This window comes from Sphingobacterium sp. UBA5996 (assembly GCF_002429765.1).
Lineage (GTDB): Bacteria > Bacteroidota > Bacteroidia > Sphingobacteriales > Sphingobacteriaceae > Sphingobacterium.
Genome location: NZ_DJAS01000003.1, coordinates 230,686 through 288,356, shown reverse-complemented (window position 1 = coordinate 288,356; position 57,671 = coordinate 230,686). Strand labels below are relative to the sequence as shown.

Sequence of the window (57,671 nt, the reverse complement as noted above, 5' to 3'; positions counted from 1 at the left end):
GGCGGATATCCCGCCAAGGACCTGTTAAGAAATAAGGCATTCAGACATCAATGTGATGAAGCTATTCATCAAATCGCTGCACAGTGCCATGATATTGCCTGTATCATCGGAGCACCCGTCAAAAACGGTGATCCTGAAGGTAAAGAACTCTATAATTCTGCTGTATTTATCGAACATGGAATCGTAAAGGATGTTGTTAAAAAAGGTCTTTTGCCTGATTATGATGTATTTGATGAATATCGCTATTTTGAACCTAGTAGAGTTTTCAACTGCATCGAACTGAACGGCGTAAAGATTGCCCTAACAATTTGCGAAGATCTGTGGGACGATGACGAGGGTGGCAATTCGTACGTTGGCGATCCCATGGCAGAACTGAGAAGAGAAAATCCAGACCTACTCATCAACATAGCGGCCTCTCCTTTTTCCTATACGCATTTTGAGGAACGCGTTAACGTTCTTAGCCAGCAGGTCACAAAGTCGGGCAGACCGCTGATTTATGTTAATCAAATTGGGGCTCACATGGATATTATATTTGATGGACGCTCCATTGCCTTGAATAATGAAGGTACAACGGTCGCTGAACTAAAAAGCTTTGAAGAGGATCTTCAATTTATAACCTATCATCAACAAAATATAATCTCCACCACAGCCGCTCCGAAGCGCCCTAAATCTGAGATGGAGCTTGTGCACGATGCATTAATCCTGGGCCTTCGGGATTATTTTCAAAAATCTGGTTTTAGAAAGGCAGTTTTAGGCCTGTCGGGCGGACTGGATTCGGCCTTGGTTGCTGCTTTAGCCTGCGAGGCTCTCGGGGCCGATAATGTATTGGCCATACTGATGCCATCGGTTTATTCTTCCGACCATTCGATAAAAGATGCCATGGATCTGGTCAACAATACTGGCTGCAAACACCATATCATTCCCATCAAAGATATTGCTAATGCATACGAGCATAGCTTGGCCCCTCTTTTTGAGAATCTACAACCCGATACGACCGAAGAAAATATACAGGCACGCGCCCGTGCTGTAATTTTGATGGCCGTTTCCAATAAGTTTGGTCATATCCTGCTCAATACGTCCAATAAAAGTGAAGCTGCTGTAGGATACGGTACGCTCTATGGTGATATGGCAGGTTCCATCTCTGTAATCGGTGATGTTTACAAATCCAAAGCCTATGATTTAGCACGCTATATCAATCGAGAACGGGAAATCATTCCAATCAATACCATTGAAAAAGCACCTTCCGCAGAACTTCGGCCAGATCAAAAAGATTCAGACTCCTTACCGGAATATGAACTATTGGATCAAATCCTCTTTGAACTCATCGAAAATGAGAAAGCAGGATCTGAGGTTGTAGCAATGGGCTTTGAACAATCGTTAGTAGAAAGGATATGTAAATTGGTTAATAATGCTGAATTCAAACGTTTTCAAGCTCCTCCTATCCTGCGGATCAGTCCAAAAGCATTTGGTCCTGGAAGACAGATTCCGCTAGTGGCAAAATATCCTTATTAATTTTACAATTACGATTAAACCATATTTATAGTTTTTTGTCTAAAGTAATAGGTTGTAAAATCAAAAAGGATAATAGCATCCTGGAGGATAAAGAAACAATTGCCATAAAGACCGTCAACTGTAATATTTTTACACTTGAAAGGTATACGATAAGGAATAAAAACAAATTAGTTAAATAAATATAAGTTCAATATAGGCCATGAACCATCATGAGTTGGCCGTTAAATACGGTGATAAAATACTCATGATAGATTCATCACAGTTAATAAACAAACCGAGTGAAACGAGCTCATTTACACCGATGAGATCACACTTATAATAATTACTACGATGAAAAAGATTCTATTATTTTTGGTGCTTTGCGTTGCACTCGCATCATGTTCGTCTTATCAATACAATACCACACGGGTAGAAAAGATGGATTTTACGCCATTTAAGACGTATGCTTGGTTGCCTCCGGTCGACTCGTTATCAAAGTCTTATTTTGACAATGATATCGCTAAAACCAATATCCTGGACGCAGCAAATGCAGCTTTGGAAGCAAAAGGCCTTCAATATTCCAAAGATAACCCTGATTTGCTATTTCGATACATCACGATTGTCAATAATAAGAGTCGCTTGGTCTATGGTGGCGGCGGTTACTACGGCTGGGGTGGACCCTGGGGTTGGTATCGACCATGGTTTTCACCATATTACTACGGTGGCGGCTATTACCCAGTTGCAAAAGAGCGCTATCGTTATGGTCATCTGATTATCGAAGCTATTGACCGCAAAACAAATGCTGTGATTTGGCAGGCACGCGGATCTGGAGATGTCGATAACCCAGAAAAAGCAATTAATAACATCAGCAAGGTTGCAAAAGGTGTTATTGAACTGTTTCCTGTGAAGACCTTAAAAAAATAAACGAAGTTTATATATAAAAGAAAAAGACTGGNNCCAGTCTTTTTCTTTTATATACAACTACCTCTATTACAAAAAGACAGCTACTATCGGCACACATTTTGGACTGCGCATTCCTTATGTATAATTCCCCCACTATGCGAAGAAATCATTATTATATCCTGGTTCTAAATCGATGATCTAACTTTCAAATAAAATGGAACCTCAACACGGTCTTTGGACTTTTTAATAATCAATTCAGCCGCTAGACGTCCCATCATTTCAAAATCAGTCGATATGGTTGTGATACCATTGAGAATAAATTTCTTCAATGGTGTTTCATTATAGGAGATCACACCAACGTCAGTTCCGATGACCAATTTTTTCTGTATCACTTTGTTCAGCAGTTTTACAAGATCATCTTCGATAATGTTAATGTAACACGTTCCCTTCTCTACCTTCTCTTCATCGATATCAGAAACTAATTCGTGATCAAAAGCATATTGCTGACAAAATTTATAAAACCCTTTGATAATAGCCTTTGGAAAATCACTGTAGTCCGGAAAGACCAGTTTTAAGCTTTTGTATTTACTCAAAACTTCATTAGCTTCCTCCAGAGCGGAGTAAATATCCTGTTCATAGTTCTCATAAACCGCAGGAAAATCGCCAGGTACATCTTCGATAAACTTACCCAATAGCATTAGCTTTTCTGAAGGGATTTTCCGGATAATATCCGGGGCCTTATCCCTGCCTTCTTTAAAGTGTGGAAAAAGAACATAATGGTCATAAGTTTTCGTTAGACTCCCTAAAAGTGTATTTAAATACGATAGATCTGAATTATAAACAAACAAATCCAAATTCGCATAGTCACTTAATTCCTTTGCAAAGGAATCATACACAATTTTTTTATGCGCACTGAGTTTATTCAGAAAGATTGCAATCTTAAGTTTCGATTGTACATCTGTTTTATGCACATAATAGCCCTTACCGGGGTTCGAAGCAATAATCTCATTTTTCTTAAGGTATCGGTATGCTTTTTCAACCGTATCACGTGAGATTTCTAAATAGGCACTTAACTCATTAATGGAAGGCAACATATCATCCCGGACCAATATTTCGTTTTTTACGGCATCAATAATCGTATTCGCCAATTGCAAATACTTTGGAGTAGCAGAGAAATCACTAATTTCTAACGTTTTTAAAAATTGATTTACAGAATTGGTCATTGTTAGATTTTAAGAAATATAAAATTAACGATTTGTTCATAACTTTTTTAAAAAAACTTAAAAACTACGGTTTTCAAAATTCTTTTGCGATGCAGCCTATGAAAAAAAATCTATTGTCTTCGAATCGTATAAACATACCCTTATTTTAACAGTGAATTTTTTAGCAATTGAAATCGTTATATATTGAACCGCTTAAAATGTAAATGAAGTTTAATTTAACGGATATTGAACAAACCAATGATTTCTATCCAGCAAATATTGGCGAATCTGGTTCGTTTGGCCTACGGGGTACTTCTGCGCGACGATATCGGCTAAAATTGTAGGGTCGTTCCAACGATCGGCAATGCGCATCATCGCAAAATAAGCCTTTGCTTCGCCAGCACTTTCCATCAGGGTCTCTTCAACAACTAATTTATCTAATGCCTTCTTATAAGCATCAACTTTTTCTGTCGTTGATAAATCATCTCTGCTAACACCTTCTGGGTGCACCGGTGCGAGATTGACCCGACGTCTAATTCCCCAATTTCTGGCAAGGCTAACATTCATCGCCGCATTGTCAAAAGGATACTTTAAATTGCCTGCGTTTCGTGAAAGATACAACTCTACACCATCATTCAACAATGCCTCCGCCTGATCAAACATGCCCAAGTTATTGAGGGCTTCTATCATAAAAAAGTGTACATCAGCATCTCGGTATATGACAATATGGACATTATTTTTATAGATTTCAGAAGCGCTCTCCCGATCTCTCGAAAATTTGCGGATCACCCATGCTCCGTTCTGTAAAAAGTAGGTGTAATTCTCTCCCCGATATTGATCACCCAAGGTATGCCCATCATATCGAATTTGTTCCTGGTACCGACGCATGGCGGCAGCCGTCGGCTTTAAATAATATAAGGAAGGACTTTGATTCGAGAAAAACTGCATCAAGCGATTTGTCTGGTTTCGTTCAAAATCATAGGGTACAATATTCATCAATACTCTTGTCCGTGTTATTGGATCCCTCGTAAATACCTGAACCCACTCCCCATTATAATCGTCATTACTGACTTTAAACTTATTACTACCATTGTCATAGATAAAGCGAATACCGATATCGACCACTTTTGTATATTGTCTCGTCCACAGATACAGCTCCATTAATAATGGTTCAGGCGATGGACAAATCATATTCCAAGTGAGATCTTGCTGATTAGTAGCCACCCCTGGAAATAAAATATTGCCCCAGTTCGCGACATACTTTCCATCAACACCGTCCACACCTATTTCCATCAATGAGACCAGTTTAGGCAACAGTTCATTTAAAGAAATTACGGGAATGGAAGACAAATTGTCTAAATCGATCTTAGAATCATCGAAATAAGCTACCTTACCGTATAATTTCCCTAGCGTCAGATACGTCCATACTTTAAAACGAATTGTTCCAGATATCAATGCATTATAGTGCTCGTCCTCCAATGCTTTTGGGTTTGCTTTTCGATAAGACCTAATTTTTTCCAAATAAGCATTGGCATTTACAATAAGATCATAATAGGTGCGTGGGTTGGCAAAAGTATTGCCCTTTTTTTCCTTGTAGTTGTACAAATCCCACAAATCTTGGGGTGCATTGGCCGTAGGTTCAAGTAGATCGGTTCGTAAGTCACTTAAAAATACAGTTTGATCGGCCAGAGCCTGCATTTTTGCAGCAACTCCCATATAACCTGAATACAGTTCATTGGTTTCTTGACCATAATCTTTTTCCGTCAAAACATCGTTTGTATTCACTTCAAAATATTTGGAACAACTGGTAAGAACCAAGCACACGACGACTATGCTATAGTGTATATAATAACTTTTCATACTTTCTAGAGTTTAAAATTGACGCCTAATTTAAAGGTCCGTGGTAAAGGGATTTTGCCATAGTCTGCACCGGTATAAGCCATGCTATTGCTGTATGCCGTTACAGAATCCAGTCCCAAATATTTGCTCCATGTAAATAAATTTTCAGCAGCGATATACCATTCCGAATGCGCAAGAATTTTAAGTCGATGATTCCCAAAACGATAAGACAAAGACAAGTTCTCTAAACGTATATAAGAAGCATCTTCAATCCATCGGCTAGAAAAGCGTGCGTTCTCCATGGGATCACCATATTGTACCTGTGGGATATCAGTTTGTTGGCCATCGGTCTGCCAACGGCGCAGTGCCGCAATGGACTGATTATTGTAACCTGCGAGATCCTCGAGACTTCTACGTACAGCATTATAAGTCTTGTTGCCCTTGGTAAAACTCAAGAGACCCTGCAATTGAACCTTCTTATAACGTAAAGTGAAATATGCGCCCCCAAATAATTTCGGCAAACTACTTCCTAGATCGACCTGATCTTCGGCATCTATAATACCATCGTTATTCACGTCCTCAAAGAAAACATCGCCTGGAGCAAACATTCTATTCTTATAATCGTATAAATTCAATTGCTCGGCCTCTCTGGCGCTAGCAATAACGCCATTGGATTGATATCCATAAAAAGAAAAGGGTGCCTTATCCACCTGATGGATGCGAACAACATCATCTTCCTGCTGTAACAGTATTGGATTCACACTCAACAGCTTTTTTACGGTACTGTTTAATGTGGATAAATTACCGCCCAGTGTGAAGGACCAGTCTGTTTTGTCAACGAAAACAAAATTAGCATCCACTTCCAAACCACGATTGTTGATTTGACCCCCATTTAAAAATATCCTGTCGATTCCCGCTATGGGCGACACAGAAAAACTGTTTAAAAGATGACTGGCACGGTTGTAATAATATCCCACGTTCATATTTAAACGTTGATTTAGCCCCGAAAAGATTAAATTACCCTGCATATTTTGGTTATCTTCCCATCTAATTTCATTGCTAGGAATGTTACCCACTACAATTCCAGCAAGTTGTCGATATAATTGGCTACTGTAGTACGATTGTCCAATCTTTGATGAAAAGCGGCTGTTACCGGTTTTTGCGTAACCAAATTTTAACACGAGGTTGTTTATCGATTCATTCTCCTTCAGAAAAGACATATTAGAGAGCAGAATTGATAAGTCCGCCGCCGGGAACAGTCCAAACCTTTTGGCATTTTCGCCTGTAACGGAGGTACCGTCAACGCTAAGACTGGCATCTAATTTCAATAAGCTGCGCCAGTTGTAACGGACGAAACCATACATGTTCATCCAATTCCAGTCTTCATCATATCCCCAAAATTTACGTCCTGCGTTACTGACATAATTCAGTGTACGGTAAAAATCGGAACTTGTATTCCTGCCCGCACCGGCATCATACTCCTGACTATTCAGCAGGCCCTGTATACCGATACCAGCATCCAATTGATCGCTGCCCAACTGCTTCGCATAACTTCCATAAAAATTCCATGAAATATTAGCAGACTGCCCAGCGCCCGATCGCGCCGTATTTAAAGCAATTCCATTCTCTAAGGGCAGAATGGTACCGCTAGACAATCCTGGTACAAAGGTTGTCTGCCGGCTATAATTTGTATAGTAACCCAGCAAAGCATTAAATTGAAGATCTTTAGTCGCTCTATAGCGCAAATTAGCTTGCGCAAAAACATCGTAGACATCCGATGTAAAATCGCCGGTTTGTAGAAGAGCTAAGGGATTAGAGACACCAAATTGTCTAACACCATCCAAATCAGTCAATAGGTTGTTGTCTTTATCTTTTGTATAGGGGCTAAGAATCGGCGCTCTATACATTGCGGCCAACATGGGATTGGTGGCTTTTAACATGCCTTGTTCCTGCATTCTTCCCGTGTTATAGGTCAATGCCATAATTGCATTCAAGTCGAATTTCTGTCCTAAAGCAATCGTTGAATTCAAACGCGTGCTGTATCGGGTGTTGTTTGTATTGTCCAATACGCCCTGTTGGTTCAACACGCCAAGCGAGAGATCATATTTTGCAACCGCATCGCCACCTTTGATTCTTAAATGATGATCGGTTACAAAAGCATTTCGATAAATCTGATCTTGCCAATCCGTTTTATTATTGTACAGGTAGTTATAATAATAATTCGGATCATCTTTCAGGAAAGGAAATTGCGCCAGCAGCTCGCCCATATCGTTGTAATTGGTCATCCCAACGGCACCGAGATAGCTCTTGTATTGACTATCATTCAGCACAGGCAGCGTTCTATACTGATGCGCTACTCCAAAATTACCTCGATACTCAATAACCGTTTCCATATCATCGGATGCAGAGGTTTCTAATTTGAGTACTCCATTTGAGCCTAACGAACCGTAACGTGCTGTTTCGGCTCCCTTCAAGAATTGAATACTTTTAATATCATGAAGGTTAAATGGGGCAAAGATACTTCTCGAGTATCCACCAATAATCGGAGAATTATCCATATCTGGTAAATACGGTACATTATCTACGACAATCAGCGGATTGCTATTTGCTTCAAACGAGCGCACTCCCCTAAAATTCAATGCAGCACCTTCTGAAGGCATTCCACCTTTGTTGGCCGTGCGTAACCCTACAATCTGGCCAGTTAGTACTTTTTCAACGGTGGCTGCGCCCTTAGGATAGTGTTCCGTGGTCAACAACGTCGCATTAGCTGCAGAAAAAGACCCCGAAACTACATTTTCATAATGCTCTCGTCCCTCCGAAATCAACTTTATTTCAATTTGGTTACGCCCCAACACTTCAATACGTGATTCAAAGAATCCGGGACTCCAAATCCGAATAACTGGCGACTCATCTCGTATATTATCGAAAACAAATGTTCCATCCGATTTCGTCTTGGTGGTATGTGTTGAGTTCAAAATACTTACAATAGCCCCCTCTACGGGAGTTTTATCGTACGATTTCACGACCTTTCCCTGAATATTTTGCTGGGCATAACTATGCATGCAGAATAATGAGAATGACAAAGCCATTGACAACTTCCACACATGTTTATTTTTCTTATACATGAGATCTGTAAAATTCATTTGGTTAATAATTATTTACTGTTGGAATCAACGCCCAGTGGTAAGGCTCAATATTTTCTACAGTTCCCTTTCCTAAGCCGGCAAATTCAACTTTAATTTTAAAGGACCGGATTTTATCGCCCTCGATCACTACAGGTCCGACCAGTCCTCCCCAACCATTATACTTGGTTCCAGCTACGGTATTTGTCGCGCGATCATAGTTCCACGGCGTCGACGGTTCCACATTTAAAGACTTTGCCACTAACTTATCGTCTACGTAGATATTCACAAATGGATGGTTTTTGGCCAAAAATCCCATATACAGATTATATTCTCCTGGTGGAACTTCCACGACTTTATAACCTGTTGAACCATCTGGCTTCCGCTCTAACATAATCGGAGTAAAATTGATTGATGCAGGCTTATTGTCAGCTATATCTCCCCGTATGAGAAGGGTTCGGTAGGTAAGCTCGATCCCCAATGTAGGAAAACTTACCTTATCCCTGTCCTTTGGTTCTATAGCGGTCACATTGGCGAGGCCAAACAGGTTTGCCTTTTCATTTTCCGGTACATATTCATAATAATGAAACAACTGCTTTATCATTTGAATATGGACATTATTGGGAATTTTTAATTTGGTCACGTTAAAGATTCTACCGTTACTCATGCGTTTATATTGCGGATCTACCAGTTGTATACCTGGCTTCCATAAGCGATTAAAGGCGGATGTCAGATCCTTTGTGCCATAGTCAGTTATAATTTCATTATAAAAAATAGCCTCTTTGATCCATGTATAGGCGATTAAGGAGTCTTCTCTCAAAAACTTCTTTCCAAATTGATTATAGAGACGCTGTAAATCATCAAAACAATTTTTAATAACCTGATTAGTAGGAAGGAACATCGTAACATTTGCAAACTCAGAGCGGATGTTCGCCTTTTCAAATATTGGATTTGTAATGGTAAATACGGAGTCGTATAACGTGTTCCCAGTTGGATCTACCCCTATGGGAACACTATTTGACAAATCAAAAATCGTATCATTCATGGCGAGAACGCTATCTCGAATGATCGAATAGTCATTCCCCAGACCACGGAGATAATCATAAATGCTAACGTCCGGCTTCAGCAACAGATCAATTTCATGCACCACCCCGTTTTTACAAAATTGATTGGCCTTAATCAGTTTGGCGTCACCAACATATGCCTGATTATCCTTACGTGAAACCATCAGATACTTCCCATTTAAAGTAATTAATTTTAAACCATCTTTAAGTTTTCCACTGTCATATTTGAGGTTATTAATATGATACCTTAAGATCGAGATTTTATCTTCTGTGGATGATTCAAAGGCTGCCATCTGATCATTAGGTACCGCCCATATGGTTAATTCTTGATCGCGGGTGAGCTCCTCAGCAATCCCATATTCTTCCAGTTTTGAGACAAATAGGCTGTATTGTGGTTGAGTTTTAAGATAAGCTAACAAATCTAATTGCGATATGGATCCTTGTTCCTCGTAGTGCTCATTCCAATTCTTTTTACATCCTGTTACTGCAACAAGCATGAACAGGAGAATTCCTACAACGTTTTTCATGTGTGTATAATTAGATCTCATTTATTTGGGTCAATTAATCGGGTCGAACTGGATGTAATCTAACGTCAGCAACTTACCATCCAGTGATAGTATGCGGAGGGTATGGTCTGTTGTTTCCCTAAATTCCACGGTTCCTAAATCCTGCGTCATCATTTTGTCGGAGCTGGTATTGGACATCACCAACCGGGGATACAGCATTTCATTATCCAATACAAAGGCACAAATTCCTGTATTTGAAGTATATTTAGTACTAGGCCACGTCAATTTGACTTTGTATTTTCCCTTTACAATAGTGGGGCTTCGCATCTGAATCCATCCCGATTCGCCCAATTCTACACGTAAATGATCGTAATTCAGCGGACCCGTATACCAAATACCGTCCGCACTCCTGTTGTTACGATAAATCAATACATTTGACTTGGTCTCTGGTTGCGCCCGCCATGTAATACTCGTCAGCTCGTTGGCCACAAAGATTTTATTGTATTGCGCTCCAAGGCTCGGGTTTCTGTATTGGGTAACATTGGCGGCAATATCTGGGTAGTCTGTAAACTCCCAAATAACCTTGACCTGCTCTGGAACGAAAATTGGCATCCAATGGCTAATATCGTGCAATACACCATTTTTGCAGGGGATATTGATTTCATTAAAATGAATAGCACTGCCGACACGTTCATCGGTATTAATAACCAAACCTTCTCCTCCTTCGCTAATTTTTATCAATTCGTATTGGGCTATGGTTTCCAAATTCATTTTTGTCGCGCCAGCGGGGAATTTACCTAAATCGGCAAAAGAGCGCTGCTGCGCCAATAGGTGGTAAGCCATGTAACGGTTAGCAAGATTGCTTGTCGATTTCAGGTCTGATCCTGATGCGCCCAGTTTATTCAATAGCTCTGCTAGCGTATGAATGCCTTCTTTCAGGTAAACAGCATCACTTACCGCAAATGCCGTATATTTGAATCGCTGTTGGATTGGATTTCCATCCGGGTCTGTGCCTACTGTGTAGACGGTATTTAATCGCTCGTCGTATCCGGTTGCCACGGCCAGATCATGAAATATGCTATATTTTTGATCCTTCAATCGATCCAATATAGTCGCTGTAAGAGGTTCCAAAACATCGTCTACGCTATGGATAATTCCATTAGTTACCTTAATATCGAAAGCATTAAATCGCGATAGCCCATTCAAATAGATCTGATCCAATCCACCATCTTTGAACTCCACAAAAAGATTATCATCGGTAGCATTTAAATCTGAGATTGCCCCACTTTGAAACTGACCGAGGTCAATTGAAACATTTGGAACAAGATGATAACGCACCAAATAGTTAGCATCGTCTTTTGTCATCTGATCAACCGAAGTCAGATTCACTTTTTTGAGATATCGTTCGACACCATCGTTGACTGGAGCAAAGAGCGTGTATATGGTATTAATATTCAATGTATTGTACAAATCTGCTTTCTCGAGGATTTTGACCCATAGATCATATTTTTCGGGCTGATTTTTAAGGTATGAAGCCATGGGTAAATCTTCATACGCTGAATAGGTATTATTTTCGAAATCATCTTTACAGGAGGAGAGTAGGATTGAAAATAATCCAATAAAAAGCAGCACAAGGTTAGAAAGAGGAATAAGATTCTTTTTCATTTTTGCATTAATTTAGGTTTTCATAATACGGGTTCTGCACAAGCAATTTATTATACTTCAATTCATCGGCATGTATTGGCAAATAGTGCGCATTCTCATTGAGCAATAGGGATCTAATCACAGGTGTTGAGGCTCCTGATACGCCGAGTAATACTTGTTCGATCAAATATTCTTTATATTTATATTGATCTCGTTGCGCCACACGTAATAGATCAAACCAACGTTTTCCTTCTCCCACAAACTCCCGTGCACGCTCATCCATTAATGCTTTCAATATATCCAATTCGGTACTTCCTGCTTCGAGCGGGCGGGAAATTGCGGCCCTTGACCGAATCGTAGTGATCAATTCTACCGCTTGTGGGTAGTAACTTTCTCCTTTCATAATCAATGCTTCGGCCTTCATCAGGTAAATATCCGCCACCCGATAAATGATCCAATTTTGATCACTATAGGGTCTAGGAATCGTTGTATTTCCTTCTGCCCCTAAATATTTCCAAAGCTTGTAGGCAACCGTTTCGTAGGATGCCCCTGCGCCGCGGATATCTTCGGCATTTTCTGTAAATAGCGACACACAATAGTTGGATATGATCCAATTATAATTGGAGCCAAATATTTCCATCAATTTATTTGTTTGATTCTTGGTATAATCAAATTGGATTTCAAAAATCCCCTCGTTGGAATTTCCGGGATTAAAAATACTGAACCAATTATTCTTGTTATTGATTGTCCCTTGTAAAAGACCATATTTTCCTGACTGGAGTATTGCATTACATGAAATAATCGCTTCATCATATTTTCCCAACCACAGATAAACATCAGCAAGCAATGCTTGTATCGCCCATTTTGTGGAACGCCCTTTGGTTTCCCAAACCGTTGGCCAAATCTCCTTGCCGTTGTTTGACGCAACCGTCAGATCCTGCACAATCTGATCAAAGAGCTGAGCTTTGGACGATTTTGACAATTCGTATGCTTGCTGATCGTCCATATAGGGTTCTAGGATCAATGGTGCCTCGCCAAAAGTCCTAACGATGTAGAAATAACTGAGTGCTCGCAAAAAATAAGCCTCCGATAAAAAAGATGCCATAGTCGCTTGATTAAACGCTGGATCTTTTTCAATAACAGCAGGGGCATACTTTATCACCATATTGGCATAATTGATAATCTGATAAAATTCACCCCATTTTGCATAATTGTTTGTCGGCAAAAGCGAGAAGCTTTTTAACCTTAAAAGATCGACATCAACATATCCACCTAAGCTCAGTGTATTTCCCCGGCCTTCGCCCCATACTAGCATTGTTTTAACAGCACCTTGTAATTTTACATAGGCCGCACCTAATACAGCTTCTACTTCAGCTTTATTGGTCCAGTAAGCATCACTGACCTGTTCATTCTGTGGTTTGAGATCAAGCCATTTCTGACAAGATGCCGCTGGCAACAATAGACACAGCATCATTAATTTATAGCATATTTTCATCACTTCCTTTTTTTAAAAGTTTACATTTACCCCCAAGGCAAAGCGTCTTGGACGTGGCGTACTTGCATTATCCTGGCTCAGCATATAAATATTACTTGAGAGGGAGACTTCTGGATCTTGACCAGAATAATCAGTCCACGTAAAGACATCCTGAACCGTCGTAAATATTTCACAGCGGGTCAATCCCCATCTTTCGATTACTTTTTTAGGAAGTGCATATTTGAGAGAGATCATTTTTAACCTAACAAAAGATGCATCCTCCACAAAGCGGTCCGACCCTAAGTAATTGTAACCTTCACCATATAGCGCCCGTGGTATATCTGTAACATCTCCCTCTTGGCGCCACCTTCCAAGTACAGCGGTACTTTGGTTAGCTGTACCATACATATTCTCCGTATTGATCCGTACCTGATTGACTACTTTTTGGCCAAATCTACCGTGCAAAAAAGTACTTAGCGCAAAAGCTTTGTAACGCAGGTTTATCCCGCCCCCCATTGTAAATAAGGGCATTGCATTTCCTAAATAGACAATGTCATATTGATTAATCACACCATTCCCGTCGATATCCTGATATTTGGCATCGCCGGCAAATACCCGCCTGTTGCCATTTACCATATAGACAGGTTGCCCCTGTAGGTCGTACATTACTTTTCCGTCCAGGTCTTTGGCATAGGTGTCTTGTTCGTTCTGATATACACCGAGATAATGGTAGCCGTAAAATGAGCCTACTGGATTGCCTTCGATAATTTTATGCGCATATTTGCCATTACCGAAGTTGTAGTTCTCAAATTGCATGTTATCGGGAAGTACAATAACTTCATTTCTATTACGTGACACATTCAGATTAACAGAGAGACCAAAATCCTTGGAGCGGATTGCCTCAGCATTGAAAATCAATTCCCAGCCTTTATTGGCTAATTTGCCAGAATTGTAGTACCGCATTTTACCAAAACCAGTGGATGAAGGTAATGTCACGTCCTTTTGTAGGAGGTCTGTGGTCACCCGATTATATAACTCACCCGTAAATTGAAGTCTATTTTTAAAGAAAGAGAGATCGACACCAAAATCAGTTTGGGTTATCGTCTCCCATTTAAGATTATCCAATTGAATGGATACTGGTCCCACAGCAGTCATATCAATATAACCTGGCGTGAGCGGCTGAAACGTGCCCAAATAGGTGAAAGCGCCCGAAGGGGCATTTCCACTTTTCCCCCAGCTAAAACGAAGTTTCGCCGTACTGATAAGACCAAGTTTTTTAATAAATTCTTCGTCACCGAGATGCCAGGCAGCGCCAATTGAAGGAAACCCTTTCCAGCGATGTTGTGCCGAGAGACTGGAGTTGGCCTCCCAACGGTATGTACCACTGACGATATAACGATCCTTATATGCGTAATGCAAACTGGAAATCGCACCGATATTCCGTGTTTTAGAATTTCCCGACCCCATATTCACGACGGCGCCGCCGGCGGTTGGATCACTTAAAGATGATGATGCGTTGCCTGATGTCTCACTGGCATAGCTAAACTTTCGTGCTTCATTTGTCTGCAATAAGCCCGTAGCAACAATGCTATGCTCTTTTATCTTTTTATTGAATATAAATTTATTCTCGGTGTTTAGGTATAACTCATCTGACAGCATATCCGATCCCCTATTGAAGAACGGGTCGGTCCAGATAACTCCGGTAACAGCCTGCGGCAAATATTTTCGATTTTTTGTTGACCTGGTATCAAATCCAACTGTACCAATATATTGAAGCGCTGGAATAATAGTATAGATCCCTCGAAAGACGACCCTTGCTTGCTCGCCGACAGTATTATTGATTGATTCATTCACCATCGCTACTGGATTGAACATTTGATTGTCGCCAAATGAACCCTGAAAGTTGATCCTTGGCGTAAAATATTGATCTGTATACTGACCATCCTCTCCGATGACGTAAGGACTCATATTTGGCATTTTTGTCATTGCCATACCTCTTGGCGTACTCACATCTTCACCCGTCCAAAAATTCTTCCGATCACTAATGGAATAGGACATATCAGCATTAACATTAAACTTGTTAGAGAATTTATAATTGAGACTCAACAGTGAATTATAGCGATTCAGTTTGGTTCCTTTTGTCGTTCCCACATCATTTAAAAAACCTAGCGACAGCCTGTAGGTGGCTTTATCTCCTCCGCCACTAATCGAAAGAGAATTATCTTCGAAATGTCCCACTTGGGTCACTTGTTCAAGCCAGTTGGTATTTTGATTATACTCATTAAAATAGACCCATGATGGATCATATTTAATTTCGTTCGTATTATAGAGTAAATTGAGGTATGGTAACGCGGAAGTATAGCCCAGATCATTCACTGAATTCCAAATGGCATCCTGTACCAGTGCGACATATTGTCCTCCATTTAACATGGGGATTGTTTCTGCTTCGCGCTTAACATCCAATTTGCTGGACAATGCAAATTGGGTTTTACCCTTACGTCCTTTTTTCGTGGTAAAGAGTAAAACGCCGTTTGCGCCTTTAGAGCCCCAAATCGCTGTAGCCGCGGCGTCTTTTAACACTTCGATGGATTCGATATCGTTAGGAGATATATTCACTAGGCCACCAAAATCTTCGTCGTTAGCGGTGGAAAAATTAAAGTCGCTACCTATGGAGGTAGGATAAGGAACACCATCAACAACGATTAAGGGTTCTGAATTACCATTCAACGAGGATGTCCCTCTAATCCGGATAGAGCTTCTTGCACCGGGGTCTGCGCTAGACACGATATCCACATTCGCCAGCCGACCTTGTAGCCCACTTTCAATAGAAGCAAAAGGCAGTGCTTCCAACTCTTTCATGTCAAAGCGTTCAGTTGCCGAAACCTGATTGCGGTAGTTAATTCCCATGCTATTCTTTGTATTGGCCTTCTCTCCTGTAACGACAACCTCGTCAATCATACGATCGTCTTTAACGAGCTTGATGATTACAGTGCTCTGCCCGTTAAATGGAATTTTTGTGGTCTTATAACCTATACAGGCAGCGACAATAGTTAGGCCTTCACCGGCGGGAACTCCAATGGTGAATTGACCTAAATTGTCTGTTGAAGCGCCCATCAAACTCCGATTATCTTTGTTTTCGATATAGACGGAAGCCGCTGCCAAAGGCGCGTTTGGTCCGCTTTGGACAGTACCGGTCAAGACTTTTGCACGCTGCCCATAAGCAGGCAGTACAAAAGCAATCCAGATAATGATTAAAAATATATTTAGCTTCATGAATTTTAGTTTATGGTAATGAATCAACGCGAATGAAACCATGCTTATGGCTTTAAAAGTTTGTTGATATGATAGACAGCTCCATCATTAAATACTTGTGGCAGATAGTCTACGATTGAAATGTGCGTCCCATCTGAATCTTCCAAACTCAGTCCCGTCCCATAATCCATTAGGGTAATTTGCCGATAAAGGTTATACCCTGTTCTTCGTGTGGTATTCCAGGTTCCCTGAACACCGAAACCGGGGAAAGGATAATCGCCAATAGAATTGTCGGATACGGAAACAAAATAAGATTTAAGATATTCTGCCAAGGCTGTCTTCTCTGTTGGAATCAGGCCCGCAGCTAGGCCCGACAACACTGTGGCATTATCCGGGGCGAACAGAATAAAACGATTGCCAAAAAGAAAGGACAGCGAGCTGCCTGCATCTATCATCCCTGCTTTAGCCAATAACTTCGAAAATTCGGCATATTTATTTAGCGGATTGCTACTTGTTTCAGCGCCAATCAGTGTAAACTTAATAGTCCGCGTTTCACCCAGTACCGTTTGCGCTACTTCATAACTTTTCCCATTATACCAATTGCCTGCAAGTGGCAACACAGATACAGGCTCGTTGCTATTGTATGTCGCTGTTGAATATAAGTTGCCATTTTTCGTGAAGATATAGTTGTATGGATTCCGGGTGCGGTAAACTTTGGCAGCAGATAAACTTGTGATATCATCATATACAATATGGTCCGAAACAAAAAGTTCCTGTTGCCGTTGCGACATTGCCACCTTAACACCGTCGTTATTTTGAATTTGGATTTCTTCGTCTCCAAATACAAAGGGGTTACCTTCATTCCAGAAGATATAACTATCGCCATAAAGCGTACTGAGTATTTCTTCATCGGAAGGAATCAACAGTGTGTAACGTATATCTTTGCTCGTGAGTGTTTTGAACATACCCGAGTTATGGAGCATGTACATGAAAATTTTGTATTTTGGATTGACCAACACGGGGCCAGTCACACTATTAAAAGCTTCCGGAATTAACACTTTATTTAACCCATAGAATGTTCCATTAGAGGCAATCGCTTTATCTCCTACGTCCGACTGAGTATTGAAAACAATAGGAATTCCATCGACTGTTTTGATATCGGGATTCTTACCGATCTCAGCAGGAAAGACTATATTTCCAGCGTATACGTGGTTACGTAGCATCATTGCCAAAGGCAACATATCTACCTCCTTCATCGACGGATAATATGATTTAAAATATTGATTAAAGAAAGTCGACAATGCTTGGTTATTGGGCGCAAATACATTAAACGCTTTATAGGAAAGATCGCCAAGATTGGCATAGTCTGGAGTACCTGACTCACCATTATATGACCATTCCGAAGCAATCGCAGGTAAAGCACCATGGTGAACTAAAAATAAGGACTCTCCTGCAGCTGCATAATTCATACTCGCCTGTTCGTCATACGTGTAAGTTCGAAAACGGTCGTAAACAGCCAAGAAATCCTTGTAGGCTGTACTATGATCCAATCGTTCATAAACAGTAGGTAAGGGCGCAATTACCTGATCGATCACATACACATAACCATTATCTGCAGGAATATCATATTCCGTAATTCCTGCATTCGAGACATTAAAACCAGTTGTTCCTGACCAGCTATCTGCTCCAAAAAAATATTCATAATTCTGCTTTGCATCAATTCCTTTAGTTTGAAAATGGATCGCAGAAAGAACTGGAACAAACCTGTCTTTATGATATACTTTTTTGACAATTCCATCGGTTACATCCATTTCTTCACTGATGGAATCTTGACTTCTGCTGCGGTGTTTGTAATACAGTCCTGCAAAAGCTGGTTGCAGATTTTGACTCCCCTGCGGTTGATAATTCATCAGTCTATTTTTATCGTACGAATAATAGATCAGATGGTAACCGATCATTTTTTTTAGTTCGTGGATTGGGATTTGATCTATCGAGGGCAGGTTTCTATCCTTCAGATAGCTTAAAAACACAGGGTCGCTGGGCGCAAAGACAGATACAATTGTTTTGCCATTCAATATTTCTTTAAAACCAGCACGTTCAACCGCTTTTAAAAAAATGGTAAATTCTTTGCGATTGTCCAAAACCTCCCACACATTGCCTTTCAGCCAATCTGGTCTCTCATAGTGCGATACAAGTTCCTTTTTGGAGCAGGAATATGTACAGGCTAAAAATACACTAATAACATAGATGAATAGTCTTTTCATAAAAATTAAATGTGCCAATTTGTTAATACTGGCATTGGTTTATAATTGGAGTTTGATGATCGGGAACTAAACTATATTTATTTCTGAGCAAGCAGGATCAAATAGGCTTCGAGATTGAGATAACCTTTGAACAACTGCTGAGTACTTAATTGCAGTGCATCCGCACGATTGTTTTTGTCCAGCTTTAACTTTTCCTCCCATTCATCCGGTATTCCATCTCCATCCGAATCCAACGGGATATCTGCGCTCTCATAATAACCTAAACCGCCATTTTCCAGGGGAAGGTCAGATTCCCGATAGGTATAAAATCCCAAAGTTCCTTTACTTTGTAGCTCAGTGACTAAAAAAGCATCTACTTGGTCTCTTTGGGGCAATATGGCACCGACGTTATTGATCAGGTAGGTATAGGCATCTTTGGCACTTAATTTTGGTCTCACAGAGGGATAGGCCGTGTAAACGTCGATGGATTTAAAATTCTCTGCGGCAATGCCCGGGTACCAGATTTCATTCGCTTCAATGCGTTGCCCGTCCAATATTCCATTTTGATTGTTATCAAAGTAATTACCCGACTGATAGAGGTTAAAGTTGCCGTTTCCTCGCGAGAAGGGAGTTGTTTTGGTCTTGGGTGTTGACGGCCCACCAACAAAATAATTGTTCAATATGGTCACATTAGACTCCCCGGAGGATTCTCCTCCTAGAATATAGGCATCGGCAGATATTGCATGATCCGGATAGGTTGTATTTGCATTCCCAAAGTTATAGACAACATTGTTCACAAATTCGTTGACTCCTTTGACTTTTGGATTTCTAGTTTTGTTACTATGATAAAGGGATCTGATAATCGATATTTTTCCACTAGTCTGTATCAATCCGCCAGCGGAATGATTATGGCGCTGCAGGCCTTGACCAATAATCGAATTTTGAATGGTGATACTATCCGGTTCATTTCCTTTATTATCCCAATTAATAGAAAATACCTCATCTAAGCCCCAAGAGAAAGACATATGATCGAGCATGATATTTTTTCCATTTGCAATACCAGAAGCATCATCATTTTTTCCTGCCCCTGCATTGGCTCCAAGCCTAATGCGAAGAAAACGTGCTATCGTTTCATTTGATCCTGTAAAAGAGACCTTTCTTCCATAGAGTACAATGCCCTGTCCTGGAGCGGTGTGACCTGCAATTGTCGTATGTGCTGCAATGGATACATTCGATTTGAGGTAAACAATCCCAGCAACCTTGAATAAAACGAAACGTCCTGGTTTGCTGACTGCATCCCGAAAAGAGCCTGGTCCGCTGTCATTCAGATTCGTCACAAAGTAGACGCTTGGCGTGATTGCTGCTCTTGCGCCTTTCGCAAAACGGCCGAAGCCCTCTGCTCCAGGGAAAGCTACTAATTCAGAACCGTCTGCTGTGGCATTGTGCGCTATCCATTCAATCCAGTCCAGCTTTGAAATAAGCCCTTCTTTAGCGCAAGAAATAAATATCATAGCCAAAGCGCCAAAAGAAAATAGACACCTTCTTTTCATAATAATGAATTTTCAAGCCAACTCGCGTTAGCTTTTGGGTTTATAATTGTATCATATTGGTTGATTCAATATTACACAATGCAACCGGTTTCATCATCCTGCACTGTACTGCTATATGTCCAAACGACACATTGATACTCAGAGGCTATCGGTGCTTTTCAAAGGGGACACTATCCTTTGGCCATCGTTCTTATTTTCTATATCATCTATTAAGGCATTTTTTTAAATCCTTCTTTTTTTATAACCCATGAACCATCTTTTGGAAATCCAGGAAGATCACCTGTGGACGCATCCCAACCTTCAAGCATCATCGCAACGGTTGTTAACACACCGCCATTGCCGGGCAGATAGATTCTGAGCCGTCCATCTTGGTAATTATGACCATTTTTGAGATAGGTATTGGTTTGGACATTCATAAATAGTGCATCAAGTGCTTTATTGGGAAGATTTAGACGAGCAGCATTCATGGCTGTCATCGGGAAATCCCATCCCCAGGTTTTTTCCCAATGCCATTTCTTCCAAATGACATCCAGCGTATTTTTCATCACATCTTTATTTAGCTTCGCGGATTCAGGAACCATGCCCAATGCACCGAGTACCGCAGGATGGTCTGTCATCCATCGATCGTAAGTATAAGAATCGGGCGCAGTTTCCGTGGCCAGGTAGCAGTTGTCTTTCATTGGTAAGGGAGCTAATTTGTCAATAACTTCATCCCATTTTGCCACCCTTGGTTCTCCCAGACGCTCCTTCCATTGTTGGGCGATACGAAGCGCCCAATCCCAATAAGCAACCTCATAAGTAGGGTTCAGTGTTTCGGAAGCTTTAAATACTTCTTGCGCCGGAATAACTCCCTTTCCGATATTATAGCGACCTGTTACCCGATCATAATGGGCAAAGTCAGCCATAAAATCAGCCGTTGCAAATACCAAGTTCTTGTATTTTTTCAAGACATCCAGGCTCTTTTTGTCACGGTATGCCAATTCGGTCATGTAAATGATATGTGGCTGTTGCCAAACTAAAAAAGCAGCTACAGATGAGGGACTTTCATGGCCATCGTTGTCAGACATTTTAATCCATCGAACGCCTTGATAGCCTTGCCGCTCGGCCAGTGCCCTGGCCTTTTTAAAAGTCCTAAAATAATAGTCTAATGTTTTTTCCATCATGTCTGATCGCCCCCATAATGCAAAATGTACGGCATGCCACCAATGCATTTCCGTGTGCGGCTTTCCATACCAACTATTAAAAGTAAGACCTGTTTCTTGGGGTGGATTGCTTCCACCACACTGTACCTTTGTCAGGTATTGAGAAAGCACCACTCTTCTTTCTAATTCATTGGCTCTGGGATCTGTACTTCCTGCAAAATCAACGGCAGCACCGCTTTCCCAAAAACGCTTCCAGGTATCGGTACTTTCGGCAGCAGCTTCCGTAAACCCATACTCACCTTTGTCAACGTTGTTTGTTTCTGCAAACCCAAATGAAAAATCAAACTCTCCCAGTGTACTAGCGGGTTGGTAAACAAAGTAATGCGAAGCCTTATTTTTTAGGGTTCCTTGGGAGTAATTCAGTTTTGTAACATAACTTGTGCCCTGTAACTGATGATTTATCACTGCACCATTTGACGATTGATTGATGATGGTGGTTTGATGGTTATCCGCCTGATCATAATTAGTCCCTTCATCCAAAAATTTCCCGCTGGGATACGGATACTGTATAAATATTTTAAGCCTTTGCTGTGCGATTAATGGAGAAACAACATGTACAGCAATACGGTCACTTCCTTGATATGCGGCCGTTTTTACGGCAATTGGCTCTCCCTCTATGCGAAATTCACTGGTAATAATACCGGTCCAGAGATTTAATTCCTGCCGAATGCCTTCAATATCCTTGACCGTAGCCCGTTGGCCATTTTTTAGATACAGCTCCAACCCCACGTTCCCTAATTGCAGGCGATGTTTGTTTTCTCTGAAATAGTTTACTGCACCGGCATTACGCGCTGGCTCTTTCAGCTGCACACTATATTTTGCACTCCGGCCTTCGTTGTTAAAGTCGTAAGATTGTAAGGTTTCCTCAAATTTATAGTTCTTAGTATTTGGAAATGCGTCCCAACCCCACTCAGACTGTGTTCCTAAAGAAACTCCGTTTTTGTAATAGATCGGAAAAGATTGCATCCCTGTAGCATCGACCGTATAGGCAAAGGTACCATTCCCCACGGTTAGTGATGCTAAAGTATCCATAGCACGATTGGAGACGTTATGCCTCTTAACGACATTTTCTCGATTAATTTTAGTCCCTTGCTGAGCTAACACCAACATAGGATTTAAGGCACTTATAAGGAAAGTGAAAATAATACTAAACTTCTTTTTCATCTATATTGTATTTTTAGATATACGCTACCCCAGTGCACGATTTCTACTAGAAATTTCGGCGTAAATTTTAATATTTCTTAATTTATCTATCGGACTAAAGTGAGACTTATCAGACCGATGACCGCATCGTTTGCTACAGCAATAAGCTCTACGGATTGGAGCGTCTTTTTTACGTTTAGCGGTAAATCCAATAAGGTAGCCGCTCCGCCTTCAATGGCTCTGCTGCTATATCCTTTAATATCGGTGTAATGCTTCCAGGTGCCTCCTTTATACAGCTCGCCCGATTTTAAACTGATTCGATAAGGAATACGATCATCAGGGAGATCAAAAGCATGATTGTCATCTAAATAGTCCTGTTCGATTGGCCACCAGTTTACGGGGTTGATCAGATCAAGGGTATCTGCAGTTCCGTCGCTATATTTCACCTTAATCGTAGCGTTGACAAACTGTGATTGCATGGGATTTGTTGAACCGGAGACCAGAAGATACATTTTGCTGGCCTGACCTGTTAAAGGTATCTTAACGCTTGTGGGATAATTATCCCACTGACTGACAAAGATCACATTTTTGGAATTGTTATTTAGCTGAAACGGAATACCTAGGTAGGACAGATCCCCCTGCATCGCATTTTTCATGATTCCGCTGTCATCTATATTTGCCATAGTCAATGGATAGCACCAATTGCCTATCCCTTGCCAAGGGAGTTGCAACGTCGGACCTTCTGGTCGCGGCGAAAGATATTGCTGTTGAAATATATCTGTCAAACGGGCATTGTAATAATTTGATAAATTTTGTTTCAAAAAACTCGGTTTATCCTTAATCGTCCAATCGGTATAATCTATTTTTTGAAGATAAGTCTTCCCACGCAGATAAAAGTTGTTTGTTCCTTTCGAAAAGATACTACTTGGAAGCCGCAGTTCTTTTGCTTCATTAGATTTTAAATTTAAGGTAGCCTGGAAACTGTTATGCTCAATTTTGAGGTCTTGCGGGTGAACGGAACGATTTTCTACGATTAACCCATAACCTACATGCTTTTTTACAATCGTTGCTTTTAATGGTGGTAATAACCGAATATCAACGGCTTGCCACCAAATCATCTCTCCCTGCTGAAGCTTCACAAAAAAGGTCCCTAACCGCTCATGCTGTACGAAAGAAAATTTTTGCCCTATGCTGTTTACAATAAGACCTTGAGGATCGAAGCTTTCCAACAGTTGGGTATTAGCAGCTAAGGGGACTGACCATTGATCGGTGAATGCTTGCTCTACATTTTTGGTTTCTATTCTTTCGAGTTGACCATCACCAATGATTGAAATATCGAAATCTTTGTCAGGGTCAGATTCAATCACGACATATGGCCTATTAATAGCTGAAGATTTTAGCGACCACTTGGCTTCCTTTCCATTGACCTTCACGGCACGTACCGCTGTAAAATCTACTGGAACTTCCAACGTAAGTTTTACTGGCATTGCATAACGCGTGTTAATTTGAAATGTAATAGTGGTGTTATCTTTTTTATAAGCGTAACTCCATTGCGGCAATTCGATCTGCGCATGATTCCATGTCGCTGGAAAACCAGGCTTAATAAATAATTCATTATCCAATAGACGGGGATGCACGCCAAATAATCCTTCGACTAAGGTACGAGATGCCACACCAATAGGGTCGGCAAAATCACGGTATAATTCGCCTCTAAATGCATCATAATGGGAAAGCTGCTGAAAGTTGGCTGGACTGATCCCATGATACATGCTTTCTATAAGGTTGCTCTTCCAAAGCTGATACGCATCATCCGGCCGTCCGGACTGCCAGTATGCAAGAGCCGTTTGTAAATTCTCGGCTAGAGCAACATTATTGGTGGACCAGGTATAGGGCTGCCATGTCGTCGTAGGCAATGTATATAGGTCATGCTGTTCTTGTCCTTTGACACGAATAGGAATCTTTGGCAAATAATTAGTTACATATTGCAGGTTTTGATAGCTTTCAAAATCATCTAGGATAGCCACATCCGCGGCGTGATAAATGGTCCACAAACCCGGATTTTCGTGTACAAGCTGATTGCCAAGCGCATCCTGAAATTCTGCGAAATATCCCTTTTCTTTTAGCCAAAGTCGGTTTTTTAATGCCTGTTGAATCTTATTAGCTTCCTGTTGATAGGGATTTGCATCTTCACCGATAACCTTTGCGAGTTTGGCCATCATCTGATACGCACGATACATATAAGCGGTCGTATGCGTGACAGCCCCACCAGAATATTGCAATCCATCGCTGGCCCAGATCGCACAATAGGCATCGTACAGGCCATCATTGTCACGATCAAAATTGCGCTTTTCCCAATTGAGATGCCGGGTCAGGATAGGCCACATCTCTTTGATATAAGCGACATCTCCTGTATAATTAAAATGCGATAACAATTGATCGATAAAGACCAAGTTCATATCGTAGTGATGGGGGACAGACTTGTTATTGGGATTGCGGGAAATATAGCCACTGGAAAACATGGAGGTGCCCATTTTCTCCAAATGTCGTGCGAGGTGTAGTGCGGTATCCATCACTACGGGGCCGGAGCTTGGTTCCATTACCTGCGAATTGGCGTAGCTCGAAAAGTGTTCTTTCGCCCTATCGTGCCAGCCCAACACATCTGCTGTATAAGCTCCCCGCCAGGCATTCAATCGCATACGCCATGCCACAGCACCATGCAGAAAAGTAGGCGATTCCCAAATACCGTCAGCTGCTACCGACAATGCTGCACCCAAATTATTGATAAAGCGATCCGGTGTATTTATTTTGACCCGACCGGCTAAGGAAGCTCTTTTCTGTTCTGCTTGTTCAAAGATCTTCGCTATGGAGCTTTCAGAAAATTCCGTGGCCGAAAGCTTACCCTTAGCGATTTGAATATAATGTGTTTTTTCAGTCAGATCATATTCTCCCACAAGAATAGGGCTGCCCCTATTTTCCAGGTTCGCCAGATTGGAAAGATCATCCAAAACCTTAGCATCTGACACGCGCAGCTTTGAGAGATCGGAAAAACTACCTTGCATAAACTGCGGCTCATTTTTCTTGTTTTGATACCTGAGCTCAAAACTATTTTTGTGTAGTCTATAGTGGTTACGCTCACAATACGCTGGAAGAAGGTAAAACCCTGATTCAGGATCAGCGCCTATGTCGCCATTTCTACTGAATGTTTGTCCGCTCGCTCCCCCATAGATAGCATACAGCTGTACATCAGATTTAACGTTTTTCGGCTGTAGTTTTACGATCATCCCCTCAGCATTGGCCTGCGCCATGACAGTAATATCAATATAGCCCTTTCCTAATAAAGCATCTTGAATACGATAGTGCATCGCTCCAGGTCGATATCTTGTCTCTATATGATCGGCATCAATCATTTTTTTTCGCAGTTGCTTGTTGCCTAACACAAATTGCAGATTCCCGCCCATTCCTGGCATATATAACGCGAATTCGGGTAGATCTCCTGCTTCAACGCGGGATGCGAGGTTATTACCATAAAGCGCGCGATTAAATCGATATCGCCCATTGACCAGCAGAAAGTCACCCTGATCTTCGGTATAATGTAACGTGCGGTCGTTATCTTGCCAATGCTTGGATTGAGCAAGAGTTTCCTGTAAAAATACGGCAATCGAAAAGCAACAAAAAATCAAACACTTTCGTATCATATCAATAATTATTTCATGCATTAGCGATGCTGAGCTTTCTTTTTTAAGGACAAACATGCTATTTCATGGCCAATGGACTTTAAATTTTCTCGTGACGGATAGGTTATGCTAATCGAAAGACTTGATTTCCTTCCCATTAACAATGACATGCTTTAGTGTTACATGCTTTAGGTAATCTACTTTATAGGCTTCTTTTACACCTTCAATTTTACAATTCACCATTGTAAAATCAGTGACAGGTGAAGATTCATAAGCCGTGGAGAGCACAGCATACTTGCCACCACCTTTTACCTGAAGGTTTTCGACCCAGATATTCCGAATCGTCGGAATATGTTTTCCGGGCTTTTCATAGAACATATTAAAACGCACAGCAGCTTCTTTATACTGTCCCACCTGTGTGTTATAAAAAAACACATTTTCGATAGTACCGCCTCTACTTGAACTGGTTTTTATCCGAAGGGCACGATCTAGATTTGGACTATCCATGACATTGTTCAGCGCGTAGATATTTTTAGCTCCGCCGGCAATCTCGCTACCGATAACGACACCGCCATGTCCATCTTTCATTTCACAATTTTCGATGATATGATTCTCCGCAGGTCGACCAATATTGCGGCCATCTTCGTCTCGTCCAGACTTAATGGCAATACAATCATCGCCGGTATCAAAATAGCAATTCCTGATCCATACATTTTTACTTGCTTCGGGATCACAGCCATCATTATTAGGTCCATGACTCACCACTTTCACTCCTTCAATCAACACATTCTCACATAGGACAGGATTGAGATTCCACATCGGAGAATTAATTAACTTCACGTCAGCAATCCAGACATTTTTGCATAGATAAGGTTGTACAAAATTGGGCCGGAGAAAATTTCCGTCGCCAAATACCCTTTTTTGCGGATCGATCTCGTCGGCCATCTGCTGATGCAAAATTGCACGTGCAGGCTTTTGTTCGCCAGGGCGGCCTTCATGCCAACCATATTTTCTCGCACCGCACCAATACCACCAATGATCATTGTCGGCATTTCCATCCAACAATCCTTTTCCCGTAATGGCAATGTTTTCTTCTTTATACGCATAGATGAATGGGGAAAAATTGACACATTCCATACCTTCCCAACGTGTGAATACCATTGGGTAATCTGCGCTATCTCTACTGAACAGTATCGTTGCGCCTTCACTAACATGAAGATTGACATTGCTTTTCAAATAAATAGCACCGGTCAAGTATACCCCTTTAGGAACCACCACCCGTCCTCCACCTTGCTTATTGCACGTTTCAATTGCTTCTTTAAAAGCTGCTGTATTTTTTGTCTTTCCATCTCCAAGTGCCCCAAAATCGGTGATGGAATAATCTTTATTTCTAAATGAGGGGGCCACAATAATCTTTTTAAGCTGTTCAATTTCTTTTAGGGGCTGCTGGGCACTGCTCCAGGTCGTCTGTTGCGCTTGACCTGCTACGCAGGCAAAAATTGCGAGAATCATACTAAGAATCTTTTTCATTGACTTATAATTGTTTCTGGTTATACTTAAATATATGAGCGGGCACCTCCAGCCCACTGGCATCGATGTTTAAGATACAAGGGCACCATTGTGCTGTTACTTACTCAAAGTCTACAAAACGATGGTATATCTTCACAGGATCTCAAAAACGTATGTTGTTGAAGTACCGGCGGCACCACCCTGTGTGGCTCCAAAAAGGAAACGCGGTTCATCTGTTATTTTATCCATCAGCACCATCGGTCTTTCAAGTCGACCAAAACGTTTCAAGTTTGCTGCTGGAGAAGCTTCATCGATATACGAAGCTAAATTTAAATATGCTACTTGGGGTTCGGACCAATGAATGCCATTGGATGATGTTAAGATCAATCCACATTCGTGATTATGGAACCCCATATCTCTTGCGATTAAAAAATATTTTCCATTTTTCTTCCAAACGAAAGCGTCTTCAAGCTGTGCATTGTTGGGACGGTCAGAAAAATCAATCACCGGATGCTCCGCGATTTTAACGTATGGCCCCAAGGGATGATCTGCTTTCGCCAATCCATACTTTCGATTTCCCCGGACAGAACCTTTATCATGTACGTATTCAGCGGTATTCCAAGATTTATAGTAGAGCCAATATTTACCATCGTCGCCTTGTAAGAAAGCCGGATTTGTCGTACAATGATCATCCCATGCTCCTTGCGGGCCAGGCAACAAAAGAGGATTATCGCTCCGCTTCCAGGGTCCATTAAGGCTTTTGGCGGTTGCCACGCCGATTCTCTTCGTATCGGTCTTGCCATTGGAGTTTCCCATATAAAAAAGATAATAAGTATCTGCTATCTTTTTTATCAGTGGATTGTGGCAGGTTGTACTATCCCAAAATCCTTCCCGAGGTTGTAGAACTACATCCTTATGTTGGAATGTATCATAAGGAGAATCAGCGACTGCGTACGCTATTTCTGAACCTTTGATCCAGCCTCCCATCCCTTTTTCCTTTCGCCAACGTGAATAAAAAAGATGAACCGTACCATCATCCCCCCAGATCGGAGATGAGCACCAAATAAAATAATCCTGTAATTGTAAAGAGCGACCAATCGGTTTCAATGTGAAATAGGACGACGCTATTCCGCCTTTTCGCCCCGATGTAGCTAGAGGGAGCAACGTTGATATCCACAAAAATGCATTTGATTTTAAGAAGAATCTTCTATCCATTTAACACTTCCTTCCCTTGATTTACAATTTGGTTTAATTAGACTCGCAGTGATAGGCGAATCAAGCTGTAAGATAAGAAAACTAGCGAAGGGACCTATCCTGCGCTATCCTGTAACCGAATGCATTTTTACAAAAAAAACCTACCCGTTCAGAACGGGTAGGTTAGGTTGAGTTTGATTTTAAAAATTATCAATATCCGGGATTCTGCATAGCCTGTTTTTCGGCCGGTGTCAATGCAGCACCACTTTCATTGGTGGTTGCATCCAAGAAAGATTGCGGAATTGGCCGATAGTAATGCGTATTCGGACTAAACACTGTATTACCCCGTACATACCCATCATTGAAAGCCTTCCATCTCGATTCCAAGGTTTTGGTGCGTGCCAGATCTTCCCAGCGGTAGAGTTCGCCACACAATTCACGCGTGCGCTCATTCAACAGGAAAGCCATCATTTTCTGCGCATTGCTTGCCGCACCCAATTTTTGGTAGATTGGAGCATCTACTGCTGAGTTATAAATATCAGCGACCGAATTGATCAGCATCTGTGTTTCCGAAGATACCGTTGTTTTAGTCATATCATTATTGGATTCGTAATAAGAGTTCCCTTCCCAGTAGATTGCACCTTCAGCGGAAAAACCACCTCCTTTACCGACCGCATAGGAATTATTCTTATAGGCTTGTCCGCCATCGACATTTTTCGCGCGGTCTTCACCATTTTTATAGCCGGCACGGCTACGTAGTTTATTGATCCACTGTATGGCATTGGCATACTGGCCTTCACCCTTGCGGATATACGCTTCGGCCACCATCAATACGTCTTCTGCCGAACGTGCCATAATCACATCTCGGGTACCGTTGGCTGAGGCGATACTAACCCGATAGCCGTCTCTAAACTTTGAAAGCGCTACATAGCGTGACTGTACACCATAGTAACCGTTATTTCCATGTTTTCCCACCCAGGCTTGCGGTTCTCCTTGAAAATAACGTACAAAGGTATGGGTATTTTGCATCAAGCCATTTTTAAGCACCCCTGTTGCATCGCTGGCCACTGCTTTGTAGCGGGTATCACCAGCGTTGTTAACAATGTATTTAATCCCAAGCTCACCACCTTTGAATCGCTTCGCTCCAACAACAGTTCCTTCTGGTCCAAGAGATGCATTAGCGGCAGTCCATACAGGTGCATTCGCGGTATTATTGGCGCCATACATCGTAATAAAGGATTTCCAGAAACGGGAATCATTAACGCGGTCAAAGACATCTAAGGTATAGTTTGTGGTACGTGCATAGGAGAATTCACGATCGCCCGATATGTCTCGACTTGTTCCACCTAAATCCTGATAAACAGCAGGGTAGTAAAGATGGATCTGATTTCCATAACGTCCCCAGGTTGCCTGATCGTCCGAAAACTGTGCCGAAAGAACAACCTCAGAGACTTTTTCATTGGCACTATTCGCCTTTTGATAATCCCATAATTTTACATAGTCATCAACCAGGGGATGTGCCGCCACGACTTCCGTTCCGTATTTGATAACCGCATCCAAATCTTCTGCGATATATTTTGAATTCCAGGAAGCATATAACTCACTCGCGCGAGTCAATCTAGCCTTCGCAACATAATGTGCTGCGGCAGATTTGGTCACCCGTCCAAACTCTGTGGCCGAAGCGGGTAGCAAAGCATAAGCCTGCTCCAGATCCGAAATGGCCTGCGCAAAACAAGCATCCTCTGAAGCTCTTGTGAAATAGGATTCTACTTTTGTCGTTGGGGTCAATTTCAAGGGTACACCACCAAACTGTACAATCAGTTGCAGGTAAAAATATCCGCGCATAAAGTACCCCTCGCCTAAGCGTGTATTATAGTTGGCGTTGGATTTATCGTAATACAGCGGTACATTCTGAATCAGCGTATTAGCCGATTCAATACCGCTATACATATTGTCAAACACCGGCTGAATATTTGCTCCTCCATAGGTTGATTCAGCTGGGTTAAGATCCATACTATAACTATTGAAGCTCGGAGAGGGGTTATTTGCATCCGTAAACTCGTCAACACCTAAATTAAACAGAGCCATGCCCCAGGTATAATTATATTTAAATTTCAGCTTCGAGTAAACTCCTGTCGCCAGATCATCCAACCCTGCCTGTGTTTTAAAATAGTCAGTCGTCGGTGTGGTGATCTGCTCTTCTTTTAAAAAATCTTTACTACAAGCATTTAATCCCAGCAATCCCGCTGATCCAAGCATTAAAGCAATTAATATTTTATAATTTTTCATGAGAATCTTTTTTAATCTTTTTACGGTCTAAAACCCAATGTTTACACCAATTACTGCACCTCGTGTTGTTATTGCTGAGCCAGCTTGTGTCGTGTTATTATTATAACTTGCTAAATCCGGATCCAAGAAATCCACTTTTGAATACAACATTGCCGGGTTCATAATTTGTGCATAGATTTTAAAGTTACTTACCCCCAGCTTCGCTAATTTTGTTTTCGGAAAATTATAGCCCAAACTTACATTCCGCAACTTAATAAATGAGCCATCACGGTAATTCATGGAAGAACTCCACGGATCTGCCGCCTCTCCATTTGATCCTGGTTGGTAATATTCTGCATCTTCATGAACCCCAGGAATAAAATAATCCAATTTACGCATCATAAAACGACCGCCTAAGGTCTCCGCACCAGCATTAATCATTTGCCCCCAACGGGAGAAAATAAAGAAAGATAAATCAAAGTTTTTATAGGTGAATGTATTCATAATACCTGCTGACCATTTCGGACGATAAGAACCTAATATCTGTGAATCATAGTTTCTGTCCACTTTTCCATCAGGCACACCATCCGGACCACTAATATCTTTTACACGAATTTGTCCAGGATTAGCACCATATTTTTTAGCTTCTTCTGCTTCGGAAGTCTTCCAAATACCATCGTAAACTAGATCGTAAGGAACAGAAATTTCCTGACCTACAAACCATTTGTTGCTGATATCACTCGTACGACCGTTTTGCAATTGGATAATTTTACTCCTGTCTTTGGACCAAGTTAAAGTTGTATTCCACTGGAAATTATCCTGTTTGATATTGACAGTATTCAATTGTAAATCAATCCCCCAGCCACCGGTTTTCCCAATATTTGCCCAAGTATTTGGAAATCCTGTTACAGGGTTTAATCCCATCAACATAATTAAATCATTGGTTCGTGTCTTATAGAGATCCAGCGCTCCATTAACGCGGTTATTGAAAAAGCCATAATCTATTCCCATATTATATTGCGTCGTACGTTCCCAACCCAACTCAGGGTTTGCCATGGATTGGGGAGACGCTGCAGAAGGGTCTGATGCAATATAGCCTGGCGTTGAATTCGTTGCACTCCAATTGTAAAAGTTCTGTGTTAATAAGCCTTTAGTTCGATAAGGAGATATTGCCTCGTTTCCTACGATACCAAATCCCATGCGTAATTTTAAAGTATTGATGTAAGATGAATTTTTCATAAAATCCTCTTGATCAATACGCCAAGAAGCAGCTACAGAGGGGAATGAACTCCATTGATGCCCTGGAGCCAATACCGACGATCCATCCCATCGCACAAAAGCAGTTAACATATAACGGTCCTTGTAGCTATAGTTTGCACGAGCCATATAGGATTCCATTTGTCGTTCTGATAAGCCTGTCCCGTAGCTACCGATAAAACCTCCGGAACTAATATTATACCATAGTTCATTTGCACTATACACATCGGTCGCACGCATATCGCTTGTTTCGACATTTTTTTTCGATGAACTCTGTAATAAGGTAATCCCCAAGTGATGATCTGTGCCGAAGTCGCGATCGTAGTAGATCAAATGATCCAAGGTCCAAGCAAGATTTCGAGTTGTCGAAAACCTTACTGCGTTATTTCCGTCACCATTAATTCCTTCAGCCGCATTGGCCAAGCCCGCACGATAATATCTAAACTCCGGCCCAAATTGCACACGATATTTTAAACCTTTTAATGGCTCATAAATCTGTCCAAAATCCAATTGGCTAAAGAAACTACCATTCGCACCAAAAGTCTGCCGTTGATTGGTATTGTATTCCAATTCATTAATTGGATTAATGATATTGATATCACCTGCCGCAGGGTTTCTCAGGTAGTTTCCATTCTCGTCATAGGGTACTGTCCAGGGCAACATTCCTCGTAAAGCGTTGTAGTAATCACCTGCTCCAGTGACCGATTTAGAAAAGTTATAGCCATAATCTTGATCGGAGAAAAATACATTTAGTGAAGCACCCATAGTAAACCACTTCGTCGGAGTCGCTTCAAAACTTACTTTCGAGGTATAGCGATTAAATTTTTGCCCTGGCTGTGTGGCATCTTGCTTTAAATAGCCAAATGAACCATAACCTTTTGAATTCTCGCCACCACCAGAGACGCTTAAGGTATGTTCAGTAGATAAGGCATTTTTACGGCCAGCATCAGCCCAATCGTAATTACCTACTAAGCTTGGATCCCAAACCGTATTATTATTGGTCCAACCTTTCGCGATATTTGCCCAGGAGGCTGCTACAGAGCCCCACTTTGAAAAGTCACTTGTATAACTAGGTGTTGTTGTTCCAAATTTCGCCAAGCGCGCATAATCCAACCATTGTGCAGCATCCATGTATTCTGTGACATCATACATCTTCTCGAATGTCGCTGTACCTGCATAATTTAATTGTAAACGACCTTTTTTGCCTTGCTTAGTCGTCACCAAAACCACACCATTGGCACCACGCGAACCATACACAGCCGTTGCGGAAGCATCTTTTAGAACATCGATGGTTTCTATGTCGCTCGGATTGATATTGTCAATTCCGCCGGCCTGCAATACCATCCCATCAACGACATATAAAGGGTCTTGATCGGCGTTTAACGACCTTACACCCCTGATTTTTATGCTACCAGTTGTTCCCGGCCGTTGATTTGATGTAATATCAACCCCTGCAACCTTACCTTGCATGGCCTGCAATGCATCTTTTACGGGCATTGCCTTAAGTTCTTTTTCGCCCACACTCGCTATCGAACCCGTCACATCTTTCTTTTTCATCGTGCCGTAACCAACCACCACGACTTCGTCCATGACATCGATCTTCTGTACCAGAACTATATTGAAGTTGTTTTGGCTACCAGCAGGAATTTCCTGGGGTTCAAAACCAAGACTTCTGAAGGTCAAAACATCCGAGGGCAATGCACTGATGGCAAATGAACCGTCGACATTGGTCTTTGCCGTCATGGCTTTACCTTTTAACTGTACAGTCACACCTTGAATAGGTGAACCTTTTTCATCTTTTACCTTTCCAGTCCGAGCGGTTTGAGCAAATAAATTTAATGTACACAGCATTGCCGTAAACAGCAAAAAAATGTACTTCTTTACATGATGATCAAACCTAATTGTTAAATAGTTTATCATTAAAGTATTATTTAGGTATTATTTTCTTTTCTCCCTTATTGATCTTCGACCGTAAAAATCGATTTTCATTACAACGAGATAATAAAAAAGTTGTATGATTTTTTATTGCTTAATAGGCATTACTGACTTAAAAATATATTCAGGGTTCCTCTCAGGCTTATAATGTTGGTTAAAAATAAAAGTATGAGTTGTAATAACCATCCTGTTCAATCCTGTCATTGAAGGAAGCTTCCAAAGAAAACGGGGCTGCCCAAGAAGTTTAGATAGCCCCGTTTACATGCGATTCAATGCTCACCTCTACGCAGCAGCATTTTACCGCTACACTCCTGAAAGAATTTGAACCTATTTTTACAAAAAAAACCTACCCGTTCAGAACGGGTAGGTTAGGTTGAGTTTGATTATAAAAATTATTAATAGCCTGGATTCTGTGTATATAAGCCCGGACTATTGTCTAGTTCGGATTGTGGCACTGGATAGAGCACATAATTGACTTGAAAATCTGACATCTGCTTTGCGACATCCCCTTTCGTGATCCAAGCCTTCATGACAGATTCCACATTACCGCTGCGGATAAGATCAAACCAACGCAGCCCTTCACCAACAAATTCCCGTCTCCTTTCGTCCATCAGCTGCGATTTAGTGACATTGGTCAGCTCAGCTGTCAATCCAGCGCGCTTTCGGATTTGATTGACTACCGCATCTACATCCGTTTGAATAGCCCCAGGGGCGCCATTCAATATACACTCCGCCTTTAGCAACAGCAAATCACTATAGCGAAATACAATATAATTAATCGGCCAATCCATTCGATTTGCAGGCACTTTAGTAACATCCACAAATTTCTTAATAAAAGATCTTGTTTCAGCAACATTGCCATAGGTATATCCTTGCTGAATACTGAATGTTCTCCGACTATCGCTTGCATCATACGATTGAAGCAAGTCATCCGATACTGGCCTAATCGTGAGGCCTCCTTGCGTGGCCAGACCGAGTGAATTGAACCAATTGTCAGGCACAAGTACCCAAGGAAATGTAGCCCCAACAACGGGATTAGCACCGCTAGAATATTCAATATTAAAAACCACTTCCTTGTTGCGCTCATTACCATAATCAAAAATGCTATTATAGCTGGTCAGCAAACTAAATTCATTGCTATTGATTACCTCGTTGAACTGCTCCACGGCTTTCGCCCATTCATTGCTGTTTAAACCGGCACCTTCAATACCCAAAGTGGGCCCTGACCGCGTCATGTAAACCAATCCCAGCAACATTTTTGCAGCATATTTATTGACACGACCTTTATCAACAGCCGCATAGGCGCTGGGGGCTGGAAGGGCATTAATAGCCTTATTTAAATCTTCAATAATTAAGGCATATAGCTCCTCCACGTTGCTCCGCCCAATATTCTTAGCTTGACTGGCAGAGACCACCTTGTCAATCAGCGGTACTTTCCCGAAGTATCGAATCAAATCAAAATAAAAAAATGCACGCATAAATCGAGCTTCGCCTTCCATTCTATTACGAAGATTCACATCCGAGATGGCTGTAGCTCCATTCGCCTCAAGTTGTTCTAAATAATTGTTTACACGAAAGATACCGTTAAAATTTGTTTGCCAAGCTTCTATTACATAGGGGTTACTGGCAATTGTTTTATGAAAACTATTGATCCCTTCCCAATCTCGTACCCCACCATCAGAAACGGCGTACAAATTGTCAGATCGTGTCTCCGAAAGATTCATTAAGCGGTCTGGATATCCTCGTGTACTATTATATATAGCATTCAATCCTTGAACAAAATCATTCGTAGTCTTAAAGTACGTATCTGATGTTGCGTTCGAAATGGGCTGCTGGTCCAGATCCATTTTGCAAGATCCCAATAGACCCGCTATCAACAAAAATATACTCAATTTTTTCATTGTTTTAGAAATTTACGTTTAAACCAAATGTTACTGTTTTTGGAATTGCCAGGCCACCATAATCACCCGCTTCGGGATAATCAGCGCTTCCGCTTAGATTTGTATTTGAAGATTCGGGATTTACACCGCCGTCATATTTGTCCTTTCCCCAAAAATTTTCCAATGTCACGAATAAACGGACTAAACTAAGTTTGGACTGACTTCCCAATTTCAGGTCTTTTATATTATAACCAAGAGTGACATTGCGTAGGCGCCAATAATCCGAGGAATACAGCCAATCTGTATTTTTAATCCGCCCAAACGTTGAATAAGCTTTTCCAACACGGCCTTCTCCAGGCTCCTCTTCTGAACGCCATCTATCCCGATAAAAACCAAGTGCATTGTCCGACGATCCTTGGCCCGTACGTCCCAATGCCCTTCCTAATAAGGAATAGATATGACCTCCATTCTGGCCTTGGAACATAAAACTCAGGTCAAAATTTTTATATTTAAAGTTGTTGGTTATCCCCCACACATAGCTAGGGTTTGGATGCCCCACAATCATACGGTCATTCGCATCAATCACACCATCTCCGTTGGCATCCACATACCTTGGATCACCTGCCTTTTGGCTACCATACAATGCCGCCCCAGCATCAATATCCGCCTGACTTAATATTCCATCTTGTTTCACGACATAAATACTATACATTGGCTCACCAATCCGCAAAAGGCTATGTTGGATATCAAACGAAGATGGAATTAAAATTTCTTTTTGCTCCCCATCAAGTTTTGTTACCTTATTGGAATTATGACTGATGTTAAAAGAGGTAGACCACGAAAAATCCGATTTTCTGATTTGATGGGAGGTGATCTCAAAATCCCAGCCTTTACTTTTCACCTCACCAGCATTATCCAAATAGGAAGAAAAACCGGTCGCCAGCATGGAAGGGACATTTAATAATAAATCACTGCTTTTGCGTGTATACCAGTCAAATGAACCGGTGATGCGTGAGCCTAAGAGACCAAAATCCAATCCAATATCATAAGTCCGGGATTTTTCCCATTTTAGGTCCGGATTAATAATATTGCTTGGCGCCTGCCCGGATGCCGAAAGACCATTTAACGAATAATTATAAAATCCCAATAAAGCAATACTGCTGTAATCACCTATATTGTTATTCCCAGATTCACCATAACTTCCGCGTAATTTCAGCTCATTTATAAAGGCCATTGGTTTCATAAAATTCTCCTCTGAAAGACGCCAGCCCATGGATAACGATGGGAACCAACCCCATTTGGTATTGGATCCAAAACGCGATGAGCCGTCCCGTCGAATACTTCCAGACAGTAAATACTTACCATCATAGGCATATTGGACACGCCCAAAATAAGAGAGCAAGACACTTTGTGTTGCACCTGTTGAAGCCACTGTAGCAACTGCGCCGTTCAACGTTGTTATAGAACTATTGGTATACCCCCCCTGCGAGGTGATGGAAGAAGTTTCAAGTTTATCAAAATTATAAGCTTGTCCCAACAGCGCAGTAACATCATGCTTGTCAATATTGAGGTGATAATTTAAGGTGTTTTCGTTCACAAAGGTCTGTTTTCGGTAAACACTATTGGATCCGTAGGTCGCTTGATTCGGATTATTGGTTCGGTTAGCCAAAGTTCCTCCAACTGTGTAAGGCTGAAATCTATTGCTCCGGCTATCGGTTTGATCCAAATTGACCGTAGTCTTAAAATTGAAGTTATCAAGAATATTGTATTGTCCATAAACTGTTCCCAGTAAACGTGAAATTTTGTTTTCCCCGATATAATAATTCAATTTAGCAATGGGATCATTTGTTGAAGTGCTCCAAGGATATTTTTCATTGTCAAAAACGTTTACTGTTCCTGCAGGATGATCCTGAACCGGTGACATCGAATAAATCTGATGCATGATATTATCCTTTCCTTCCACCCCGGGGTCATTTCCTATCGAATAAGTAGGTGCTAGGTTTAAACCGAATGCGAATTTCTTATTCGGTTTCACTTCAACGTTAGCCCTGGCAGTATAGTTTTTATAATCCAATCCTTTCACAATACCCTGCTGATTGAGATAATTCCCAGAGACATAATAATTGACAAATTCTGTCGCTCCCGACGCTGCAACCTGGTAATTTTGAATCACTCCTTTTCGATACGCTTCGTCCTGCCAGTTAACGAGATAAAGTCCGGGATGTCCAGGCTCCAGCCAGCGGTCATCATACATGTAAGCTGTATTATATGTCCCGTCGGCGAGCCCCAGTATCTTCCGTCGTTCCGCATTACTTTGACTTGCCAATCTTCCTGTACCCGAGGCTTCCCATTGCGCATTGATCATCTCCACCGCTCTATCTATCCACTCCTCACCATTTAACATATCCAATTTCTTATAAGCCTCGGAAATACCAATGTATGAATTGAGACTCAGTTTGGCCTGACCGCTCTTTCCACGCTTTGTGGTGATCAGGACAACGCCATTTGCTGCCCGGGATCCGTAAATAGCAGCCGCAGATGCATCTTTTAAAACCTCTACAGATTCAATATCATTGGGGTTCATATTGTCCAAAGGATTTCCCGAGGCATAGTTTCCGGAGCCATTTTGCGAGGCCGTTGACAATGGGAAACCATCAATGACATACAAGGGCTCACTACCAGCAGTAATAGACCCCGACCCCCTGACCTGTACACTTAACCCCTTTCCGGGAACACCCGTAGATTGCTTGACCCGTACGCCAGACATCTGTCCGATCAAGGCTTGATCAACGCGAGCAATAGGCCGTTCATCGAGATTTTCAGCGTTAAATTTTGAAACGGGTGCAATAAGATTAGTCCGCTTTTGCGTTCCATAGCCAATGACAACGACTTCGTCAAGAGCTTCCTGCTTGGATATCATGTCTACCTGCAAAAAAGAGCGGTTGGATACGATTAAGGTTTTAGATAGGTATTCTATCGAAGTGAAGGTAACTTTATCCCCCGGCTTGGCCACGATACCAAATTCACCATTTTTATTCGTCGTTCCACTACCTTTGCCGTTCACACGGATAGTCACTCCGCTAATAGGCTGACTTTTATCGTCAACAACTTTTCCTTTCAGCAGTTCTTGAGCATATAATACCTGAGTCAATGCCAACTGGATCATTACCACGGTACCATATCGTAAGCTATTTTTCATGGGTTGAAGTTTAAATTGTTACTTGTGATTTATATTGGTAACAGGAAGTTATAGCATCCCTTTAAACTAACTATCCTGAACTTACAGGTTCGCAGGTATCTCCGTTTATTTTAGAAAGCAAAAAGCCCCATTTAAGGGGCTTTTTATAGTTATACAGGCCTATTAATGTAACAACTTTTTCTCTTTCCATCCGCACGAAAGCTACTGACCACTTTTTATGCTCGCAAAAAATCAATCAGATAAAGACAAGCTCGCACGAACACATCCAATCGTTTCTCATTTAATAACTCCAAATGGTCACTGGCCCAATCAGCCCACTTTCCATGGGCGCCCAGTTACTGGCATCAAAATCTTTATAATTGATATTGACGAAATTGATTTCGTGATAATTACGCCAGGTAACTTTTTTGCGGTCTAGATAGCTCATACGGTTGGCCATTAAGTTGGCGACTTCAATACGAATCTTGTTTTCGCCATTTACCAATAATGGGGTAATATCCTGTTGAAAAGGAATTGACCATAACACACCGGCGTCCTTTCCGTTAATATACACTCTGGCACTTTCCGCAACACGCCCAAGCTTGAGTAGATATGATTTTGACAAGTCTTTATGGATAGAGAATGTTTTCTCGTAGTTTGCTGTACCCGAAAAATTAACAGCATCTTTATCGCCCCATTCGGTCCACGAAGAGAGCTGATCAAGCTTTTTAGCCTTTGGTAAAACAGGTCCTCCGGCAATAAAATTCACTTTCCAGTCGCGGTCCAATTGAGCCACTTGGTGTAACTCATCCTGATAGCGGAAAGGTTCGCTGGCTTGTTGCTCCGAGGCCAAGACAATCCAGGAATAACCCGATGGAATCTGCACCCGTATCTTTCCATCAGATGATGGCAACTGATAGGTCGGCCCAGTCTGGGGATCCAATAAAGAATAATATTTCGCTTGTACATTCAGCGCGATATGGCGATCCACGGTCTGTCCGCTGTGATTGACTAAATAATAATAGGTATCCTTACCGGCAACTCTTCTTGAAAACTTTAGCCCGGTTTGATTAATCCGTTCAGGTAATATCTGTTCGGTTTCCAGGGCTGAATTAATATCTGTAGTCAAATAGATTTTTCCTTTTCCAAATGCTGTATACTGATTAGCCTTATGTTTATCGAACCCTAGTGATGCAATTAATTTATTGAACAGCGTGCGGCGTTGTTCTAATTGGCCGTAGCCAGGCACGGTCAGTGGTAATTTTTGGAAAATAATAGTTGCTCCCTGGTTGGCCATTTCCAGAATTTTCTGCAGGGTCACTTCTGAAAAATAATGACAGGCAGGTATATAAATTGCTCGATACGGGATCGCATCCTTTGATGTTTGTAATTTTCCGTCGTTTACTGTAGTTCCCGCCAAAATTTTATCAGTTGCAAAATCAAAGCTATACCCCCGTTTCTGCAGCTGAACACTTTGTTTATAAAATTGCGTTGGATGTAACCATTCGTCAACATCATGAACCTTTAGTGCCTTATCCATTCCTTTGGCATTATTCCAAATATCATAAATGGGCCAATATACCAGCAGTTCATTGTCGGCCCGGCTGGATTGAAGGATGGATTGCACACGCGTAATATATTGATTCAAACCAGTAAGGTGATCCCAGAACGAGTTTTGCGGAACAAAATTAACGGAAGCATAGAACAACCATCCCGGAAAAGGTACATTTTTCGGCGAATAGGTTGTCCCGTGATAGAATACATGATTCACCCCAGCGAGGAATAGTTGTTCGACTTCAGGTTTCGTTTGTGACAAGGAGGTTTTAAAATGTTCCGTAAGCCATGTGAATGTTTCCGAAGAAGTATATTTTTTACCGTATACATTTGTCGCCGATGTCGCAAATTTTGCCATCATGGGATCCGGGTCCACATTACGGATATCAGCAGTATCCCGTCTTAATCCGGGAATATCGAAACTGCTGGATCCAAAGGTTTCACACTCCGCAATATCGGTATCCGCATACAAGTCAATCAGATTTCCTGGAGATCCATGGGCTTGATTTTTTGAAATCGCACGATAGCGATGGGCAAAATCCGTAAATGGGATCAAGAAATTCTGGGCAAGTAGTGCATTCACAACTTCACGATAATCCGATTTAAGGCCTGCTGTTTTAGCTTCATCCTTACCTTTACCCGCAAAATCTAGCAGGTTATCTTGAAGTTTGTATCCTTTTATCCGTTCGAATGATTGCAAAAACTCATCCGTCCAATTTGCCCCATATACTTCGTAGCTATCGTTAAAAAAAGCACGCACATGCAGTGGTTTATCCTGAAAAGCTTCGGTAAATCTATTGAAATAAGATAGGACAGATTGCTGTCCAAGGTGATCGAGCGTATACCCCGCTCCCCCCGGTGCGGCACGTTTGACTTTCTGCCCCGTTCTACCAGAAAATACCGCTAATAGACGAATATCGGCAGGCGCTTCCCATGTTCCAGTGGTCTTTGAAATATAATCATCCAGTTTAATCTCACTATTGTCGGCTCTAAATGCCCGTAAAGCCTGCAGAAAGAAATAATGCTGTTTAGGATCCTTAGGTTTTAGGGGAAACGTGATCCTTTCACCTTTTTTCAGTTCAAATTCATCCAGGATTAATTTGGCAGCGGCATCCTTTTCTTTGATTTGAGGTCCCCCGAATGGCCACCCCGTACCCAAATTAATGTCTACCCCCATTCCCAAGGCATTGGCCTTATCCGTTGTTACACCTAACATATTCATCCATTGTGGTGAAAGAAAGTTCAGGTAGTTGGATTCAAATCCTTTAGCACCATAAATCGGTGTTACCTCGACGCCACCAAATCCGCTTTTGTTAAATAAGGTTAATTCACGTTCGAGATTAGGCCGGTCCACAGCTGAACCCAGCCACCACCAACGTGTCCAAGGTCTCATTTCTTTGGTAACTGCTGGCCATAGATCCTGCGCTATCGTTCGACCGACAGCCAAAAGATTACAGGCAAGCACTAATGATATATAGATTTTCTTCATGTTAAAATTAACCTAATCCATGTGAAACACCTTTTTCAAATTTATCGACACTGGGGAGTGGTCGGGATTTACGTCCATGATATCATGCATATAATCCCACCATTGCTGAACAATAACTTCCTTACCCAGCTCTTGTGACGAATGTCCTGCTAAATACTGAACCGCAAATAAAGTATCCGTCTCCTCATCCAAAAAAATACTATAATCAGACACCCCGTTTTCGCGCAATAAGGTTATTAATTCTGGCCAGATCGCATCATGTCTCTGCTTGTATTCCGCAGACATGCCCGGTTTCAATTTCATTTTAAATGCTATTTTCTCCATTTCGTTTATGTACTGAACTATTTTGTATGATCGCCAAATATTCTTAATTAGCCAATACCTGATGTATGCGGGTACTTATCTTGCCAACATTTTATAGACTTCTGTTCCACCTAATAAGAAACAACCCAAACCGTAATCTTCAAAATCCGGCTGACTTGAAAAACTGACCGGCTGACCATCCTTAGGTTCCTTTCCCGTTCCTTGTAAATAGCCCAAAAAACCAGAAGGGTGTACCGCTTCTGCTGTCATTGCTTTCCACGCCTTTTCTACAACAGGTCGATATATTTTAGCATCTAGGAAACCATTATTGATGCCCCAGGCCATACCATAGACAAACAGTGCAGTGCCTGAAGTTTCACGCCCACCAAAATTAGTCGGATCGTGTAGACTGACATTCCAGAATCCATCCGGTCTTTGAATAGGAACAAGTGCTTCCATCATAGCTTTATAATCCGACATGTACTCGGCACGATGTGCTTCGTTCTCCGGAATCAAAGAGAGTACCCTAACCAAAGCTGCCACAACCCATCCATTGCCGCGTGACCAATAGCAATCCTCACCATTCGGCTCCTTGTAAGGAGGAACAAAATCCTTATCGCGCCACCAAAGTTTATCCGCCTTATTATACAGGCCTCCACCTTCTTGCGTTTTTGAATGATGATACATTTTATACATGTAATCAAAGTAAGTTTGATCCTTCGTCATTACCCCCAGTTTAGCATAAATTGGCATGGCCATTTGTATGGCATCAATCCAGGTCCAATCGTCTACTTTTCCAGATTTGATAATGTAATCTATATTAGCTTTAATCTTTTGGATACGCTCAGGCTTAGCTTCAATTTCATAGAGATCCAGGTAGATCTGCCCACAAGCTTGGTCATCGGCATTTCGAGTTTCCAAACCGTTGCGCATACCCCAGTCATGTTTATTTCCCCAATCCACAGCATAATTGTAGTATTCGTTATTTTTATCAATCTGATAAAGTGCCATGAGCCCTTCGTAATAAACGGCTCGGGTCCAGATATTGCTCGGCCGCCAACGGTTGGTATAGATCGGTTTACCGGTGTCTGTCCATTTGTTCATGAAATAACGATTGGTCAGCTGCAACGACTGAAGTACATCTACAGCGGTTAATTCCTGCTTCTGTTCGACAACTTTCTTCGTCGATGAACATGCTGAAAGGAAAAACGCAATCATCAAAGTGGCCGTATAAATATTAAATAGTTTCATGCTTTGTTTGCTTTATAATTTATTTATCAGGAGAATTTCCCTTTTTTTGTACAAGTTGTTCGTATGGTATCACTCCGACTCTTTTCGCCCAATTATCATAGACCTGAATCATTTCATGATATATTTTCGGAAAAGTGGTGGACAAGTCTACCGTTTCGCTCCGATCGTTTTCTAAATCATACAGATACCAGCTGTGTTCAGGATAGGAAGACACAAGTTTCCATTTTCCTTTGCGCACAGCTTTGTTGCCCTCATGCTCAAAACAAATTTCCCTATTAACATCCCCATTTTGTGCTGTCCATAGTGGAAGCAAGGACAATCCTTCCATCGGTTGAATCGTATTACCTGCATAGGTTTTAGGATAGCTTGCTCCTGACCATTGTGCTAAGGTTGGCATGATATCGATCAAATGAGCTGGCCTATCAAACTGTTTCCCTCTTGGTAGGAATTTCGGTCCATAAGCGATAAATCCGGTGGCATTCCCACCCTCAAACTCCCAATGCTTGAACTTTTTGAAAGGCGTATTGCTCACTGCAGCACCTTCAACTCCATAAGCTGTAAAAGAGCGTGGGTGACTGGCAGGAAATTCGTTAGCCGCTCTAATTTCTGCCGTAAATCCAGCATTGCTTATCGTTTCATTACTCGCGCCGTTATCAGAGAGAAAGATAAAAACAGTGTTGTCCAATTGCCCCTTCGATCGGAGGAAATCAACCAGTCTGCCAACATTCTGATCCAATTCGTCTACCATCGCCGCGTAGACAGCCATCTTTTCGTCCCATTTGACTTTTTCTTCCCAACTGCAATCATTCCAATTTCGCAATGTTGTATCAATTGGTGACAATTTGGTCGTAGGCGGCAATATCCCTAACTGCTGCTGTTTTTGAAAACGCTTTTCACGAATAGCCTCCCATCCTTCCATATATTTACCCCGATACTTTGCAATATCCTGAGGTTTGGCATGTATAGGCCAGTGGGGAGCCTGAAAAGCGAGGTATAGAAAAAAAGGATTCTCTTTTTTAGTTTCTAAATGCTCACCAATGAAAGTCATTGCATAATCTGTATAGGCATCCGAGCTATAGTAATCTTTTGGCGGAACGATCGCCTCATTGTCCAAGGCTATCGTTAATGTTTGATTGGGGCGATAAGGCCGGTTTTCAAAGTAGCTGTTTGCTCCATCAATTAGCCCATAGTAGCGCTGAAATCCACGCTGCCGGGGCCAATTTTCCTTTTCCTGTCCAACATGCCACTTCCCAGCCATATAGGTTCCATAACCTGCGCTTTTCAATAGTTCGGCCAATGTGACCGAATTTCTGTTCAAATAACCCTGATAGGCTGGAAAAGGACGCTTGTTCATCATATCGCCGACTCCCGCCTGATGCGGATATAATCCGGTCAATAGGGAAGCACGCGATGGACAACAACGCGAAGCATTATAAAAATTAGTCATCTTAATCCCTTCCTTTGCCATTTTATCCAGATTTGGAGTCTGAATTTCAGAACCAAAGCAACCCAAATCGGAATAGCCCATATCATCGGCCAGAATCAACACAATATTGGGCCGTTGCTGTGCATGCACTTTAAGTAGTGTCAACAGAAAAAAGATCGCCACAGGAAAGGTAGATTTCTTCATACTACATAAATTTCTTTAATCCGATTTTGGTTTGTTTTTTCAATTGCTCAGCAACGAGTTTAGCATTCAGCAAAGCACCGGCTTTTATTGTATGGGTCGCATCTTTAGGATCAAAAAATTCCGTTTCTACTTTCTTTTTTCCCAATGTTTCATACTGGGCAATCACGAGATCCTGCAATGGTATAAAGAAAGCACCACTCTGCTGGGCAGCTTCCTCAGCCCATATTGCATAATCCGATTTACGAACCTGATTTCCATCCCAAGCATTGCGTGGAATGGGTGAACAGATAATTGCTATCGCTCCCTTATCCTGAATATTCTTTACAAACCTACGCAAGTAAAAACCATAGCTATAGACTACTTCATGCTGTTTCAGCAATGGATTATACACTTCTTGGTAATCATCACCATTTCCCTTTATCGTTCCTCGAGCGCGTAACGTGTCCACAATGGGACTTGAATCATTATGCCCAAACTGGATAAGTACAAAGTCACCAGGCTGAATGCTATCCAGTACTTTTTGCCAGAGTTTTGGATTATTATAAAATGTTCTTGTGCTTGTTCCCCCGAGTGCACGATTCTTGACATTAATTTTATCGGATTTAAAATACTCCCCTATAAAACTTCCCCAGCCCCACTGTCCGTTCGAGCCATTTCCCTGTCCGTTTTTTACTGTAGAGTCACCAATAATAAACAAGTTCGGTTTGTGCTGCTTTTCCAAAAAAGACATGCTAATTACAGCGAAAAGGACCGCAGCCCAAGGCAACAATTTCAATTTCATCTTCGTTACTATTTAATATATTGTACTAACTGACTTTTAATCCTACGGAATCCTTCGATAACAGACCATGCATTTTCTCGCGCTCCGTCTTTATTCGTATGTGTATGGTCACCGGGAAAAAAACTGGTTTTTACCAGTTCTGGTCCAAGGCGATCATATTTATCTGCGGTAATACTATTCAGATCCAGAAAAGGAACGCCTTGTTCTTCGGCAATCTGCTTACCCCACAAGCCAAAGTCTTTGTCGGCCCGCTTCACTTTACCTTGATCATCCCATTGGTTGCGCGGAATCATGGATAACAAAATCGGTGTTACCCCCTTTTTCTTTGCTCCAATTACAAAGAGACGCAGGTTTTCACCATAAGTGTGCACGGTTTCCCTCTTCCCATTTCCCCAATCTAAAACAACAGAATCTTTACCGATACCCCTTAGCACACCTCGATAGCCTTGTTTGCTGGTATCAGGTTTACTTCCCTCGTTATGACCAAACTGAATCAATAAAAAATCTCCAGGCTTGAACAAAGAATCAACTTTTCTCCATCTTCCCTCTTTAACAAATGTACGTGTACTCCGACCCGCCATCGCATGATTGTCCACACGGACTCGTGTCGTATCCAGTAATTCAGGAAGCAAGGTACCCCAGCCCCAATATTCCTTATTGCTGTTCTTAACTGTCGAATCACCGATAAGATAAATCGTGGGTCTATTTTGCTGCTTTGCAAAGGATATTAAAACAACCGCTACCAATGCCATCCCTATCCATTTTATTGTATGCTTCATTTGCTAACTTATCTATTTTTTTTAATCAAACAATTCCAATCGTACGCGTCTAAATTTCTATTTTGTGCGGGCAGGCTTCACCAACTGAATATTCGGTTTGACCGGACGATCCATACTTACACCAAGGTAATACCCCGTATGTGGCGGTTGATTATAGGCTACATTCTGCCATGCTATACTCAAGCGATATTGTGGATCATGCATGAGTGTATAAACACGCTTTTCCGTCGGGATCGTTGTTGTATAGATACGCAGATATTGATTATCATCTGAACGTAGGATCAATTCTTCCCGCCAATCACCGAAGATATCCGCGCTCAGGTTGGGCGTACTTTTAGTTCCATTAATCGATGATGCTCCCACCGCCGTAAAGATTCGTTCTGTTTTTCCATTTTTATATTTTTCAATATAGTTGCTGTTTAAAAGTTCACGGCTCAAATCAGCATCCCACCAAATCAGAAAATTGGTCGATCTCGGAGCCGGTCCTACACGATTACCTTTGGTATCGTACATATCTCTAGATCCCAGCCACCACAGATACGCCCCTTTATGATCGGGATCTATATTTGCAGCAACACCGCGAGGAATATCTTGGTCTATTGCACTTTTAAACAAAATTGCCCCGGTTTTGGCATCCAATAAAGCCACACCAGTCCCTTTCCGCCCACCTTTCAGTTCATGGATTCCAAAAATCTCTAGGCCGGGTCTATCCGGATCCAAATCACTGACATGCAAAGCATCACCATGCCCAAGCCCTGTACTATATAGACCTTTTCCATGATCATCAATAACCATCGAACCAAAGACAATTTCATCTTTGCCATCTTGGTCTACATCCGCAACCGTGAGATTGTGATATCCCTGACCAGAATAAGGATCTTTACGAACTTTGCTGTCGAATACCCAACGGCTTATCAGTTTTTTATCTTTAAAATCCCATGCTGCCAAGGCCGTACGTTCGTAATATCCTCTTGTCATGACAACACTCGGGTTTACGCCATCCAAATAGGCTACACAAGCTAAAAATCGATCACTGCGATTGGCATTGGTATCCCCCCATGAACTTAGCTCTCCACGTTGTGGCAGATAATCAACCGTACTCAGGGCTTTTCCCGTCAATCCATCAAATACCGTTAAGTATTCAGGACCTTTCAATATACGACCAACTGTCTGCGAATTTAATACGGTATCACGCCAATCGGCCTGTGCATCACCAATAACATTTCCCAGTCCATCTTTAGTACCGTCGGCCGTTTTACAGACTAACTCCGCACGGCCATCACTATCGAGGTCATAAACCATAAATTGGGTGTAATGTGCCCCTTCACGGATATTTTTACCTAAATTAATTTCCCATAAAAAAGTACCGTCCAGTTTGTATGCTTGCAATATAGGTTCGGAAGTTATGCCATTGTGCGCATTGTCGTGTCCAACACCAGTCTGATGAACAATAAGTTCATACGTCCCATCACCATCCAAATCGCCGACGGAAACATCCCCAGGCATATAGCCTTTAGGAGTGCGTAAAGGAATATCCAAGTATTGCTGTACTTTTTGATCTTTTGGTAAGGTCAGTTTAGCCACTTCTTTCTCTTTTCCTCCAGCGACTATATTGAGAATATACGTTACATCTTGATTCAAATCGATATGATCGTCCACGAAGTTAGTTCCCTTCACTAAAGGTGAAGGGTTCAGTTTTTTCAGCTGACCATTCCTTTCCTTTCTATAAATTGCGAAGGCTGTATCAAAATCGTCAGTACCAAGCAAACGCCAGCTTAAGAAAACAGAATTATCGGTCGTTTTTAGGCCGATCATTCCTCGATCCAAAAACTCCATTTTGCGTTGACCTGAAACAGCAAGAGAACCGATCAGCGCTCCTATTAAAAGAATAAGTTTTGTCTTCATCATCGTAGGCCTAATTCACAAAAACATGCTGGTAAAGCATATTATTGCTTTTTATTGTTAACAGTCACCTGATTCAGGACAAAGTTTTTAACATATTCCTTATGAATCACGGGATCTTTGGCGGCGCGGACATGCAGATTTTGAAATGTAAAATCCGACAGTACATATTGCTCCGAGTTGAGTACATCAAATACGATGTCGCAATCTAGGTCAATATTGCGCAAAACAATATTTCTTGCATACGACATTTTAATATCTTTCTCGCCCTTCAAATCAAAAAATTGGGTCCAAGGTTTAATAAACAACATGCTATTGACATTTCCCTTGATGTTTTCGATCAGAATGTTTTCATATTCCTGGGGTGTATCGGGACGCATTTTTAATTGCAGTAGCTTACGTGCTTTATCTAAGGTATTGTTCCTAAAAATCACATTGTAGCTATGAATAGATTCACTGCCGCAAGTGAGTGCGCTATGACAAAATCCAAAAAAACAATTTTCAATAATAATATTTGAATTGGGGCCGTTGTTAGGATCTTTGTCGGACTTAGGCCCTTTACCGCCTTTTAGTGCAATGGCATCATCGTTAACGGATAAGTAACAATCTTTAATCAATACATTACGGCAGACATCCAAATCGATCGCATCGGAACTAGGTGCTTTCACAGGTTCCTTTGGTGCTGAAATATGTAAACCGATCAATTTGAGATTTTCACATTTATAATAATGCGAGGTCCAAAAAGGTGAATTGATCAAGCGAATGCCTGAAACCTGTACATCCTTGCTGTTGGACACATAAAGTAAACGTGGACGCATCTCGTCCATATTTGTGCATTGTGGATTAAACTGTCTCCTAAGCCAGAAGGATCGCCAGTAGCGTAACCCGTTTCCATCGAGTGTACCTTTACCCGAAATTGTAAATCCATCCACCTGGTCTGCATTGACAAGCGCCAAAAAATACTTCACTGTTTGCCCTTCCATCCGAGTTTCCGCTAGCACAAAATCCGCAATATCATCACTTCCTTTCAGTACAGCGCCTTCTTCGAGGTGTAAATGTGTATTCGGTTTAAAAAATAAGGATCCACTCAGGTAGACACCTTTAGGCACTATGACTACACCTCCACCGCTGGTATAGGCCTTATCAATAGCCTGTTGAATTTTGGCCGTTTGCACGATGGTGCTATCTGACGCAACACCAAAATCTGTGATGAGAAATTTCTTTCCGAGCGTTTCGATCTCAGTCGATTTTACAGTCTCGAACCATGTTGAAATTACCGTTCCGTCCGGAAACTTTCCTTGCGCATGTACATTGGACAAAATCGCAATTGATGTAAGCAGATGTAAAAATCGAAAGAATTTTTTCATAATATTAAGTTTTATTAAGTCTTCTTTTCCCGCTTGTCTACAGCTTAATTAAAACGTGCAGACAATACCGTCAAATTGATCAGCGTATTTAAGGATGCCTAAATAAGTAGCTAGTTTTAAAAGTATCAACATTTTTAACAAGAGCCGTCCTGTAGTATCCTGAACAAGCTCAATTACACAGTCAACACATCTTCATTTTCATTGATAATAAACCCAATAACAAGGATTCAAAGCTATTCGTAATATATTTGTTATAGAATTCCCAACACCAACTCCATACCAACTTAACACCAACTCCTAACTGTAACCACTGTGAGTCCACAGTGAGTCCACGTTGAGTCCACCTTTTATGGTGCATTCACTATGCTTTTACCTTTTTAACAATCCGCTTGCAGTTAGGAGTTGGTATGGATTTGGTCATAACTTATCCTTAAGACAGCATATCCAAAACCACCTTGCACTGTCCTGCTTGGTAAAATTAGAAGATCAATGGCAATCCCGAACTTCCAATTCAGACCGTACAATTGAAGATGTACATCTAAAAAAACAACATCAACTGCTATTCAAAATAAATACTTCAATGATTTTCCCTACACGAATAGCGATAAAAGTGAATAAAGTACAACCTTTTGGGGTTCAAGAAATCTAAATAAGCATTATTGAAAAGAATACATACTATTAGGGGTACACCATAAAAAAGGGCTTTTCTAAAAAATAGAAAAGCCCTTTTTTATGCATTATTCTTTTAATCTGTCAACACATTAACCTTAGGCATAACAAATTGTGTATTTTCTTTTTCGCCCTTCGGGGTACCAAAGTAAAAATAGAGTGTCCGATTAATCTTTTTATCCATTTGATTAAGCTCACCTGCGGGTCCATTCACCCCAGCATTTCCATTGATTCCCAACGCCAGTTTTGTTCCAATAGGAGGAATAGCATCCAAAAAGGAAATATCCCCCGTCGGCAACTGCGGATAACCTTTGGGACCGGAAATTCCGTAGAACTCGAATAATCGCACAAATAAATCTTCCTGATCTGTTGCAACCAAAAACTTCCCTTGCACTGTATTGAATTGTATCCAACTAACATCCGAGAAGTAGCCTTTAAACTCAGGAAATGTCCATGGCCCAATACCTGCTTTTCCGTCATTATACATTTTTTCCCATGTATTTAGTGTGACACCTTGCATCCTATTCTTCCATACGCGATAAGGGCCATTACCAAGCCATTTGGCCCCAATAATATAGTTTTCAGGAAAATTAAAGCTCACTCCAGCATAGGGTACTGCTTTGCCCATATGATAAGCATAATCAAGTTTTAACCACCCGTCTGGGCGCATCGTCCAACGGATAAAACTTAGGTTACCATCAAACATAAACTCAACAGCTTCATTTTTTCCGTCTTTCCAACGTTTAGCACTTTTCAGCTCCGACTGTCCATCGATAAGCACCGGACCATTATTGAAAGCCAATTTCATGCTATAATCATTGGCCAGATCAACCAATAATCCTGTTTTTTTGGAAATCATAGCTGTTATTCCGTTTGCCTTAAGCATATAATTCGCACTGTCTTCTTTCACTTCAACATCGGTAGAAGATTTCAACGGCAAAATTTCCGCAGTAAGCATTTGATTGGATTTTACACGCCAGGTCCAAGTATAAATTTCCTCCCCGTGTGGATCAATCGCAGTCAATATCAGCGCATCATATTGTTTCCAGTCGCTCGGTAAATTCAATTGCAAGTTTCCCTTTTGTGTTGGAGGCAATATAGGACTGTCGACGTGTAGATGTAGTACTGAATCCACACCTGATTCATCCGCATAGGGTTGTTGATAGGTAATCAGTTTACCCTCAAATCGACAGTTTTTCAGATCAGTAAAATGATAACGATTTTCCACCGAAATCGTTCCGTTGAAGTCAACAGGTAATTTCTTCATCGTAATATGTACAGGTGCATAGATCTCCCGAATGGCATAGAAACTGCCCTCCTTTTCGCGATGTGGCCCAAGAATTCCATCAGGGGCATTTACGCGGTTGACATCAATCGCATTATTGAAATCTGTACGCACAATACCTTCATCTGCAAAATCCCAGATAAATCCGCCGGCACCTAATTTGGCATTCCAGTGCAGCTCCCATATATCCGCCAATCCTGCCGCAGCACCTCCATCATCCTGTGCGTGGAGAAATTCGGTTGGCATATAAATATTTGGTCCTTCCAGAATTTTTTTTGTCGAATAAAAATCTTCATAATGGTTACAGTCGATTCCATTGATTGCATTTCCCGGTCTATGATGTGCATGAATGACTGTTCTCGCCGAAAGATCATATTTCTTGTACTCGTCTACAAGTTCTTTATTATGTCCACCTTCATTGCCGTTGCTCCAAAGTATAATGGAAGGATGGTTAGCATCTCGAATAACCATTTCTCGCACCAACTTTTTACCCACAACGGTACTGTATGCTTTTTGCCAGCCAGCCAATTCATCCAAAACATATAAGCCCAATGAATCGCAATATGCCAAAAAAGATCTATCTGGCGGATAATGCGAACAGCGGACCGCATTCATATTCATTTCTTTGATCAATTTAACATCGTTCAGATCCAATTGCGCGTTTACCGACCGTCCGGTTTCGGGCCACCATACATGACGATTAACACCTTTCATCTTTACTTTTACACCATTGACATAAATGCCGTCTCCCTCACGAACTTCAATTGTTCTGAAACCAAAGCGATCTTGATATTGATATTCTTTATTCTTCCCGTTCCATAGGGTGTACGTGACCTGATATAGGTTTGGTGTCTCGGCGGTCCATAATAAAGGGTTTTCAACTTTCATTTCGACCAATTTCACTGAGTCTTTCGCAGTAATTGGAAACTGTTGAATCGCGATCACATTACCCTTCAGATCTTTGATCTCTACCGATAGTTTATTAGCCTTAGAGAGCCCCTCTAAGTGCACATTGCTTCGAAAAGCTCCGTCTGCCTTTGCATCGATAGCCGTCCAGCTGATGTGTTCCTGTGCTGTCGCTTCAAGGTATACGGGCCTATAAATACCGCCTAAAATCCAATAATCCGCAAGGCGCTCCGCATTGTTAACAGATTTATCGGAAGACATTTTTGACACAGTAGCCTCCAATATATTGGCCTTGCCAAAGGTGATCTTGTCGGTAACATCGTATTTAAACTGATAAAAAGCACCCTGATGGATATCTCCGGCTAGCTTCCCGTTGATCTTGACTTCAGTATCGGTCATTGAACCTTCAAAAACAAGGTTTATTTTTTTCCCTTTCCAATTCTTTGGGACAGTAAATTGATGCCGATAAAGACCTTTCTCATCATGGAAGGTAAAATTCTTGCCATAAGTCACATAATCCCGTCCATAGTTGTATGCCCCGAAACCTTGTTGTTCCCAATGGCTAGGCACAGCGATCTTATCCCATTTCCCGGCTTTACGCCCCCCCGTCACCCAAAAATCCCAATTAACGGTATGAACGTTGTCAGTTCCCGAAAGATACTGTATTTCTTTCCCAATCTGCGCTGAGGCGATATGTGCCATCATAACGTATATTAAAGCAAAGAGCGTAATTCGAATTTTAAGCATCGGTCTATTCATTTGGGTTAGCAAACTCCTAAAATAAAAAATTCAGGACGCACCAGTGTCCTGAACTTACCTGAATGGTTTCAGATCTAACCCCATACTTTTGGAACAGTACAGCACAGGATGACAAGTTCATTTGGTTTACGTAAACTTGCTGTATTGAATCGGTAGCTTTTCAATTTAATTGGCCTGTACGTATGTTATGATTTAGATGAGATGGTTTAAATCAAAGGAAAGCCTATAGCAAAGCATCATATTTTTTATCATAAATTTAGGATTAATTGGTTATTTTAAAGGTTTTCATTCTCCCCGTTTGAAAACCTTTTTTATTACAATCGCTATAATTAAGATGACAACTGTTATTCTCAACTATCTTTTCAATGATAATAGATTGGATAAAACGGTTGGATTTACCGTAAAAGCTGTTCCATGACGAACGCCTTTAGGGAAGCTCACCAGATCAGAGACATCTTCCCAGTTGATACCATCTTTACTACGAACAGCACCATATTTATGATCGCGGTATTTATCGAAATATACATATATATACTCCCCTACTTGCAGCGGCGCAGGGCCCTCCGCCCAATAATCGCCTGTGATTGGTTTAGAGACAGTAGTGGGAAATCCTTTGGCTAAATTCTTTGTTGCCGTGATTCGAATATTTTTTTCCGGTGGATTAGAGTTTTCGTTTTTCAGCACCATCATATATTCCTTATTGGCTTGTTGTATAATGGCCGCGTCGATCACACTAAATTCGGGATCAAAAAATAACTTAGTTTTTGAAAAAGTTTTAAAATCTTTCGTCGTCACGCTATACATCCGGTGGTTTAATCCTTTTTCACTAGCACTAGTCGGTACCTCTTTGTGGCGACCAGGAATTGTCGTGGCCCAAATGATATAATATTCTTTCGTCGCATTGTCGTAAAAAAGTTCGGGAGCCCATGCATTTTTTGCATCTGGTTCATCTACCATGACTGGTATTGCTTTTTGTTGGGTCCAATGCATCAAGTCTATGGAAGAGGAATATCCGATAATTTTGTCCCACCAACCTGTTGTCCATACCAGATGAAAGGTCCCATCGGGACCCTGACAAATACTGGGGTCGCGCATCAGTCTATCTTTTCCTACTGTTGGTGTTAAGAAGGGTTTTCCCTGATTCAATGGTTCCCATTTCAAACCATCCAAACTATAAGCTAGATGTAATCCATCAGCGCCATTATCTACAAAATACGAAAAAAGGTATACGGGAGATTGCGCCTTAACCAGGTAAGTTAAAAGAACGAATAGGGTAACTAGAAATTGTTTTTTCATTTTTGTCAAATAGAGATGAATAAAAACTAACATATACTTTTCTGCACAACTAGAGGTTTCATAGGAGTTGAATTGGGCTATTTTGCACGCGATGGAATTCGAATGATGGTTAACGAATAAGGTGGCAATTGCTGGTTTTTAAGCTTTTCCACTGGCACGGTCTTTTGTTCGGGCTTCGCTGTTGTACTCTTCAACTCTCCTGTGAGCTGCGCAACAACAGCAGGCTCAGTTTTTAGGTTGAATTTAGCTAGTTCCAATTCCATGTTGACGGCAACAGGCAAAACATTGACCATTTTTATAATGATTGATTGATCTTTAGGATCGTTAACAATAGAAAATGCCACGCGCTTCTGTACCTCAACGGCAGCATTAGAATAGCTGGCTTCCACAGGAACATATTCCGTTCCATTATTACGACCGAATAATTGCTGTACATAATAGGATGGCGTTAAATTCACATCGGTATTGTTGAAATAAATAAGATCGGGGCGCCATTGGGTATAGCCATCTTTGGCTAACAGCGGTGCATAGGAAGCCATCTTAACGATATCACCATTTCTTTCCAATGCAGTGAGATATGCGGCTTCGGCTAATGCCACTTCCAAGGTACTTGCACGTCCTTCGATATGAGCGGCATATTCGCCCAAATAAACCTGCGCTTTATTCCGATCGTATTTATCGTAGAAATCTTGATTATGAATAAACCATCCGGGTGTCTGGTAATAGTGTTCGTCCATAATAGGTACGCTTAATTTATCGGCGATTTTCCAACCCTCAACATAGTCGGTTCCCTCAAAAAATGGCCCCGCCGTTCCAATAACCTGTATATCGGGATATTTTTCACGGATAGCATTGTAAATCATCGTAAAACGCTCCTCAAAAACATTCGATATTAAATCTTCGTTACCCACGCCAATATATTTGAGATGAAATGGTTCTGGATGTCCAGCTGCTGCACGTACCTTTCCCCAGGTGCTATTTTTATCCCCATTGGCCCATTCGATCAGATTGAGCACTTCCTGGATATAGTCATCCATATCTTCCATTGGAATACCACATTGTTGCCCGCCCAATGGATGACCGTGAGCGCCCGAATTTTGACAGGGTACCCCAGCCGCCACTACCGGTACAGCATAGGCACCTATATCTTCACAAAATTGAAAATACTCATAATATCCTAAACCAACAGTTTGGTGATATCCCCACATATTGCGTTGTGGCACACGGCTTTCTAAAGGTCCTACAGTATTGGACCAATGGTAGATATTTTCGATACCATCGCCATGTGCTAAACAGCCTCCCGGAAAACGAACAAAACGTGGATTCAAAGCTGCAATAGCCTCGGCTAAATCTTTACGTAATCCATTTTTACGTCCTTTGAAGGTGTTTTGAGGGAATAAGGAAATCAGGTCCAAATCCAATTGTTGTCGATCTGTAAATACAAATTCCAATATGGCATCCTTACAGGTCGCATTGGCTGTCAATACCAATTGATATTTTTTCCAGTTTTTGCTGTCAACAACAAGGGATTTTTCATCAAGGATCTTTCCATCTTGTGTACTTATCCGGATTTTTAGTTGACGCCCTTTACCCGCAGTGCCCCGTCCAAAAAATGAAAGATCATAGCGTTCGTTTTTATGCAGAGCAATCCCATCGTAGCCTATATTTTTTAGTATACCCGCGCCTTGTAACCTCGCATAATGCTTATTATTGGGATGAATGGGATTGATACTGTCGATATGAAATTGTCCCGATCCATCCATACTCCAAGCTGTTTTCTCGTTCCAATTTTTGTCATGCCCTTGTTTATCGCTCAATTTATATTCAAAATCTCTATTTTGAATCAATTCCGCATAGAGACCTCCGTCTGCTGCATAATTAATATCTTCAAAAAATACACCTACCAACATATCGCTGATGGACTTGCTTTGTCCGATCTTTGGGGTTAACTTAACATCCAAGGGTTTTAAGCCTGCAAAGCGTACATCATCGTCAACACTTCGTTCGGACCATTGCTTTTGCTTAAGCAGAGCAAGATCATAATGTTTAATCAATTCTTTAATTACAGACCATGTAACTTTCAGCTTCGTTCCACGTAAACTTTCGCCATTAATGGAAATAATCTCACGGTCCAACAAACTGTTTTTTACAAGCGAAACCATTGATTTAT

General features: G+C 41.4%; 30 protein-coding genes (2 of these 30 only partly in view). 2 read left to right on the top strand and 28 right to left on the bottom strand.

Annotated features, from left to right (window positions below):
* Both B3E00_RS02270 and B3E00_RS02265 read left to right on the top strand, forming a co-directional pair.
* Positions 1-1,512 carry the 3' portion of an NAD+ synthase gene (locus B3E00_RS02270; protein WP_293936647.1) on the top strand. 132 nt of this gene lie to the left of the window's left edge, so 1,512 of the gene's 1,644 nt are visible here — the last part of the coding sequence; the start codon falls outside the window, past its left edge; it ends in the stop codon at positions 1,510-1,512.
* Between the two features lie 330 nt (positions 1,513-1,842).
* Positions 1,843-2,415 (top strand): DUF4136 domain-containing protein, encoded by a 573-nt coding sequence (locus B3E00_RS02265; RefSeq protein WP_209578256.1) that lies wholly within the window; start codon positions 1,843-1,845, stop codon positions 2,413-2,415.
* A 164-nt stretch (positions 2,416-2,579) separates the two neighbouring features.
* Here the strand turns inward: B3E00_RS02265 and B3E00_RS02260 are convergent, their stop codons facing one another.
* The 28 genes from B3E00_RS02260 to B3E00_RS02125 form a co-directional block, all read right to left on the bottom strand.
* A complete protein-coding gene (locus tag B3E00_RS02260; protein ID WP_209578255.1) occupies positions 2,580-3,617 on the bottom strand; it encodes a GntR family transcriptional regulator in 1,038 nt (345 codons plus the stop codon).
* A gap of 210 nt (positions 3,618-3,827) precedes the next feature.
* Positions 3,828-5,456 (bottom strand): RagB/SusD family nutrient uptake outer membrane protein, encoded by a 1,629-nt coding sequence (locus B3E00_RS02255; RefSeq protein ID WP_293936644.1) that lies wholly within the window; start codon positions 5,454-5,456, stop codon positions 3,828-3,830.
* Between the two features lie 5 nt (positions 5,457-5,461).
* Positions 5,462-8,578 carry a SusC/RagA family TonB-linked outer membrane protein gene (locus B3E00_RS02250; RefSeq protein ID WP_293936641.1) on the bottom strand — a complete coding sequence of 1,039 codons (3,117 nt, stop codon included), beginning with the start codon at positions 8,576-8,578 and terminating at the stop codon, positions 5,462-5,464.
* Between the two features lie 4 nt (positions 8,579-8,582).
* Positions 8,583-10,148, bottom strand: a complete 1,566-nt coding sequence (locus B3E00_RS02245) for a fasciclin domain-containing protein (protein ID WP_293936639.1) — start codon at positions 10,146-10,148, stop codon at positions 8,583-8,585.
* 30 nt (positions 10,149-10,178) lie between these two features.
* Positions 10,179-11,792: a fasciclin domain-containing protein gene (locus tag B3E00_RS02240; RefSeq protein WP_293936636.1), complete on the bottom strand. Its 1,614-nt coding sequence runs from the start codon at positions 11,790-11,792 to the stop codon at positions 10,179-10,181.
* 7 nt (positions 11,793-11,799) lie between these two features.
* The gene (locus tag B3E00_RS02235; protein ID WP_293936634.1) at positions 11,800-13,266 is read right to left on the bottom strand and encodes a RagB/SusD family nutrient uptake outer membrane protein; all 1,467 of its coding nucleotides are present in this window, start codon (positions 13,264-13,266) and stop codon (positions 11,800-11,802) included.
* Between the two features lie 12 nt (positions 13,267-13,278).
* Positions 13,279-16,518 carry a SusC/RagA family TonB-linked outer membrane protein gene (locus B3E00_RS02230; protein WP_293936630.1) on the bottom strand — a complete coding sequence of 1,080 codons (3,240 nt, stop codon included), beginning with the start codon at positions 16,516-16,518 and terminating at the stop codon, positions 13,279-13,281.
* A 44-nt stretch (positions 16,519-16,562) separates the two neighbouring features.
* Positions 16,563-18,761, bottom strand: coding sequence for a fasciclin domain-containing protein (locus B3E00_RS02225; RefSeq protein ID WP_293936627.1), 2,199 nt, complete (start codon positions 18,759-18,761; stop codon positions 16,563-16,565).
* 77 nt (positions 18,762-18,838) lie between these two features.
* Positions 18,839-20,290, bottom strand: coding sequence for a hypothetical protein (locus tag B3E00_RS02220; RefSeq protein ID WP_293936624.1), 1,452 nt, complete (start codon positions 20,288-20,290; stop codon positions 18,839-18,841).
* Positions 20,291-20,499: 209 nt separating this feature from the next.
* Positions 20,500-22,656, bottom strand: coding sequence for a hypothetical protein (locus tag B3E00_RS02215; RefSeq protein ID WP_293936621.1), 2,157 nt, complete (start codon positions 22,654-22,656; stop codon positions 20,500-20,502).
* An 86-nt stretch (positions 22,657-22,742) separates the two neighbouring features.
* On the bottom strand, positions 22,743-26,330 hold the full coding sequence (locus B3E00_RS02210; RefSeq protein WP_293936619.1) for a DUF4450 domain-containing protein: 3,588 nt from the start codon (positions 26,328-26,330) through the stop codon (positions 22,743-22,745).
* Between the two features lie 108 nt (positions 26,331-26,438).
* Positions 26,439-27,839, bottom strand: coding sequence for a glycoside hydrolase family 28 protein (locus B3E00_RS02205; RefSeq protein WP_293936616.1), 1,401 nt, complete (start codon positions 27,837-27,839; stop codon positions 26,439-26,441).
* Positions 27,840-27,971: 132 nt separating this feature from the next.
* Positions 27,972-29,033 carry a glycoside hydrolase family protein gene (locus B3E00_RS02200; RefSeq protein WP_209578244.1) on the bottom strand — a complete coding sequence of 354 codons (1,062 nt, stop codon included), beginning with the start codon at positions 29,031-29,033 and terminating at the stop codon, positions 27,972-27,974.
* A gap of 189 nt (positions 29,034-29,222) precedes the next feature.
* Positions 29,223-31,301 carry a RagB/SusD family nutrient uptake outer membrane protein gene (locus B3E00_RS02195; RefSeq protein WP_293936613.1) on the bottom strand — a complete coding sequence of 693 codons (2,079 nt, stop codon included), beginning with the start codon at positions 31,299-31,301 and terminating at the stop codon, positions 29,223-29,225.
* Positions 31,302-31,328: 27 nt separating this feature from the next.
* Positions 31,329-34,457 carry a SusC/RagA family TonB-linked outer membrane protein gene (locus B3E00_RS02190; RefSeq protein WP_293936609.1) on the bottom strand — a complete coding sequence of 1,043 codons (3,129 nt, stop codon included), beginning with the start codon at positions 34,455-34,457 and terminating at the stop codon, positions 31,329-31,331.
* Between the two features lie 410 nt (positions 34,458-34,867).
* Positions 34,868-36,373 carry a RagB/SusD family nutrient uptake outer membrane protein gene (locus B3E00_RS02185; protein WP_293936606.1) on the bottom strand — a complete coding sequence of 502 codons (1,506 nt, stop codon included), beginning with the start codon at positions 36,371-36,373 and terminating at the stop codon, positions 34,868-34,870.
* 4 nt (positions 36,374-36,377) lie between these two features.
* Positions 36,378-39,551, bottom strand: coding sequence for a SusC/RagA family TonB-linked outer membrane protein (locus tag B3E00_RS02180; RefSeq protein ID WP_209578240.1), 3,174 nt, complete (start codon positions 39,549-39,551; stop codon positions 36,378-36,380).
* A gap of 280 nt (positions 39,552-39,831) precedes the next feature.
* Entirely contained in the window at positions 39,832-42,573 is a 2,742-nt protein-coding gene (locus B3E00_RS02175) for a glycosyl hydrolase (protein WP_293936603.1), read from the bottom strand.
* Positions 42,574-42,585: 12 nt separating this feature from the next.
* A complete protein-coding gene (gene rhaM, locus B3E00_RS02170) occupies positions 42,586-42,897 on the bottom strand; it encodes an L-rhamnose mutarotase (RefSeq protein WP_293936601.1) in 312 nt (103 codons plus the stop codon).
* 75 nt (positions 42,898-42,972) lie between these two features.
* Positions 42,973-44,127 (bottom strand): glycoside hydrolase family 88 protein, encoded by a 1,155-nt coding sequence (locus tag B3E00_RS02165; RefSeq protein ID WP_293936599.1) that lies wholly within the window; start codon positions 44,125-44,127, stop codon positions 42,973-42,975.
* 19 nt (positions 44,128-44,146) lie between these two features.
* Positions 44,147-45,757, bottom strand: coding sequence for an arylsulfatase (locus tag B3E00_RS02160; protein ID WP_293936596.1), 1,611 nt, complete (start codon positions 45,755-45,757; stop codon positions 44,147-44,149).
* 1 nt (position 45,758) lies between these two features.
* On the bottom strand, positions 45,759-46,538 hold the full coding sequence (locus B3E00_RS02155) for a rhamnogalacturonan acetylesterase (RefSeq protein ID WP_293882872.1): 780 nt from the start codon (positions 46,536-46,538) through the stop codon (positions 45,759-45,761).
* A gap of 8 nt (positions 46,539-46,546) precedes the next feature.
* On the bottom strand, positions 46,547-47,317 hold the full coding sequence (locus tag B3E00_RS02150) for a rhamnogalacturonan acetylesterase (protein WP_209578234.1): 771 nt from the start codon (positions 47,315-47,317) through the stop codon (positions 46,547-46,549).
* A gap of 57 nt (positions 47,318-47,374) precedes the next feature.
* Positions 47,375-49,225: a rhamnogalacturonan lyase gene (locus tag B3E00_RS02145; protein ID WP_209578233.1), complete on the bottom strand. Its 1,851-nt coding sequence runs from the start codon at positions 49,223-49,225 to the stop codon at positions 47,375-47,377.
* 38 nt (positions 49,226-49,263) lie between these two features.
* On the bottom strand, positions 49,264-50,586 hold the full coding sequence (locus B3E00_RS02140; RefSeq protein ID WP_293882880.1) for a rhamnogalacturonidase: 1,323 nt from the start codon (positions 50,584-50,586) through the stop codon (positions 49,264-49,266).
* A gap of 745 nt (positions 50,587-51,331) precedes the next feature.
* Complete coding sequence (locus B3E00_RS02135; protein ID WP_293936593.1) at positions 51,332-54,151, bottom strand: glycoside hydrolase family 2 protein; 2,820 nt, start codon at positions 54,149-54,151, stop codon at positions 51,332-51,334.
* Positions 54,152-54,559: 408 nt separating this feature from the next.
* Positions 54,560-55,501 carry a glycoside hydrolase family 43 protein gene (locus B3E00_RS02130; protein ID WP_293936591.1) on the bottom strand — a complete coding sequence of 314 codons (942 nt, stop codon included), beginning with the start codon at positions 55,499-55,501 and terminating at the stop codon, positions 54,560-54,562.
* Between the two features lie 77 nt (positions 55,502-55,578).
* A protein-coding gene (locus B3E00_RS02125; protein WP_293936589.1) for an alpha-L-arabinofuranosidase C-terminal domain-containing protein crosses the window boundary here: on the bottom strand, positions 55,579-57,671 show its 3' portion. The gene runs 436 nt beyond the window's last position; 2,093 of the gene's 2,529 nt are visible here — the last part of the coding sequence; the start codon falls outside the window, past its right edge; its stop codon occupies positions 55,579-55,581.

Coding starts and splice junctions, on each gene's coding strand:
- B3E00_RS02255 (WP_293936644.1), bottom strand. CDS start 5,456: ATGAAAAGTTATTATATACACTATAGCATAGTCGTCGTGTGCTTGGTT.
- B3E00_RS02140 (WP_293882880.1), bottom strand. CDS start 50,586: ATGAAAAAATTCTTTCGATTTTTACATCTGCTTACATCAATTGCGATT.
- B3E00_RS02230 (WP_293936630.1), bottom strand. CDS start 16,518: ATGAAGCTAAATATATTTTTAATCATTATCTGGATTGCTTTTGTACTG.
- B3E00_RS02215 (WP_293936621.1), bottom strand. CDS start 22,656: ATGAAAAAGAAGTTTAGTATTATTTTCACTTTCCTTATAAGTGCCTTA.
- B3E00_RS02200 (WP_209578244.1), bottom strand. CDS start 29,033: ATGGATAGAAGATTCTTCTTAAAATCAAATGCATTTTTGTGGATATCA.
- B3E00_RS02265 (WP_209578256.1), top strand. CDS start 1,843: ATGAAAAAGATTCTATTATTTTTGGTGCTTTGCGTTGCACTCGCATCA.
- B3E00_RS02130 (WP_293936591.1), bottom strand. CDS start 55,501: ATGAAAAAACAATTTCTAGTTACCCTATTCGTTCTTTTAACTTACCTG.
- B3E00_RS02250 (WP_293936641.1), bottom strand. CDS start 8,578: ATGAATTTTACAGATCTCATGTATAAGAAAAATAAACATGTGTGGAAG.
- B3E00_RS02190 (WP_293936609.1), bottom strand. CDS start 34,457: ATGATAAACTATTTAACAATTAGGTTTGATCATCATGTAAAGAAGTAC.
- B3E00_RS02165 (WP_293936599.1), bottom strand. CDS start 44,127: ATGAAACTATTTAATATTTATACGGCCACTTTGATGATTGCGTTTTTC.
- B3E00_RS02145 (WP_209578233.1), bottom strand. CDS start 49,225: ATGATGAAGACAAAACTTATTCTTTTAATAGGAGCGCTGATCGGTTCT.
- B3E00_RS02210 (WP_293936619.1), bottom strand. CDS start 26,330: ATGATACGAAAGTGTTTGATTTTTTGTTGCTTTTCGATTGCCGTATTT.
- B3E00_RS02155 (WP_293882872.1), bottom strand. CDS start 46,538: ATGAAATTGAAATTGTTGCCTTGGGCTGCGGTCCTTTTCGCTGTAATT.
- B3E00_RS02225 (WP_293936627.1), bottom strand. CDS start 18,761: ATGAAAAGACTATTCATCTATGTTATTAGTGTATTTTTAGCCTGTACA.
- rhaM (WP_293936601.1), bottom strand. CDS start 42,897: ATGGAGAAAATAGCATTTAAAATGAAATTGAAACCGGGCATGTCTGCG.
- B3E00_RS02135 (WP_293936593.1), bottom strand. CDS start 54,151: ATGATGGCACATATCGCCTCAGCGCAGATTGGGAAAGAAATACAGTAT.
- B3E00_RS02180 (WP_209578240.1), bottom strand. CDS start 39,551: ATGAAAAATAGCTTACGATATGGTACCGTGGTAATGATCCAGTTGGCA.
- B3E00_RS02245 (WP_293936639.1), bottom strand. CDS start 10,148: ATGAAAAACGTTGTAGGAATTCTCCTGTTCATGCTTGTTGCAGTAACA.
- B3E00_RS02220 (WP_293936624.1), bottom strand. CDS start 20,290: ATGAAAAGAAGGTGTCTATTTTCTTTTGGCGCTTTGGCTATGATATTT.
- B3E00_RS02260 (WP_209578255.1), bottom strand. CDS start 3,617: ATGACCAATTCTGTAAATCAATTTTTAAAAACGTTAGAAATTAGTGAT.
- B3E00_RS02160 (WP_293936596.1), bottom strand. CDS start 45,757: ATGAAGAAATCTACCTTTCCTGTGGCGATCTTTTTTCTGTTGACACTA.
- B3E00_RS02205 (WP_293936616.1), bottom strand. CDS start 27,839: ATGAAAAAGATTCTTAGTATGATTCTCGCAATTTTTGCCTGCGTAGCA.
- B3E00_RS02175 (WP_293936603.1), bottom strand. CDS start 42,573: ATGAAGAAAATCTATATATCATTAGTGCTTGCCTGTAATCTTTTGGCT.
- B3E00_RS02150 (WP_209578234.1), bottom strand. CDS start 47,317: ATGAAGCATACAATAAAATGGATAGGGATGGCATTGGTAGCGGTTGTT.
- B3E00_RS02235 (WP_293936634.1), bottom strand. CDS start 13,266: ATGAAAATATGCTATAAATTAATGATGCTGTGTCTATTGTTGCCAGCG.
- B3E00_RS02240 (WP_293936636.1), bottom strand. CDS start 11,792: ATGAAAAAGAATCTTATTCCTCTTTCTAACCTTGTGCTGCTTTTTATT.
- B3E00_RS02185 (WP_293936606.1), bottom strand. CDS start 36,373: ATGAAAAAATTGAGTATATTTTTGTTGATAGCGGGTCTATTGGGATCT.
- B3E00_RS02195 (WP_293936613.1), bottom strand. CDS start 31,301: ATGAAAAATTATAAAATATTAATTGCTTTAATGCTTGGATCAGCGGGA.